Genomic DNA, 56,774 nt, shown 5'->3' with positions numbered 1-56,774 from the left:
CGCCCCGTACAGCTAGGGGTGGATCGAGGCGTACACTTGCAAAGCCTTCATCGAGAAGTAGCGCTTACCGAGGCGCATCGGGAACCGGCGTGGGAACCTGCCATGCCGGTTTTTTGCCTTCCTGACTGTCGAAAATACGCCGAGCCTTGCGAAAGTCCTCTACGTTTTCCACCACCCAGGTCCAGATAGGCGACATGCGAATCAAAAGCTCCCTGCCCAGCGGCGTCAGCTCGTACTCGACGCGGGGAGGAATTTCACCGAACTCGCGCCGAACCAACAAACCATCGCGCTCCATGGCACGAAGCGTCTTGGTCAACATGCGCTGAGTCACACCCGTCATCTGTCGTTTTATCTCGGCATGACGCATTGCACCGTACACACCCAGGGCATGCAGGATGCCCAATGCCCAGCGGCTACCGGCGTGAGCAAGGACTTCACGCCTGACGCCATCGTCCTCCTCCCTGAGCGACTGGCAGATAACTTCTGCCTGGCTGAGCGTTTCCTGATCGGTCATTTCTACCCCTGGTATCACACGTGTGCCTTCTTATGAGCGCTGCCGAATCGTGCCAGCATGGGCTCATCTTATCGCCAACAGGTCTGCGGAGAAATCATGCCTGAAATGACCCCACTTCCCCCTCAATCGATCCTCGTTCTAGGTGCCGGCGAACTCGGCCTGCCGGTTTTGCGCAACCTGGCGCGGGAGGCCAAACGCGCGCCCGGTTCCACCATCAGCGTATTACTCAGGGAATCGACCATCAACACTCAAGCGCCCGAGAAAAAGGCAGACATCGATGAACTGCGCAGCCTGGGCATCCAGATGGTCGCCGCAGATCTGGTGAACGACTCAATCGATCAACTTGCCAAGGTCTTCGCACGCTTCGATACCGTGATCGGCTGCGCGGGCATGGTCGCGGGCCGAGAAACTCCGATGAAGCTGGCAACCGCCGCACTCAAATCCGGCGTGAAGCGCTACTTCCCCTGGCAGTTTGGCGTGGATTTCGAAGTGATTGGCCGGGGCAGCCCCCAGGATCTGTTCGATGCCCAACTGGATGTGCGTGAGTTGCTGCGCGCCCAGGACAACACTGAATGGGTCATCATCTCGACAGGCATGTTCACCAGCTTCCTGTTCGAGCCGGTGTTCGAGGTCGTCGACTTCGACAACAACACAGTGAACGCCCTGGGCAGCCTCGAGAACAGCGTGACGCTCACGACACCGGACGACATCGGTACGCTGACAGCGCAAATCGTGTTCTTCGAACCGCGCATGCGCAATCAGATTGTCTATCTCGCCGGCGACACCGTCACGTATGGGCAGGTTGCGAGCATGCTGGAACGCGTTCTGGATCGCCCGTTCAAACGCAACGTGTGGACGGTTGACTATCTCATGCAGGCACTGGAAAAAGACCCCACGCACCACATCAAGAAGTACCGTGCTGTATTCGCACAAGGCAAAGGTGTTGCCTGGCCTAAGGCGGCCACGTTCAACGAGCAACAATCGATTCCTGTCACCACTGCTGAGCAGTGGGCTCGGGAAAACCTTGCAGTCCATTGAAAACCGGATGCTGAAGCCAGCCGTAAAGGCTGGCACGGGTGAAGGGACAGTCAGCGGCTCTGAGCTTCACGCTGCTGGCCAGAAACATGTTGTTTTTTTACATGCTTACGCGACTTTAGCTCGTATTGATGGTGAATAAACCAGGCGATCAACAATAACCCAGTGACGCCAAAAACCAAGACCAACAGCTCTAGTGCAGTACCTTCATGTGAAAACATTTTTCGTTCCTCGTCCTGAAGCCGTATGGCCTAAAAAACAGCCACACCGAAATTGTTTGTAATAATTCATACATTTTCAGGGTAGTCGGCAAATCCGCACGTGACAACCCCTGATCGACCCAGGACCCTTGATCTAGACGTGTCACTCGTCGAAAACACGCATAAATCACAGGCAATAAAAAACCCCGTAGACGCTGATCTACGGGGTTTGTGTTCGCTTACTTGCTGCCAGAAGCGTCCTGCTCGACCACCATATCCAACACGTAGACCGTCGAAGGCGCATCAGCTGGCGGATTCTTCCATTCGTACTGCTTGACCCGCAGCACAGTGCGCACGCCGTCATGATGCACGAAGCCTTCGATAGGCTGGTACAGCGGATGCCAGGTGTCTTGGGTCGCCAGTTGCAGGCCCGCGTCGTCATAGCGACGCTCGCGCACTTGCAGGCACTGATAATCTGGAATCAAAGGATGGCTGCACTTGACCGTCTTGGCCGCCACCTCCAGAAACTTGACCTCACCCTCGCTACCGTAGCGGGTCTGCGGGGTGGCCTCGCCTTGCAGCTTGAGCACCGAGCCATCCGCTGTCGTCAGTTGCAGCATCGGCGCCACGTTATCGCCGGTGATCACAGCGCGCAGATCACCCTTGAACAGCCGCCCTACCTGGGCATCAAGGTCCATCAGGCTCTTGTCACAGGCCATCAGCGTAGAGGCCAATGGCTGCACCTTCAGAACCCCGTCCTGATAGTGATAGCCGCCGAACTGCCGATTGCAGCCGCCGCTGATGTTAAGGCTCTTGTCACCGAAGGCAACACGCAACTTGCGCTCGATGCCTTTGTTCATCGCCACAAGAGGCTTGCCCGACGCGTCCGTTGCCGAGACCAGGTTCCAGTCGTAAGCGGATAAGGTTGGCTGGGCTACAGCTGCTGAGGTAGTAGGCATTGAAGGTGATTCTTCATGGCTTTTGGAAGGGGCGGCACAGCCTTGGATGAGTGCAGCACACACGGCTACAAGAAGAATTTTTTGTTTCATGGGTCACTCTGTCAGCTTTGATGAGTGCGGGCGTTATCCTGCGCAGGCAGGATAAGCGCGCGGCTAAACCGGCATGAGGAGGTCGCTTGAGGCTTTACTGAGCGTAGACCCAATGCGCGCTTGGCGGACCTCTTCCTTGGCCGACAGCAATCGGACATCATTTGCTTCGATCAGTTTCACGGAATCAGGGCGGTGGCGGTATCGCTGCATTTTTGGCATAAAAAAACCCCGTAGACGCTAATCTACGGGGTTTTCAAGAGTGGAGGCCGAGGTCGGAATCGAACCGGCGTAGGCGGATTTGCAATCCGCTGCATAACCATTTTGCTACTCGGCCTCAAACGATCAATGCCCTGGTTGCTGACATTCACCGCATACAAACTTGAGTGGGCTACGTGAAGCCTGCCTCTACTCTAAATCATTGAATACATTGAAGTTTTTAATGCTTCATTGCGTTCGATGGGCGCCATTATGTACTCATTTGCCTAGGCCTGCAACCCCTTGATTTCAAAAAATATTCTGCCTTGGCATCAGGGGGTTGCGCCTCTGCCCTACTCCTTCACCGTGTGGATTTGGTAGTGCGGGTCGGCCTTGATCTGGGCCTCGGTGAAGGGCAATGGGCGCAGTTTTTTCTCGGAGAAGGCTTGGGTCTGGTCCTTTGAATAGGCGGACGCCGGGTTGCTGGACTCGGAGAAAGCGAGTACGCCGACTGCATTGGGGCCTTTGTCGTCGAAGCTGACGATTTGCAGGTAGCTGGTGCCGCTGACGACTTCGCGTTTGCCGTCGGCGCGGGGCACGGTTTGCATGGCGTTGTAGATACCCAGCTCTTGCGGGCCGCCGTGGATGGGGGTTTGGCCGGAGACTTGGATATCGCCCCAGCGGGTCTGCCCCAGTTTGCTGACCTCAGCGCTGGAGGCCAGCATGGCTTCCAGCAGGGCCTTGGCGACAGGGGCGCGGTCAATGGCGAGGCCGCTCGGGGTGGTCAGTGGATGGGCCGGGTCGAAGGCCACGCGCCAGGCGTCAGGGATTTGCTGCAGGTGCTGCACCAGGTTGATGAAGTGCACCAGGCCCACGCCGCTGTCGAGGTTGGCGCGCTGGTCCCAGTTTTTCAGGCTGGTGCACAGCGGCTGTAGCGTAGCGGCGTCAGTGCCCAGGTGTTTGGCGCAGAACGTCAGCAGGTCGGGCATGACTTGGCCCGCCAGGTACACCTCGTTGTCCATGACCATGTCTTGCAGATCAGTGACGGTGATCGGCTGCTGCTCAAGGGTTTGCAGACGCTGAAGCGCGAAGCGCGCACGCGGGCCGAGGCCGATGTTGTCCTGGCTGATCACCGGCGAAAAGCCACTTAACGGCGCCTTGGGGTTGGCCAACCAGGCGGAATCGTTGGAGTGTTGCACGTAGTCGGTGCGTTGCAACTGGGGCAACTGGTCGGCCGGGAAGATACCCGGCTGGGCCGCGCGCGGGTCGATGTCCCACGCGCAGGCGCTGTGGGCGCCGTCGAGCATGATCATTTGCAGGCCGGCCCGTGGGTCGCTGCATTTTGCCAACTTGGCGGCGCTGACGTTGGGCACTACCGACAGGTTCATGTACAGGCTTTGGCCCTGGTCATCGGCGGCCAGGGTGTTGACCCAGGGGATGCCTTGCAGGGTATGCACTGAGGTTTGCAGCTCCTTGAGGCTACCGGCGCGGTTCATGGCGTACCACTGTTGCAGCACCCGGTCGTTGCCCAGGTTGGCGTCGCGCAGGCTGAAGGCGTAGTGGTTGTCCCAGTCGAGCTTGCCCGGCCATTGCACCACGGGGCCGAACTGCGAACTGTAGACGTTGTGGGTCACGGCCTTGAGGCTGCCGTCGGCTTGCTTGACCTGTACCGTTACGGCGGTTTTATCCAGGGGGATGGACTTGCCGTCCAGCAGGTAACGGGTGGCGTCCTTGGGGTCGAGGGTCAGGCGGTACAGGGTGAAGTGTTTGGACGTGTCCACGGTGTGGGTCCACGCCACATGCTGGTTGAAACCGATGTTCACCACGGGCAGCCCTGGCAGTGCGGCGCCCATCACATCCAACTGGCCCGGGATGGTCAGGTGCATCTCGTAAAAACGCATGCCGCCCACCCACGGGAAATGCGGGTTGGCCAGCAGCATGCCACGGCCATTGAATGAGCGGTCACGGCCCACGGCAACGGCATTGCTGCCTCGATCCAGCGTGAAACGTTGCTGGTTGGCGACGGCCATGGCAAAGGCTTTGGCACCGGGCTGCACACTCGCGGTGGCCTGCGGCGGTGCTGCCCCGACCAAGGCTTCGGCAAATTGGCCGATGCCCCCTTCCACCAATAGCCTGCGGGTCAACTTCACCAGGTCTTGCACTACCAAGGGCCGTACCCAGGCGGCCTGGCACTGTGCGGGTGCGCCCTTATCCTTGAGATAACGGTTGTAGCCGGCCACGTACCCTTCGATGCGCTGTTGCATCTCGGGCGTCTGGGCTTTCCAGAATGCCGCAACGGCCTCGGGTGTATTCAGCCAGTTGAAGAACACATCGCTGGCAAGGTTGTTGCGCTCTTCCAGGGTCGCCTGGTCCGGCCCGAAAAAACTGGCCCGCTCGCCATTGACCGTGACTATTTCATTGGCCAGCAGGCACAGGTTGTCCTGGGCATAGGCGTAACCCATACCTACCCCCAGGCCCCGCTCATCAGAGGCGCGAATATGCGGCACGCCATAACTGGTACGCCGTATATCCGCCGACGTTTGCGTCACTTGCTCGCGTGCCGATACGGCCAGGCTCATGGCGAGTAACAGCCCTGCCGTGCCCACTCTGGACAACCCCTTGGAAATAATCACGCCGACTCCACAGTCAAATTGAACAGCCTCACGAGGGATGGTTACCCCACCGTAAGAACGCACATCGCCCGGCAAAATTTAACCGCACAAGGTTGCCTATTGACGGCGCAGGGGATGTGACAAACCTGATACCGACAAATTTTCTACATCCATCGTTTCATGATTTGCGTCACTCGTTCGTCTTATTACCCAAGAGCACCATCTTTTTCCTGATCAGGCTCTGAAAAGGAGTTTTTGCATGTATAACCCGCAAGTGCCCACGGATGGACATTCAAAGGCCGCAGATACCCACTATGGCAACGACGCACGGGCGTTCGGTAACGCGCCCGAACAACAGGGCAACCAGCGCATCCGCCATTTGCTCAAGTGTTTCGGTTTGCGCACCAGCCTGATCCGGCTGAAGGTCATCGACGCCCTCCTCACTGCCGCCGACAACCAGCGCACCCTCGGGGTACGCGGCGTGCACAGCCATTTGCTGGATCTGGGCATACCGTTGTCGTTTCTCAGCGTGCGCGAGGTACTCAAGCGTCTATGCAGCGAGGGCGTGATCACCCTCAACGCTGACAAGAGCTACAGCCTCCATGAAGAGGCTGCCAAGGTACTCGAAGGTCGTGCCTGACTGACGCCCGTCAGAAGTTTGGCTTGACCTTGCGGCGCATGATGCCGTTGATCACGACGACGACCACGGCAATCGCGATGGCCAGGTACTGGAAGGTTTTTTCACTGATCACGCCTGTGTTCTGCAGATAAGACAGGCCGAACATCGCGCCCAGTACAGCCAGGGCAATCAGAAGCGAGTATTTCAAGCGTTGCTTTTGGGTCATGACGAGTTCCTGAACCTGAAGAATGTATCCACTGTGTATCGCCGTGCATGCCAAGCACATACCCAGTCACGGGGATGGCGCGGTTTCGGCAGGGTCTTATGTTACAGGCGATGAAAAGTTTTGGCTTGCCCTCCGCCTGACAGGCCTTGCGAATACCCCTTGGAGAACTGTGAAATGCTGCGACGACTCATCCTGCTGGTTCCACTGATGATCATGCTGAGCCTGGGCGGTTGTTTCTTCTTCCCGCGCGGCGGAGGCTGGCATGATCACCGCTATGAGGGTGGTGGCGGTTACCAGCGCCGCTGATACATCCGGATAACGCTTCGTGCACAACGCGTGCAGCACGCTTGGGGGCTTCACGCGTTACTGCATCGACATTACCTACTCGTCAGGCGGGGGCGGGTTCGGAACCTCGATGCCGGTTGCAACCACCTACCCGCCATGCACCCACCGCCGATGCAACCAACGCGCAAACGCATCCAGCGCGAACCCCAGCACCCCGATCACCACTACCATCGCCATCAACTCCGAATACGCGAGCCGATCACGGGTGTCGAGGATGTAATACCCCAGCCCCGCACTGACCCCGAGCATTTCGCAGGGCACCAGCACGATCCACAGGATGCCGATGGCCAGGCGCACGCCGGTCAGCACATGCCCTACCACGCCAGGAATGACCACCCGGCGCAAGGTTTCCCAACGCGTGGCGCTCAAGCTCTTGCTCAACTGTAACCAGCGCGGGTCGAGCTGACGCACGCCCGCTGCGGTGTTGAGCATGATCGGCCAGACAGCGGCAAAGGCCAGAAGGAAGTAGATAGGCTGATCGCCCACACCCATCAGCATCACCACGATCGGCATCCAGGACAGCGGCGAAATCATCCGCAGAAACTGGAACGCTGGCGTGGTCGCCGCCTCCAGGTTACGCGAACTGCCCACCAGCAGCCCGAGGGGTACGCCTACCAACAACGCGATAAACAGCCCGACGAAAATACGCTTCAGGCTCACGGCGATATGCAGGTACAACTCACCCCGCCCGAGCAATTCCCACAAGCTGCTGGCGGTGGCCGCCAGGGAAAAGCGCGCCGATAGGCCATCAGCCTCGCCGAACACGTTCACGCCCAGCCACCACAGCACCAACAAACCCGCCAAGCCACTCAGCCCCAGCCACCAGCCGGGGATTCTGCTGTTGTTCAAACGCCGATCTCCTCGTGCCGCTCATAACCATCCGGCAAACCGAAGGTCTGCATGCCACCCACGGCTTCGATCGCGTTGCGCACGAAGCGGTCGTCCACCAGGTCCTTGGCCACGAAGGCCGGGTCCAGGCCAGTGAGAAACTTTTTGTCGCCTTCGATCAGGGTGTCCTTCAAGCGCCGCACCAGTTCTTCGGTGTAGCTGGGGAACGGGTACGGTTGGAAGTCGATGCGATGCTCGTCCCAGTTGGCGTGCTGGATCGCGCCGTCGGCCACGTAGGAGGCGCGGTCGCTGGCCGCCGGCGCCAGGACTTTGCTCAACACCGGTTCGGCATGGGGCGTGTAACGGTTCGGGCCATCCTTGGACAGCAGCTTCACCGCCTCTTCACGGTTGTTGCGGGTCCACACCTGGGCCTTGACGATGGCGTTCACCACCTTCTGCGACCACTCCGGACGGTTGGCCAGGTCGTGCTCGTGCATGAACACCACGCAGCACGCGTGATTGCGCCACACGTCACCTGTGAAGCGCTGCACGCGACCGACCTTGAGGTTTTCTGCCAGGGCATTGAACGGTTCGGCGACGATGTAGCCGTCGATGCGTTTGCTGGCCAGGGCCGGAGGCATGTCCGAGGGCGGCAACACGATCAGGTTGACCTCATTGGCAGCAATCGAACTGCCGGTGGCACGGGTGACCGGCGTGAGGCCGTTATCGCGGAACAGTTGCTGCACCACCACGTTATGGATCGAGTACCAGAACGGAATCGCCACCGACTTGCCGCCCAGTTGCTTCACGTCGGTAATGCCTGGGGATACGGTCAAGCCCGAACCGCCCACATGGTTCCATGCCACGACTTTGGCCGGCACTTTACTGCCGTAGCGCGCCCATACGGTCATTGGCGACAGCAGGTGTATCACGTTGACCTGGCCGGAGATAAACGCCTCGATCACTTGGGCCCAACTGCGCAACAACACTGGGCGCTCGGCCTTGATGCCTTCGGCTTCGAACAGGCCATTGTTGTGGGCCACCAGCAGTGGCGTGGCGTCAGTGATAGGTAGATAGCCAATACGCACCGGCGCGTCGGGCTCGTTGGCGGCACGCGCCTGCAGGCTGCTCAGCAGAGGCAAGGCGCCGGCGGCACTGAGCACGGCGGAGAGTTTGAGAAAGTCACGGCGCGAGTGGGCCAGGTCATCCAGACACATAAGTAAACTCCTGTTGTTCAAGGGGGTTGGGTTGAGGGCGGCTCGCCTGCCGTAAGGTTTTCAAAATTTCGATACGCAGCGCGCCGATGGCCTCGACCTGTTCTTCCCGAGGGTGCGGCAAATCGATAGCCCACTCGCCCAACGTCCGCGCCGGGCGGTTACCCAGTAGCAGGATGCGGTCCGACAGCAGCAGCGCTTCGTCGATGTCATGGGTGATCAATACCGCCGCCGAGCCCTGCTCACGATTGACCTTGAGCAACAGGTGCTGCATGTCGGCGCGGGTCACTTCGTCTAGGGCGCCGAAGGGTTCGTCGAGCAGCAACACTTGTGGCTGACGCGCCAGGCAGCGAGCCAATGCCGTGCGCTGGGCCATGCCACCGGACAATTGCGCCGGGAACTGCTGGCGCGCAGGTTCCAGCCCTACCGCTGCAATGGCGTGGTCAACACGACGGCGGCGTTCTTCATCACTCAAGTGCGGTTGGCGAGCGAAATCCAGGCCGAAGGCAACGTTTTTTTCCAGGGTCAGCCAAGGCAACAGGCTCGGGTCTTGAAAAGCCACCACCACGCGCGGATGCGGGCCGCTCAACGGCTCGCCCAATACCTGCACGCGGCCAGCCTGAGGTGCCTGCAAGCCGGCTAGCACGCGCAGCAGGCTGGATTTGCCCACACCGCTCGGGCCCAGGATCGACACCACTTCACCCGGTTGCAAGTGCAAGTCGAAGCCTTGCAACACCGGCCCGCTGCCATACCCCAGGCAAATGCCCTGGGCCGTCAATACCGCCTGGCTCATAGATTGGCCTGGCGGTGTAGCTCGGTACGCAGTTGCACCAGGCTGGGCGTTACGATCGGTACAAAGGCCGACTCGCGCCAGCGCCGGGCAAAACCGCTGCCGTGGGCGGTCAGGTAGGCCTTACCACCGCTGGCTTGCAGTTCAAGCTGCACAGCGCTGGCGGCGGTTTCGGCCAGCGCGATACGCAGCTTGAACAGCGGTATCGGCTCGGAGGTAAAGCGCCCGGCCAACAGCCCCTTTTTAAGCTCGCTGACCAGATGATCCAGCGTTGCGCGCAGGGCTTCCAGCTCGTCGCGCAACACGGTACGACTGGCGCCCAAATGATGGGCTACTTCAGCCAGGGAACGCCGTGCCAAACCAATCGACATGCCGCACTGCAAGCCCAGAAACGCCGGGCGTACCGCCGGTAAAAACTTGCGCGCGTCCTCGTGCAGCAACCATTCACGACTCAGCTCCACGCCTTCCAGGCCCAGCGCTGCGGTGTTGCTCGATTGCAGCCCGAGCAGCTCCAGGTCACGGGAGCGCTGCAACCCGGCCACCGAATCCGGAATCGCCAGGATAAATGGCGCGCCGCCCCCTGCATGCTCGATGGCCGCCGCAGCGACAAAGCCATTCTTGCGCAAGTTGGTCACCCAGTGCAGGCGACCGTTGAGGGTCCAACCGTGGTCGTTGGGCTCGGCGCTGATCTGCAACGACTCGATACCCGACAGAAACTTCATCGCATTCGACAGCCCGGTGGCGCCGGCCAACTTGCCGCTGAGCAGGTCTGGCATCAGCTGCTCGCGCAAGCGCTGATTGGGGCTCTGCAGCAGGTACTCGATAAACGAGCGCTGGCCCCAGCACACAAACGCCGCTGCCAGGGAATGGCTGGCCACATTGGCGATGGCCTCGACCGCACCCGCCACATCGCCGCCCAGGCCGCCCAGTTGGGTAGGCACACCGATTCTCAGAATATTGGCTTCTGCCAGCCGTGGCAGCACTTCCTGTGGATCGCAACTGCCCACGTCCAGGGCCTGCGCTTGAACATCGAGCCAACGGCTCAAGATTGGGTCAAGCATTCATGTCTCTCCTTTTACAGCAGGTGGGCCAACGCCGAATCAGTTGGCCGGTTTTTCCCAACGGTATTGCGCCAGCTCCGGGTTCAGCGGGGTGCGGGCAAACACGTTGGCGAAGTTGCACAGGGTTGCCAGGCTGACACCCAGGATAACTTCCAGCGCGTGGCCGTCGGTGTAGCCGGCGGCGCGGAACGCCTCAAAGCCCGCGTCACTCACATCCCCACGGGTGGCGATCACTTCACGGGTAAACGCGGCAAGTGTCTCATAGCGCGCGTCAGGCAACTCACCCCGGCGGCGCAGGGCCTCGATCACCTCCTCGGGCAACTTGGCTTTGTTGCGGGCAACCGCCGTGTGGCCAGCGACGCAGAAATCACAACCGTGGGTAGTAGCAGCAATCAGTTGCACCACTTCACGGTCGGCCAGGCTCAGCTCGGCCTTGGCATTCAAGCCGGAGACAGTGATGTAGGTTTCCAGCGCAGCCGGTGCGTTGGCCAGTACGCCCAGTAGGTTAGGGATAAAACCCGAGCCTTTCAGCGCGTTTTCCAGAAAGGGCTTGGCGGCTTCCGGTGCGGTTTCAGGCGTGAGCAACGGTACACGGGACATGAAGTGGACTCCTGTTGGGTTTGAATGCCCCAGTCTGTTGGTTCTAAAAAAAGCGCTCAATAGGCTAAAGTAGCGATTACTTGCTCTTGAGTCTTTCCATTAGATGAATTCGTCCGATGTACTTGTCGATTGGTTATTAGATAGCCTCGAACTCAACACCAGCCTGTTTCACGTCGGCCGTTATTGCGGTGACTGGCACGCGAGCACCCATGGCCTGGCGCAGGCGAGCTTCCACTTGATTGTGCAAGGCGAATGCTGGCTGCATATCGACGGTGATCCAACGCCCCAACACCTGAACAATGGTGACGCGGTGTTCCTGCTGCGTGACTTTGCCTTCAGGCTTTCCGGCCAAGCCACGGCGGCCGGCGCCCAGCAGTGCCCGCGCCGCTCGATGCTGCCTCTCGATAGCACGGCCACGGACGGCGTAGGATTAGTCTGCGGTTTCTTTCACTTCCAATCCGGATTGTCGACGCTGATCGTCGACACCCTGCCCAGCTGGATCATCCTGCGCGCCGGCGACCCGTCGCTGATGGCTGCACGCAACCTGTTCGAATTGATCCTGCAAGAATGCGCACGCACCCCAGCGCCCTCTTCCGCGCTGCTTGAGCGCCTGTGCCACCTGCTGTTCCTGTATGTGCTGCGCCAGCAAGTACTCGACAACACCGAGCTTGGCGGCTTGGCGGCGCTGGGCCGGGCACCGGCGTTTGCGCATTTGCTGGAACAATTGATCGCCCGCCCGGCCGAGCCCTGGAGCCTGGAAAGCATGGCGGCCTGTACCGGGTTGTCGCGCTCGGCGTTTTTCAAGCGCTTCAGCGAACTGTGTGGGCAGTCGCCCGGGCAAGTACTGCTGATGATCCGCATGCGCCACGCCTGTGGGTTGCTCAAGGCGGACCAGACCGTGGCCGAGGTTTCGCTGGCGGCCGGGTATCAATCGGTGGCGGCGTTTACCCGAGCCTTCCATAAAGTCACCGGGCAACAGCCTGGTGCCTATCGCAGGGCGCAAGCCTAGCCTTGTAAGCCGGTGCCGGGCCGAGCGCACAACTGCACCAGCCAATCGACGAACACCCTCACCCGCTGCGACAACTGCCGATGAGGCGGGTACAACGCAGTCAGCGCCATCTTCGGCACTGCCACATCTGGGAGCACCTGCACCAGCGTGCCCTCGGCCAGTTGGCGCAGGGCGTGATAACGAGGTGCCTGGATCAGCCCGTAGCCGGCTTCGCACGCAGCGAAGTAACCGGCAGAGCTGTTCACGGCAACCACTTTCGGCAGGTTGATCGGATGCAACTCGCTGCCCAGCAGAAATTCCAGGCCAAAGCGTTTACCGCTGGCGCTGGACACGTACTCGACCATTTGGTGATCCGCCAACTGCTCCAGGCAGGTAGGCCTGCCCATGCGTTCAAGGTACGCGGGGCTGGCCAGGGTCAGTTGCTCCATCATCGCCAAGGGGCGCGCCACCAGCGATTCATCCAGGGCCGGACCACCGCGCAACACACAATCGACGCCTTCGCGAATCAGATCCACTGGCCGGTCATTGAGGCCGATCTCCAACTCGATCTGTGGGTACAACGCGGTAAACGTTGGCAAAGCCGGAATGACAATCAAGCTCCCAATGCCTGAGGGCATATCGATGCTCAATGTGCCCCGGGGATTATGGCGCCGCGTGGAGAACACCGCCTCGGTTTCCTCAAGATCGGTCAGCAACTGCACGCAACGTTGGTAGTACGCCGCGCCATCCAGGGTCGGGCTGACGTGGCGCGTGGTGCGCTGCAGCAGTTGCACGCCGAGATGGGCCTCCAGTTGCTTGATCAGGATCGTCACGGAGGCGCGTGGCAATTGCAGGCTGTCGGCGGCCTTGGCAAACCCGCCCAATTCAACAATCCGAGTGAACACGCGCATGGCGTTAAAACGATCCAAGAGAATGCTCTCGTGGGAAATTGTTTAGATATTACGAACAGTGATAGCAATTTTAGCGGGTTTATCTGCATTTTTTCAAGGGTAACAATGGGCCCCTCATCACAAGGAGCTTCCCTATGCACACTCGACAACTCGGTAAAAACGGCCCGCATGTGTCTGCCATCGGCCTTGGCTGCATGGGCATGACCGATTTCTACACGCCCGGCACCGATACCACCGAAGCCACCGCAACCTTGCACCGCGCCCTGGAGTTGGGCGTCAACTTTCTCGATACCGCGGACATGTACGGCCCGCACACCAATGAGCAACTGATCGGCAAGGCTATTGCCGGCAAGCGCGACCAAGTGTTCCTGGCCAGTAAATTCGGGATTGTGCGCGACCCTGCCAACCCCGTAGTGCGCGGGGTGAATGGCCGGCCCGAGTATATCCGCAACGCCATCGACGGCACCTTGCAACGCCTGGGGGTGGATACGCTGGACCTGTACTACCAGCACCGTATCGACCCCGACGTGGCCATCGAAGAAACCGTTGGTGCCATGGCCGACCTGGTAAAACAGGGCAAGGTGCGCTATCTGGGCCTGAGCGAGGCGTCCGCCGCTACTCTGGAACGGGCGCATAAGGTCCATCCCATCAGCGCCCTGCAAAGTGAATATTCGCTATGGAGCCGCGACCAGCAAGACAATGGCTGCCTCGCGGCCTGCCAGCGCCTGGGCGTCGCGTTTGTGCCGTACAGCCCGCTGGGCCGAGGTTTTCTCACCGGCGCCTTGAAGAGCCCGGATGATTTCGGCGCCGATGATTACCGACGCTTCAGCCCGCGCTTTCAGGGTGAGAACTTTGCGAAAAACCTGCGGCTGGTAGAGCAGGTCAAGAGCCTGGCGGCAGACAAAGGTGTCACGGCCGGGCAACTGGCGCTGGCCTGGGTATTGGCCCAAGGCGATTACATCATCCCGATTCCCGGCACCAAGCGGCGCACCTATCTGCAAGAGAATGTGGAGGCGCTGTCGATTTCTCTCAGCGCTGACGAACTGGCTGCGCTGGATGCAATCTTCCCTGCCGATGCAACCGCAGGCCTGCGTTACCCCAAGGAAGTGCTGGCCATGCTGGATATCTAGCGTTTGCTGGAAACCCTTGTGGGGGCCGTTCTCAGCGGGATTGATCAACGGTCTGCCGACTCTCGTGCAAAGCACGGGAGTCAGACTATTCTGACAACTCCTAGTGTAAAAACCGCCACACAGGAGGTGTGTCATGCACGCGACTGAGCATTCGGTCCGCTTGGAGCAGATCAGTCAGGAACGCTTCATCCAGGCGCCGATCGAGGCGGTTTATGACTATGTGACCCAGCCCGACCGCTGGCCCGAGTGGCACCCCACCTCCCTCAGCGCCGACACCGGCACCACCGGCTCATTACCGGTCGGCACGCGTTTTACCGAAATCATCGACCTGCTGGGCATACGCGTCCCCATGAGTTACCGCGTACAAATCGCCCGCCGCCCCAGCGAGTTCAAGACCGTGTTCACCTCCCTGGCGGTTGACGGTTGCATCCATTACTGCTTGCGCGCTCATCAGGGCGGCACCCTGTTCAAACGGGTGCTGACTTACGAGACCGAACTGCAACTGGCGTCTTTGCATGAGCGCATGGTCGCGTTGTCGGCGATTGCGTTGGACCGGCTCAAGCAGCGGCTGGACAATCAGGGGTTCGTATAATTTAGAAACATTACCACGACGTCACGTTGCAAACATGCCGGCAAAAGCAGGGAGAATGCCCGGCTTATTGCCGCGCCTTCAGTGAGACCCACGATGAAAACCCCATTGCGACTGGCCCTGCTCAGTGCCCTGTTTACCACCACCCTGGCCCAGGCCGCCGAACTGATCCCCATCGATGTACACCGCGACGCCAACTGCGGCTGCTGCAAGAAGTGGATCAGCCACTTGGAGAGCAACGGTTTCAAGGTCAACGACCACGTTGAAGCTGACATGAGCGCGGTGAAACAACGCTTGGGCGTGGCGCCACGCCTTGGCTCCTGCCACACCGCGGTGATCGACGGCAAGTTCGTCGAAGGCCACGTACCCGCCGAGCAGGTCCTGGCACTGCGCAAGCGCAACGACCTGCTGGGCCTTGCCGCACCGGGCATGCCATTGGGCTCGCCAGGCATGGAAGTAGACGGACGCAGCGAGGCGTATCAAATCATTGGCCTGACCCGCGACGACGAAGACGTGGTGGTAGCGGACTACCCGGCTCACTGACCGGTGTTGATGGGGTACCTGGGGCTGTTCGGCGCGGCATTTGGCGCCGCGACGTTATTGCCCCTGCAGTCGGAAGCTGTGCTGGTCGGCCTGCTGCTCAGCGGGCATTACAACCTTTGGCTGCTGCTGGGCATCGCCACCCTGGGTAATGTGCTGGGCTCGCTGGTCAATTGGCTGCTGGGGCGCTCGGTCGAGCGCTTCAAAGAGCGACGCTGGTTCCCGGTGAGCGCCAGTCAGTTGAACAAGGCTCGCAGCCATTACGCGCGCTGGGGGCACTGGACGTTGTTGCTCAGTTGGGTGCCGATCATTGGTGATCCGCTGACATTGGTGGCTGGGGTGATGCGTGAGCCGTTGTGGCGTTTTCTATTGCTGGTAACCCTGGCGAAAAGCCTGCGCTATGGCGTAATCGCAGCGCTGACGTTGCAGTGGGCGTTAATCCCCCGTTAATCGCGGGCAAAGAGCATCCGGGCATCTGTCTCGGAGCCAAAACCCATGCCTTTTATCCGTACATTATGCGTAGCCGGTTTGTTTTCGGTCAGCGCGGCGCCCGTGTTAGCTGACACCTACGGCCCTGAGTTGCAGGGCTTTGCATACCCCTACCCTTTAAATCATTTTGCCTTCCAATCCCAGGGCAAATCCCTGCAAATGGGCTACATGGACGTCCCCGCCACCGGCACTCCAAACGGCCGCAGCGTGGTGCTGATGCACGGCAAGAATTTTTGCGGCGCTACCTGGGAGGGTTCGATCAAGGCGCTCAGTGACGCCGGTTACCGCGTCATCGCCCCGGACCAGATTGGTTTTTGCACCTCCAGCAAGCCCGACCACTACCAGTACAGCTTCCAGCAACTGGCGACCAACACCCATCAACTGTTGGAAAAGCTCGGCATTGAAAAGGCCACGGTGATCGGCCATTCCACCGGCGGCATGCTCGCCACACGCTATGCGCTGATGTACCCCCAGCAAACCGAACAGTTGGGGCTGGTGAACCCCATTGGCCTGGAAGACTGGAAAGCCCTCGGCGTGCCCTACCAGAGCGTCGACCAGTGGTACCAGCGCGAGCTGAAACTGAGCGCCGACGGTGTACGCAACTACGAGCGAAACACCTATTACGTTGGGCGCTGGAAACCCGAGTACGAGCGCTGGGTAGACATGCTCGCCGGCCTGAACCAAGGCCCGGGTCATCTTCAGGTTGCCTGGAACTCGGCGCTGATTTACGACATGATCTTCACCCAACCGGTGTACTACGAGTTCAAAGACTTGCAGGTGCCCACCCTGCTGCTGATCGGCACCAGCGACACTACCGCCATCGGCAAAGATGTGGCGCCGGCGGCGGTCAAGGCCAAAATTGGTCATTACGAGGTACTGGGCAAGCAGGTGGCCAAGCTGATTCCCCGCGCCACGTTGGTGGAGTTCCCCGGCCTGGGCCATGCGCCCCAGATGGAAGAGCCGGAACAGTTTCATAAAGCCCTGTTGCACGGGTTGAACGCCCTTTAATTGCCACTTTTCGAGGCCCGCGTGCATGTCGATACAGATCGCAGTGTTGGATGACTGGCAAAACGTGGCCAGTGACGTGGTGGATTGGTCGGCGCTGGACAGCGTGGGCAAGGTGCATTTTCTCCACGACTACCCCGCCGATACCGCCACCATGATCGAGCGCTTGAAAGGGTTCGAGGTGATTTGCCTGATGCGCGAACGCTCAACCTTTGACAAACCCCTGCTGCAAGGGCTGCCCCAGCTCAAATTGCTGGTGACCGGCGGCATGCGCAATGCCGCCATCGACCTTCCCGCAGCCAAGGCCCTGGGCATCCAGGTGTGCGGCACCGACAGCTATAAACACGCCGCACCGGAACTGACCTGGGCCTTGATCATGGCCTCTACACGTAACCTGCTCGCCGAAGCCAACTCACTGCGTGCGGGCGGATGGCAGGTCGGCCTGGGCGGCGACCTGCACGGCAAGACATTGGGCGTCCTGGGGCTGGGCAGCATTGGCCAGAAAGTCGCAAGGTTTGCCCAGGTGTTTGGCATGCGGGTGATTGCCTGGAGTGAGAACCTCACGCCCGAGCGAGCGGCGGAATCAGGGGTGAGTTGGGTCAGCAAGCGCGAGCTGTTTGAGCAGGCGGACATTCTCACCATTCACCTGGTGCTCAGCGAGCGCAGCCGTGGCCTGGTGGATGCGCAAGCCTTGGGCTGGATGAAACCCACCGCGCGGCTGGTGAACACCGCACGCGGACCGATTGTGGATGAGCAGGCGCTGGTGCAAGCGTTACGCAGCGGTCGTCTGGCCGGGGCGGCGCTGGATGTATATGCCCAGGAACCGTTGCCGGCTGACCACCCGTTTCGCCGCTTGCCCAATGTACTGGCTACGCCACACGTGGGGTATGTGAGCGAGCAGAATTATCGGCAGTTCTATCAGCAGATGATCGAAGATATCCAAGCCTGGGCCAAGGGTGTGCCCATTCGCGGGCTCGCCTGACGCACCATTAAAGTGCACCCCCCCCCTTGTGGCGAAGGAGCTTGCTCCCTCTGGAGTGCGCAGCGCTCTCAAAATTTTGGGGCCGCTACGCGTCCCAGCGGGAGCAAGCTCCCTCGCCACAGGGGCATATCGTTAAAAGTTTTTTGTCCTACAAAATCTGCATGAAAACCCAGCAGGCGCTGGGATCTGTCCTAGACTCATGACCGATGGGTCCGTTCCAAAACAAAAACCCCGCAAAAAATCTAAACTTTCGAAACCTGCCGCTGGTCAAGTTTTAGGTAAGGGCGAGCACGCGCGCTTCAGGCCGAATGCCCGCTCATCCAATCTTTTTAAGCCGACGTTGCAACTGGCATACGCCTTGCCAGTTTGTATAGCGCTTGTGTGCATGGCCGCAGGATGCGGTCACTCGGAGCCGATGGCAGCGGGCCATTAGCCAACCAACAGATGGGAGTGCATTATGATCAGTGCCGCAGTAGATACTCAGGGAGAGCGTTTTAGTCAGCCGGCAGGAGGGCCAAAGTCTTTGGCCGACCTGCCCAACACTGTGCGGCCGGTCGTGAGTCAGAATCCGAATCGAAAGAAAGTCTTGTTTGTCACCTCCGAGTTCGCGGACCTGGTGAAAACCGGTGGCCTGGGCGACGTCTCCGCTGCCCTGCCCCGCGCCATGGCCCACCTGCATGATGTGCGAGTACTGATTCCGGGTTACCCGCAAGTGATGGAAAGCGACAATCCGATTCATATCGTCGGTGAACTGGGCGGCCACGCTGCGTTGCCACCGTGCAAGATCGGGCGCATGGACCTCAAGGACGGCCTGGTCATCTACGTGCTGATCTGCCCCGAACTGTATGAGCGTGAAGGCACGCCCTACGGCGCCAACAATGGTCGCGACTGGCCAGACAACCATATCCGCTTCGCCCGTCTGGGCCTGGCCGCCGCCGACATGGCCGCCAACCTCGCGCAAATCCACTGGTGCCCGGACCTGGTGCATGCCCATGACTGGCCTGCGGGCCTGGCTCCGGCGTACATGCACTGGCGTGGGTCGCGCACGCCAACCCTGTTCACCATTCATAACCTGGCCTACCAGGGCGTGGTCAGCCTGGCCTCGACGCCCGAGCTGGGCATTCCGCCCCACGCCCTGCAACAGGAAGGCATGGAGTTCTACGGCAAGATGTCGTTTCTCAAGGCGGGCATGGCGTATTCCAGCCATATCACCACCGTGAGCGCCACCTACGCCCAGGAGATCACCACCCCGGAATTCGGTTGCGGCCTGGATGGCTTCCTCGCCAGCAAGACCCAGCAAGGTCTGCTCAGCGGCATTCCCAACGGTATCGACGAAAGCTGGGAGACGTCCACCGACACGCATCTGATCCACAACTTCAATATCGGCGACTGGGAAGGCAAGGCTATCAACACCGCCCATGTGCGCGAGTTGTTTGAGCTGCAGCCATCCAGTGGCCCGCTGTTCGCTGTGGTCTCGCGCCTGGTCTACCAGAAAGGCCTGGACCTGACCGAAGCCGTCGCCAGTTTCATCGTCGAAAACGGCGGCCAGATTGCGATCATCGGCCGGGGCGAGCCGGAAGAAGAACAGGCCATGCGCGAATTGGCACTGCGCTTCCCGGGCCAGGTGGGGGTACGTATCGGCTTCAACGAGACCGATGCGCGCCGCATGTTCGCCGGCAGCGATTTCCTGCTGATGCCGTCACGCTATGAACCCTGCGGCCTGAGCCAGATGTATGCGCAGCGCTTTGGCTCGTTGCCGGTGGCGCGTAACACCGGCGGGCTGGCGGACACCATTGAGGATGGTGTCACCGGCTTCCTGTTCAATGAATCCACCGTGCAAAGCTACGAAGAGGCGCTGCGCCGCGCCTTCAAGGTGTTCGCCTTCCCCGGTCTGCTCAACGCCATGCGCAGCCGTGCCATGACCCAGCCGTTCAACTGGTGCCAGGCCGTGGAACCCTACGCCGAACTCTATGAACGACTGGTGGCCAAGGCATTGGGAAAATCGAACAAGTAACGACTGGAACAACTAAGGGAGGTCTTCATAGATGCCGTCAAGGACTCTGGAAACCTGGCCCCACGGCGCAATCATGCTGGACGCGCACCGCACGCGCTTTGCGTTATGGGCGCCAGACGCATTTTATGTCAGCGTTGAATTGGAACAGGGTAAAACCATCGTCATGCTTCCCCAGGCCGGTGGTTGGTTCGAAGTCGAAGTCGCGTGCCCTGCCGGCACGCTTTACCGCTTTAATATCGATGGCGAAAATACGGTGCCCGACCCCGCTTCCAGGGCCCAGGCGCTGGATGTGCATGGGTGGAGCCGAGTAGTCGACCCCCTCGCCTATGAATGGCGCCACAGCCAGTGGCAGGGTCGCCCGTGGCACACGGCGGTGATCTACGAACTCCACGTCGGCGCCATGGGCGGCTACGCTGCCGTCGAGAAACACCTGCCCCGCCTGGCCGAACTAGGCGTCACCGCAATTGAATTGATGCCTTTGGCGCAATTTCCCGGCGAACGCAATTGGGGCTATGACGGCGTGCTGCCCTATGCGCCCCACGCCACCTACGGCACTCCCGAGCAACTCAAGCAACTGATCGACAGTGCCCACGGCCACGGTTTGGCCGTGATCCTCGATGTGGTCTACAACCACTTCGGCCCCGACGGCAATTATCTGGGCCAGTACGCCCAGGGGTTCTTCCAGGATGACGTGCATACCCCCTGGGGCGCTGGTATTGATTTCGAGCGCCGTGAAGTGCGGGATTTCTTCCTCGATAACGCCCTGATGTGGCTGCTCGAATACCGCTTCGACGGCCTGCGCCTGGATGCCGTGCACGCCATTGACAACCCCGGGTTTCTACAGGAACTGGCACAACGGGTACGCCAGCAGGTGGACGGCGGACGCCACGTGTGGCTGATGCTGGAAAACGAACTGAACCAGGCCAGCCTGTTGCAGCACGATTTCGACGCCCAATGGAATGACGACTTTCATAACGTGCTGCACGTGCTGCTCACCGGTGAAACCGACGCCTACTACAGCGACTTTGCCGAGCAGCCTACCGCCAAGCTGGCACGCTGCCTGGCCGAGGGGTTCATCTACCAGGGCGAGACGACACGCCATGGCCAAGCTCGCGGCGAACCCAGTGCGGATCTGCCCCCCAGCGCCTTCGTCGCGTTCCTGCAGAACCACGACCAGGTCGGCAACCGCGCCCTCGGCGAACGCCTGCACCAGCTGTGTTCGCCCCAGGCACTGAGCGCCGCGACCGCCCTACTGTTGCTGTGCCCCATGATCCCGATGTTGTTCATGGGCGACGAGGTGAATGCCGCCGAGCCGTTCCTGTTTTTCACCGACCATCATGGCGAACTGGCCGAGGCGGTGCGTGAAGGTCGGCGCAATGAATTTGCCGACTTCGCGGCGTTTCACGACCCCGAGCAACGCCAGCGCATCCCCGACCCCAACGCGCTGCAAACCTTTTTACAGTCGGTGCCTTCCTTCGTCGAGAACGACCACACCCAGCTCTACCGCCACCTGCTGAGCCTGCGTCACGTGCACGTGGTGCCGCACTTGCCCGGCACCGTCGCCCTGGGCGCGCACGTGCTGGCTGACCATGCCGTCACCGCGCGCTGGCGCCTGGGCAACGGCCGTGTGCTGCAGATCGACCTGAACCTGAGTGAACAGCCCCTGGATCATCCGGCATCCCACCCGATTATTTTCCAAACGCCTGCCCTGCAAGGTGCGCACTTACCGCCCTTGAGCGCACGCGTTTGCTTATCCCCTGTTGGAGACATTCTTTGAGCGAAGCGAACCTGGAAATTCTCGCCAGCCGCGCGGGCCTGGCCGTCGATTGGATCGATGCCAACGGTCGCCCGCAACATGTAAAGCCTGATGCCCTGCGTGCCGTCCTCAAAGGGCTGGGGCACCCAGCCGACAGCGATGCCGAGATCGACGCGAGCCTGCTGCAACTTGAGCAGGCGCAGCAGGACCGGCACCTGCCGCCCTTGATGACCACCGACAGCGGTGCGGGCCTGGACCTGGCACGCTATTTCGCCCCGGACACCCCGTGTCGCGTCAGGCTGGAAGGCGGCGAAACCCTGGAGCTGCGCCTGGACGGCGAGGCCGTATTGCCCGGCGTGATTGCCCTCGGCTACCACCAGGTGCATATCGACGGGCAAACCTTCACCCTGGCCGTCGCGCCCAGCCACTGCTACAGCGTGGCCGACGCGGTCGACAGCCAACCCGCTCGCGCCTGGGGCCTCAGCGCCCAACTCTATGCCTTGCGCCGCCTGGGCGATGGCGGTTTTGGCGACACCCTGGCTCTGGAGCACCTGGTGCGTTCCGCCGCCGAGCGCGGCGCCGACGCCGTGGCAATCAGCCCGATGCACGCGATGTTCAGCGCCGACACTGAGCGATTCAGCCCCTATTCACCCTCCAGCCGCCTGTTTCTCAACAGCCTGTATGCTTCGCCGGCGTGCATCCTTGGTGAACGTGAGGTGCGCAACGCCATCGAAGCTGCCGGGTTGGCTGAGGAGTTGCATGCCCTGGAACAGCTCACGCTGATCGACTGGCCGGCCGCCGCCAAGGCCAAGCAACGCCTGCTGCGCACACTGTATGAAGACTTCCGCCACGGCGCGCATCCCCAGCATGCCGACTTTCAAAGCTTCCGCCAGGCCGGCGGCGAAGCCTTGGAAAACCACTGCCGCTTCGAAGCCATACAGGCCCAGCGCGCTGCTGCGGGTGAGGACCTGGACTGGCGCCAATGGCCCGAAGCCTGGCGTACGCCACAGAGCCCGGCCCTGGCGCAGTTCGCTGAGGACAACCGCGACGAAATCGGCTATTTCGCCTTCACCCAATGGCTGATTGCCCGCAGCCTTGAGCGCGCACAACAGGCCGCCCGTGGCAGCGGCATGGGCATCGGCCTGATCGCCGACCTGGCGGTGGGCGCCGACGGCGGCGGCAGCCAGGCCTGGAGTCGCCAGGATGAACTGCTGGCCGACCTCACCGTCGGCGCGCCACCGGACATTCTCAACCGCGCAGGCCAAGGCTGGGGCATCTCTGCCTTTTCCCCTGAGGGCCTCAAGAGCAATGGCTATCGCGCCTTTATCGAAATGCTGCGGGCCAACTTCGCCCATGCCGGCGGCTTGCGCATCGACCATGTGATGGGCCTGCAACGCCTGTGGGTGATCCCTCTGGGCGCGCCCCCCCGCGAAGGTGCCTACTTGTATTACCCGGTGGATGACCTGCTGCGTTTGCTCGCCTTGGAATCGCACCGCCACCAGGCCATCGTCCTCGGTGAAGACCTGGGCACCGTGCCCGAAGGCCTGCGCGAAAAGCTCAGCGCCCGTTCGATCCTGGGCATGCGTGTGCTGCTGTTCGAACAGAACCATGACGGCCAGTTCAAGCCCATCCTCGATTGGCCCGACAACGCCTTGGCCACCACCAGTACCCACGACTTGCCGACCCTCAATGGCTGGTGGCACAGCCGCGATATCGAATGGAATATCCAGCTGGGCCTGATCGATGCGCCCACCGTGGACCAATGGAGCGAACACCGCCTGCGCGAACGCCAGGCACTGCGCCAAGCCTTGAGCCAGGACCCGCAGAACTTCATCGATGAGATCCGCAACGACACCGACCATATGATCGACGCCAGCGTGCGCTACCTGGGCCATACCCGTGCGCCACTGGTGTTGTTGCCCTTGGAAGATGCATTGGGCATCGAGGAGCAAGCCAACCTGCCGGGCACCCTCGACACCCACCCCAATTGGCGCCGTCGCTTGCCCGGCGAAGCCGCCAGCCTGCTCGACAATGACAGCGCCGCGCGTCGCCTCGAACTGCTGGCCGTGGCGCGCAACCAAGCCTATGAGCGTGACCGATGAACGCACTGCCCCTGCGCGCCACCCAGCGCCTGCAATTTCATAAAGATTTTACCCTCGATGACGCGGTGCCACTGGTGCCGTACTTTGCCCAACTGGGCATCAGCCACCTGTATGCTTCACCACTGTTAAGCGCCCGCGCCGGCTCCATGCACGGCTACGATGTGGTCGACCCGACCCGCGTCAACCCGGAACTGGGGGGCGAAGCGGCGTTGCGTCGCCTGGTCGCCGCGCTGCGTGAGCACGACATGGGTTTGATCCTCGATATCGTCTCCAACCATATGGCCGTGGGCGGCGCGGATAACCCTTGGTGGCTGGACCTGCTGGAATGGGGCCGCCTGAGTCCCTATAGCGAGTTCTTCGACATCCAGTGGCACTCCCCCGACCCGCTGCTCAAGGGCCAGTTGCTGATGCCGTTCCTCGGCAGCGATTACGGCGAAGCCTTGCAGAACGGCACGCTGGCGCTCAAGTTCGATGCCGCCCAGGGGAGTTTCTACGTCGAGCATTACGAACACCGTTTTCCGATTTGCCCCAGGGACTACGGCCTGATTCTGGGTAGCGACGAGTTACTCAAATCGCTGGCCGAACGTTTCGCCGCCCTCGCCTATCAGCACGACGCCTACGCCGAAGCCACCGAGCTCAAACAAGCCCTGGCCGAACGCGCCAGCGAGCTGCTATCCGCTATTGAACAACGCCTGACCGCATTCGACAGTCGCCAGCCCGAGGGTTTCGAGCGCCTGCATCACCTGCTCGAACAACAGACCTATCGCCTGGCCAGTTGGCGCACAGCCGCAGACGACATCAACTGGCGGCGTTTTTTCGACGTCAATGAATTGGGCGGCCTGCGGGTCGAACGCACGGCGGTGTTCGAAGCCACCCATGGCAAGATTTTCGAGCTGATCAGCGCGGGGCTGGTCGACGGGCTGCGCATCGACCATATCGACGGCCTGGCTGACCCGCGTGGCTATTGCCGCAAATTGCGTCGGCGTGTGGACGCGCTGTCACCCGAGCGCCACTTGCCGATCTTCGTCGAAAAGATCCTTGGCGAAGGCGAAACTTTGCGTGAAGACTGGCAGGTGGACGGCACTACCGGCTACGAGTTCATGAACCAGTTGTCCTTGCTGCAACACCATCCCGAAGGTTTTGCACCGCTGGCCGAGATGTGGACGCGTCACAGCGAACGGCCTTCGGCCTTCAGCGAAGAAGCGCGGCTGGCGCGCCAGCAGATCCTCAATGGTTCGTTGGGCGGCGACTTCGAAAGCGTGGCCCAGGCCCTGCTGCAAGTGGCCCGCGATGACGTGATGACCCGCGACCTGACCCTGGGCGCCATCCGCCGGGCCCTGCAGGAACTGATTGTGCATTTCCCGGTGTACCGCACCTATATCAGCGCCAAGGGCCGCAGTGCGGCCGACGACAAGGTGTTCCAGCAGGCCATGGAGGGTGCACGCAGTACCCTCAACGAAGGCGACTGGCCGGTGCTCGACCATCTGGAACAATGGTTGGGTGGTCAGCCCTGGCGCAATCGCCCGGTAGGCCGGGCGCGCAAGATGCTCAAGCATGCCTGCGTGCGCTTCCAGCAACTGACCTCGCCCGCCGCCGCCAAGGCTGTGGAAGACACCGCCTTCTATCGTTCGGCGGTGTTGTTGTCGCGCAACGATGTGGGTTTCAGTACCGAGCAATTCAGTGCGCCGTTGGCAGATTTCCATGCGGCTAATCAACAACGCCTGAAGACCTTCCCCGGCAACCTGCTGGCCACCGCCACCCACGACCACAAACGCGGCGAAGACACCCGTGCGCGCCTGGCGGTACTCAGCGAGTGCGCCCCCTGGTATGCCGAACAGGTCGAGCACTGGCGTCGTCTGGCCGAGCCTTTGCGCGAGAGCGCCGAGAGCCCCTCGGCGGGTGATGAGCTGATTCTCTATCAGGTGCTGCTGGGCAGTTGGCCGCTGGAGCCCAACCCCGACCTGGAGGCGTACCAGCAACGCCTGTGGCAGTGGCAGCAAAAAGCCCTGCGCGAGGCCAAGTTGCAGAGCAGTTGGAGCGCGCCCAACGAGGCTTACGAACAGGCGGTGGAAGCGTTCCTCAAGCGCCTGCTGCTCAGTGAGGCCGGTGCGCCGCTGCGCAGTGCGTTGGACAGCGCTGCGCAGGCCATCGCCCCCGCCGGCGCCCTGAATGGGCTGGCGCAAACCTTGCTTCATCTGACCGTGCCGGGTGTGCCGGATATTTACCAGGGCGATGAGTTCTGGGACTTCAGCCTGGTCGACCCGGACAACCGGCGCCCGGTGGACTTCGCTGCGCGGCAACGTGCCTTGCAGGCACCACCGGACATCGGCGAACTGTTGTTCAACTGGCGCGACGGGCGTATCAAACAGGCAGTGATCGCCCAGGTACTGGGCCTGCGTAAAGCCTGCCCCGAGCTGCTGCGCCATGGCAGCTATACACCGCTGGAAGTGCTGGGCCAGCACGCGGAACGCGTGGTTGCGTTCTACCGTGAACATCAGGGCAGGCAGTTACTGGTGGTGGTGCCGCGCTGGTCTTATCCGCTGCTTGAAAACGGGATGTTTCCCCAGATCAATGCCCAGGTTTGGGGCAATACGCGGGTGAAATTACCGTTCGCCGCGCCTGCACAAAACTGGAAGGGACTTTTTCAAACGGGCGTAGTCACACCCAACAAGGAGCTGTTGATCAGCGCTGCCCTGGGGGATCTCCCGGTCAATGTCTTTATCAATCCTGATAATCAAGAAAGCTGAAAATTTTCTGTGAGGAGTTTGTGATGAGTAAAGAAGACAAACGCATTCGCGAACTGGCGCATCAGATCTGGGAGTCTGAAGGCAAGCCCGATGGCGCCCACGATCGCCACTGGGAGATGGCGCGCAAGCTGGCGGAAGCCGAGGCGCTGACGCCGAGCAAGCCTAAACCGGCCGCCAAGCCGAAAACCGCGCCCAAGGCTGCGGCGAAGCCCAAACCTGCTGCGCCTGCCGCTGCCAAACCTGCGGCGAAGAAACCCGCCGCCCCGAAGAAGCCAAAACCGCCCGCCCCATGATTTCTCGGGCCTGCAGCACGCATTGCGCGCTGCAGGCCCTTTTCCGTCCAAGCCATGCGCTGAAGCACCGTCAGTACGGCGGCGTTCGGCCCGAAAAAAGACCCCTTGCAGGAGCAACTCGATGAGCAAACCCGACAACACCACAGCGACGCCGGTTCATGAGCCGTCGCGGATCCGTGAAGGTTTGCCCTTCCCCCTCGGCGCCACCTGGGATGGCCTGGGTGTGAATTTTGCGCTGTTTTCCGCCAACGCCACCAAGGTGGAGCTGTGCCTGTTTGACGATACTGGCGAGGTCGAGCTGGAACGCATCGAACTGCCCGAATACACCGACGAGATTTTTCATGGTTACCTGCCCGATGCCCACCCCGGTCTGATTTACGGCTACCGTGTCTACGGCCCCTATGACCCGGCCAATGGTCATCGCTTCAACCACAACAAGCTGCTGATTGACCCCTACGCCAAGCAACTGGTGGGAGAACTCAAATGGTCCGAAGCGCTGTTTGGCTACACCATCGGCCACCCGGACGACGACCTCAGTTTCGATGAGCGCGATAGTGCGCCCTTCGTGCCCAAGTGCAAGGTCATCGACCCGGCGCACACCTGGGGCAACGACCAACCGGTACGAGTGCCGTGGGACCGCACGATCATCTACGAAACACACCTGCGCGGCATCAGCATGCGCCATCCTTCGGTCGGCGAGTCGGTGCGGGGCACCTGCGCCGGCCTGATGGAAGATGACGTGCTCAAGCATATTCGCCAACTGGGCATTTCCTCGGTCGAGCTGCTGCCCGTGCACGCCTTCGTCAACGACCAGCATCTGCTGGAAAAGGGCATGACCAACTACTGGGGCTACAACAGCATTGCGTTCTTCGCCCCCGACCCGCGCTACCTGGCCAGCGGCAAGATCGCCGAATTCAAGGAGATGGTCGCGCACCTGCATGAGCAGAAGCTGGAAGTGATTCTGGACGTGGTCTACAACCACACCGCCGAAGGCAACGAGCGCGGCCCGACCCTGTCCATGCGTGGCATCGACAACGCCTCCTACTACCGGCTGATGCCCGACGACAAGCGTTTCTACATCAACGATTCCGGCACCGGCAACACCCTGGATCTGAGCCACCCGTGCGTGCTGCAAATGGTCACCGACTCCCTGCGCTACTGGGCCACCGAGATGCATGTGGACGGCTTCCGCTTCGACCTGGCGACCATCCTCGGGCGCTACCGCGACGGGTTCGATGAGCGCCACAGTTTCCTAGTGGCGTGCCGCCAGGACCCGGTGCTGCGCCAGTTGAAACTCATCGCCGAACCCTGGGACTGCGGCCCCGGTGGCTACCAGGTGGGCAACTTCCCACCAGGCTGGGTGGAATGGAACGACCGCTTCCGCGACACCGTGCGTGCGTTCTGGAAAGGCGACGACGGCCAACTCGCCGATTTCGCCGGGCGCATGACCGCCTCGGGCGAGATGTTCAATCACCGCGGGCGCAGACCGTACAGCTCGGTGAACTTCATCACCGCCCACGACGGCTTCACCCTGCACGACCTGGTGTCGTACAACGACAAACACAACGAAGCCAACGACGAGAACAACCAGGACGGCAGCAATAACAACCTGTCCTGGAACCACGGCGTCGAAGGCCCTACCGACGACCCGGAGATCAACGCGCTGCGCCTGCGCCAGATGCGCAACTTCTTCGCCACTTTGCTGCTGGCCCAGGGCACGCCAATGATCGTCGCCGGGGACGAGTTCGCTCGCACTCAACACGGCAACAACAATGCCTATTGCCAGGACAGCGAGATCGGCTGGGTCAACTGGGACTTGGACGATGACGGCAAGGCCCTGCTCAAGTTCGTCAAGCGCTTGATCAAGCTGCGCCTGGCGTACCCGATCCTGCGGCGTGGGCGCTTCCTGGTGGGCGACTACAACGAAGACATCGGCGTGAAGGACGTCACCTGGCTCGCGCCGGATGGCAACGAAATGACCACCGAGCAATGGGAAGACAGCCAGGGCCGCTGCCTGGGCATGCTGATGGATGGCCGCGCCCAGGAAACCGGGATTCGTCGTGCCGGGGCCGACGCCACGCTGCTGCTGGTGGTCAACGCCCATCACGACCAGGTCAATTTCCGCCTGCCGCCGGTGCCGGAGGGCGAGTTCTGGACGTGCCTGCTCGACACCAACGACCCGGCTGTGCGTGGCCAGGAACGCTTTGATTTCGAGCATGAGTACGCGGTCACCGCTCGCTCGCTGCTGCTGTTTGAACTGCAGCACGAAGGCGAGGTGTGAAATGGCGTTGCACGGTTTCCTCCAGGGCTACCGGGGCTATGCCGACACGCAAGCCTTGGGTAATGCCCTGAGGGCCCTTCAAGAAGAAGGCCTTGATCAACTGCCGTTGCCGGGCAGCGGCCAGACCCTGTCCCGCTTGAGCCAACTGGCCCAGGTGGCCGGGCATGACTTGCGCCTGTGCAAGTTGTTCGAAGGCCATACCGATGCCCTGGCGATCATTGCCGAACTCGACAGCCCCTTGCCGCCGCTGGGCAGCACCTGGGGCATGTGGGCGGCCGAGCCGCCGACTGCCAAGGTGCGTGTGCGTCGCGACGGCCAGCGGCTGCTCGTCGAGGGGCGCAAGGCCTGGTGTTCCGGTGCGGCGGTGGTCAGCCATGGTTTGCTGACGGCCTGGGACGAAGAGGACCGCCAGCAGTTGGTGGCCGTGGCGATGGATCAACCGGGCATCACGGTGACGGATGAGGGTTGGAAGGCGGTGGGCATGGCGGCGACCGGTAGCGTCGACATCTTGTTCAGCGCCGCCAGGGGAATTGCCGTGGGCGGCCCGGGCGACTATCTGTCCCGTCCGGGCTTCTGGCACGGTGGGATCGGCATTGCCGCGTGCTGGTACGGCGCGGCGCAACGCCTGGGTGAAGTGCTGCGCGCCCAGTGCGCCACACGTGCAGAGCCCCATGCGCTGGCCCACCTCGGCGCGGTCGACAGCGCCCTGAACAGCGCCGCCTGCGTGTTGCGCGCCAGCGCCGCGCAGATCGACCGCGAGCCTCGCGCTGATGCGCGGCAACTGGCGCAACAGACGCGTGCTTGTATCGAGGACACAGTCGAGCAGGTGATCCAGCATGTGGGCCGCGCGGTCGGCGCCGGGCCGTATTGCAAGGATCCGCACTTTGCCCAGTTGATGGCCGATTTACCGGTGTATGTGCGGCAAAGTCATGCCGAACGCGACTTGGCCGCCCTCGGTGAACAGGTCGCCGGCGAGCCCACAGGGAGATGGGCGCTATGAGGCCCAATCCGATTGTTGGCCAGGGCACGCCGTTGAGCCACTGGCAAAACAGCGCACGATTGGCCGAATTGCAGCACATCAGTGTGGCGCAGTTGGTGCCGCCAGGGCATCGAGCGGTGATCGTCGCCCCGCATCCGGATGACGAGGTGCTGGGCAGTGGTGGCCTGCTGCAAGGGCTGGCTGCGCTGGATCGCCCTATCCAGTTGATCTCCGTCACCGATGGCAGCGCCAGCCACCCGGGCTCCCGGCGCTGGCCGGTGGAGCGTCTGAGTGTGGTGCGTCCGCAGGAATCGGCCCAGGCCTTGCACCGCCTTGGCTTGCCGCTGCACAGTTTGAAATGGCTGCGCGGCGGGTTTGCCGACAGCCATGTGGCCGAGCGCGAAGCCCAGCTTTGCGAGTTTATCCAGCGCCACCTCAAGCCCAACGACGTGGTGTTCGCCACGTGGTGCGAGGATGGGCATTGCGACCATGAGGCCGTGGGCCGCGCCAGCGCCAAGGCAACCAAGGCCGTCGGCGCAGTGTTGTGTGAGCTACCGGTGTGGACCTGGCACTGGGCCACCGCCGAAGACCACAAGGTGCCCTGGCATCGGGCGCGCAAGATCCCGCTGACCGCCGAGCAAGTGGCACGCAAACGCCATGCGATCCACGCCTTCGCCAGCCAGTTGGAGGGCGACCCGCAAATCGGCCTGCCTCCGGTGCTGGCGCCCTATGTGGTGGAGCGCTTGCTGCAACCTTTTGAGATGGTGTTCGTATGAGTGTGGCAACCCCCTACTTCGACCAGTTGTTTGCGGGTAATGACGACCCTTGGGCTTTTCGTCAGCGCTGGTACGAACAACGCAAGCGCGCCCTGACCTTGGCCATGCTGACGCGGCCGCGCTATGCGTCGATATTCGAGCCGGGTTGTGCCAACGGTGAACTGAGTGCCGAGCTGGCCCCGCGTTGCGACCGCCTGCTGTGTTGCGACACCGCCACCGCTGCGGTGCGTCTGGCACAGGCGCGGCTGGAGCATTTTCCTCATGCCCGCGTGGAGCAGCGTCGCCTGCCAGAACAATGGCCCGGCGGGCAATTCGAACTGATCGTATTGAGTGAGCTTTGTTATTACCTTGATGTCGATGATTTTAATCGTCTGATCGATTGCGCCCTCGCCGCCTTGACCGCTGACGGGCAAATTCTGGCCTGTCATTGGCGAGTGCCCATTGACGGTTGCCCGCAAACCGCCGAACAGGTCCACGCCGTGCTCCAACAGCGTCTGGGTGTAGCACCGTTGGTGCAGTACCAGGACCCGGATTTCCTGCTCGACCTGTGGAGCCTGGATGGCACCTCGGTCGCTCGCCACGAGGGTTTACGATGATCGGTATTCTGATCCCGGCACATAACGAAGAAGCCCTATTGGATGATTGCCTGAGAGCTGCGCGGATCGCCGCCGACCACCCGGGCTTGCTGGGTGAAGCGGTACAGATTCTAGTAGTACTCGACAGTTGCAGCGATGCCAGCGCGGCGATTGCCCAGGCCCACGAGGTGCATTGCCTGCACGTGCAGGCGCGCAACGTCGGGCACGCCCGCGGCGTGGGTGCAGGGTACTTGCTGGAGCAAGGCGCGCGGTGGATTTCCTGCACCGACGCCGACAGCCGTGTCGCCCCTGACTGGTTGGTGGCCCAACTGGCCCAAGGTTGCGACGCGGTGTGCGGCACAGTCACCGTGGACGCCTGGAGCGAAGGCTTCGACCCGGCCGCGCAGATTCGCTATCAGCAGGCCTACCAGGCCCGCGACGGACATCGGCATATCCACGGTGCCAACCTGGGCGTGAGTGCTCGCGCCTACGTAGAGGCCGGTGGGTTTGAACCGCTGGAATGCCACGAGGATGTACAACTGGTACGTGAATTGGAGCGTTGCGGTGCCTCCATTGCCTGGAGCCATGCGCCGCAAGTGGTGACCAGTGCGCGACTGGATTGCCGGGCTGAGGGTGGATTTGGTGATTACTTGAAGAGCTTGATGCGGGCTGGGTAAAAACAAAATCGCAGGCAAGCCAGCTCCCACAGGGATGCGTGCCAGGCGCAGATATTGTGGGCAACATAGCCCCCTGTGGGAGCTGGCTTGCCTGCGATGACGTCAGCCCAGCAAACATCGCATCAAAGTTGTGCAGATACCCATGCCTGTCTATGCTCCTAACGCCTTGCATGGCATTCCTGGATTGGCATGCTGCGCACTCACCCAGCGGAGCCTGCGGTGAAGACAAGAGCGTCGTCCCGTCAACGGAGCACGACCCGGTATCAACCGACAAGGATGTGACACCCCATGAAGCCTGCCTCCTTAAGCGAAGGCCGTCGCGGCCCCGTGCAAATCTGGAACAGTGCGCCGCAGTTGGCGCAAACCCCCATCATCTCCCTGAACACCCTGGTACCACCCGGTGCTCGCGTCGTGGTAATCGCACCTCATCCTGGCGATGAAGTGCTGGCGTGCGGCGGTTTGCTGCAACTGCTCAGCACCCGCGAGCATCCGCTGCAATTGATCTCCATCACCGACGGTAGCGCCAGCCATCCCGGCTCTCAGGTATGGCCGGCCAGCCGCTTGAGCGTGGTGCGCCCCCAGGAAAGCGCCGAGGCCCTGCGCCGCTTGGGCATGCCTTTGCACAGCCTGAAATGGATTCGTGGCGGGTTTTGTGATGATGCACTGGCGGCCCGTGAACAGCCCATGAGCCAATTCATCGCGCGCTACCTGCAACCTGGCGACGTGGTGTTTACCACCTGGCGCAACGACGGCAATGACGACCATGACGCCGTCGGCCGCGCGAGTGCCAAGGCGTGCAGCCTGGTAGGTGCGCAACTGTATGAACTGCCGATCTGGGCTTGGCATTGGCCGGCCCGGGAAAGCGCGGTAATGCCCTGGCAGCGTGCACGCAAGGTCCGCCTGGATACCTGGACCGTCGCGCGCAAGCTGCACGCCGCCCACGCCTACGCCAGCCAATTGGTGGGTGACCCGCAGATCGGCTTACCACCGATGCTCGCGCAGATATTGCTGGAACGCATGCGCGAGCCCTACGAAATCCTGTTCATCTGAACACCACCCTGTAGGAGCGAGCTTGCTCGCGAAAAACCTCTACGATAACGCGTGCGTCCTGGAGAAACGCGGCGCCCATGAGTCTTTCGCGAGCAAGCTCGCTCCTACAGAGTTTGGACTTTTCCCTACAGTCTCAATCTGTCAGACTGATGCGAATAATTATCAACAGATTTACTATTCGCCACGGAAGGCACTTGGGGAGCCCTACTTTCATGTCTGTGCAACAACGCGGCGGCAACGTTTTTACACCCCGTCTGATGGCAATCACTATCGCGCTAGCAACCTCCAATGCGGCCATTGCCGCCGACGCCGAAGCACCGGCCACCATCGAGCTGGGCGCTACCCAGGTCTCGGGCCAACAGCTTGGCGCAACCACCGAAGGCAGCGAGTCGTACACCACCGGCTCGATGAAGACCGCGACCAAACTGCCGCTGACCTTGCGCGAAACCCCGCAGGCCGTCACCGTGATCACGCGCCAGCGCATGGATGACCAGGCCATGACCAGCATCAACGACGTGGTCAACGCCACGCCGGGGCTGTTCCTCAATTACTCCAACGGCCCTGGGCGACAAGGCTTTACCGCACGCGGTTTCGATATCGACAACCTCATGTATGACGGTATCCCCAGCGGCTACAACGGTGCGTCGGTAGGCGCCCAGCCGAACCTGGCGATGTTCGACCGCGTCGAAGTGGTGCGCGGCGCTACCGGCCTGGTGACCGGCGCAGGCAACCCTTCGGCCGCCATCAACCTGATCCGCAAGCGGCCACTGGATGAGCAGAAAGTCACGCTCACCGGCGCCGTCGGCAGCTGGGACGACTACCGTGGCGAGCTCGACGCCTCCAGCCCACTCAATGACAGTGGCACCTGGCGCGGCCGTGTCGTCACCTCTTACCGCGATGCCAACAGTTTTATCGACAAGGCCGAGCAGGATCATGGCCTTTTCTATGCCGTCACCGAAGCCGACCTGAGCGAAGACACCACCCTGACCCTCGGTTACTCGAACCAGAAGGACAAGACCAACTACTTCTGGGGCGCTTCGATGGTCGGCCTGGATGGACGCCACCTGGGCCTGTCGCGCTCTTACAACCCAGGCACCGACTGGGAAAACAAGGACCAGGAAATCAACACCGTTTTCGCCGAGCTGCGCCAGCGCCTGGCCAACGACTGGAGCCTGCAGGTCAACGCCAACTACGCCGAACAGAACGCCTTGTTCTCCGGCTCCTACCAATCGCGCTGGACCAACGACACCCTGGCCCGCACGGTGTACCAGGCCACCTACGATGAAAACCAGGCCGGGCTCGACGCCTTTGCCAGCGGCCCCTTCGAGGCGTTCGGCCGCACCCATGAACTGGTGGTGGGCGCCAGCAAGCGCATCTACGACATGACCACCCACAACTACAGCCCGTACGACCTCAACTGGCCGATCAATGCGGGCAAACCGAACTTCACCCGCACCAACAACGTTCGCGAAGTCACCACCCAGGACGGTTTCTACCTGACCAGCCGCCTGAGCCTGGCCGACCCGCTGAAGCTGATCCTCGGCGCTCGCCTGGACTGGTACGACTACGACAACCGTGATGCCGCTGGCGACTACAAGGTCACCCGCAACCTCACCCGCTACGCCGGCCTGATCTACGATCTGGACGACCAGCATTCGGTTTATGTGAGCTACAGCGACATCTTCACGCCGCAAAAAGACAAGAGCACAGCCGGCACTCCGCTCAAACCCATCGTCGGTAAAAATTATGAGGTGGGCGTCAAAGGCGAATACTTCGGTGGCACGTTGAATGCCAGCGTAGCGCTGTTCCGTGTCGACCAGGAAAACCGCGCCGTGGCCGTGGTGGTGCCCAACTGCCCGCAGGCGTCCTGTGCCGAGGCCTCGGGCGAAATCCGCAGCCAGGGTATCGACTTCGAACTGCAAGGCGCCTTGACCGAAAACTGGCAGGTCGGCGGCGGCTATACCTATGCGCGCACCCACACCATCAAGGACGACGCCAACCCGCAGAAGGTCAACAAGCAGTTCGATACCGACATCCCGGAACATCTGTTCAAAGTGACCACCCGCTATAACTTCCAGGGCCCGCTGGAAAAACTCCGCGTCGGCGGCAATATCTCCTGGCAGAGCCGCATGTACAACGACATCAAGCTAGCGGATGGCAGCAACTACCGGCTCCAGCAAGGCGGCTACGCCGTCACTGACTTGATGGCAGGCTACCGGGTCAATCAGCACCTGGATTTGCAACTCAACGCCAACAACATCTTCGATCGCCACTACTACCAGTCCATCTCCAACTCAGTGACTTATGGCGGCGACTCCTATGGCAGCCCCCGCAACATGATGTTGACTGCCAAGTACAGTTTCTGAGCCTCATGCCCACCTCGGCTGCCCGCTCGGGCAGCCGTTCTTAAAGTCCCGCGCCCGCGTGCCGATAACGCGTGGGTAACCGGCAACAATCCTGAACATCTGCTTCACTCCACAGCGGCGCGCCTGTATGGCACACCGCGTGCTTGCTTGACCTCGACGCCCCCCTCTCATGGAGTAAGAGTGAATGCCCGTCCGTTTTCTCGAGCACTATCGCAAGGCCGACCGCATCATGCTGGCATTGATCTGGCTGATGTGCCTGTTCTCCCTCGGCCTGGCGTTCTGGCACGACACCCTCATGCAGGCCGTGATCGTCGGTGGCGGCACCGGCGTGGTGCTCACGGCGCTGTATCGCGTCATTGGCGGCACCCGGCTGATGCGCTGTGCACTGGGCGCCGGCTTGATGGTGATGGCGGCGTTGCACATCAACCAGGCGCACGGGGTGATCGAATCCCACTTCGGTATTTTCGCGCTGTTGGCGGTGCTGACCTTCTACCGTGACTGGCTGCCGATTTTGGTGGCGGCACTGACCATCGCGGTGCATCACGTGGTGTTCCATGCCTTACAGCACCAGGGTTTTCCTGTATTTGTGATGGAGCATCACGGCGGCTGGACCATGGTGTTCGTTCACGCCTTCTATGTGGTGATGGAGACCGTTGCCCTGCTCTACCTGGCCGTCCATAGCCAGGCCGAAGCGGTGGAGAGCCAGGAAATGCTTGAGAAGATGCTCGCCGTCACCTCGCAGTTCACCGTGGAAACCGCCCAAGGTGAAGGCAAGGCCCACGTATCCCTCGCCAAGCGTTTCGACCACTTCCTGCAGCAACTCACCCACCTGATCGACGGCGTCGCCCGCGACTCCCATGGCCTGGGCCAGCTCGGCCAGGAACTGGCCAGCGCGAGCGGCACCCTGGAAAAAGGCGCACGGCATCAACTGGCGCAGATCGGCGAAATGACCGATTCGATGCAGCGCATGGAAGACGCCATGGGCCACATTACGGTGCAGGTCGAACAGGCAGTGGAACATGCAGGCCAGGCCAGCCAGCAGATTGTGCGCGGCCAGGAAAGCGTCGGCCGCGCCCAGCATGAAATCAGCCAACTGGCTTCGCGTATCAACGGCACGGAGTCGACCGTGGAATCCCTGGCGGTGCAGGCAGAGCAAATCGGCTCGGTGCTGGAAGTGATCAGCAGCATCGCCAACCAGACCAACCTGCTGGCCCTCAACGCCGCCATCGAGGCCGCCCGCGCCGGCGAGCAAGGCCGTGGCTTTGCCGTGGTTGCCGATGAAGTGCGCAGCCTGGCCCAGCGCACCGCCCTCTCCACCCAAGAAATCAAGAGCATCATCGAGGGCCTGCAACACGGCAGCCGCCAAGCCGTCGAAGCCATGCACGCCAGCCGCGAAGGCGTAGAGCGCTGCGTGGCAGACAGCCAAGTGGCCGTGGACATGCTATGGGCTGTGGGCGAGGACATCGCGCACATCGACCAACTCAACGGCCACATCGTCACCACCACCCGCGAGCAGACCTCGGCAAACCTGGAGATCGTCGAGCGCTTGCAGTCGGTACAAAGCATCGCCCAGAACACCGCCGACGACGTCGAGACACTCGCCCGCAGCAGCGAACGCCTGCCACCGATCGCGGTGCGGCTGGATGCGTTGGGGCGCAGGTTTCATCCTTGAGCGCGAGGGAAATGTGCAGGCCCGGTACGTTACACTCGCCGCTGAGACCACGAGCCACGGAGGCAACCATGAGCACATCCGGTAAAGACCGACAGATCGACAATATCGAATTCAACGTAAGCGACATTGCCCGCAGCAAAGCGTTCTACGGCGCCGCATTCGGCTGGACGTTCGTCGACTACGGCCCCACCTACAGCGAGTTCAGCGATGGCCGGCTCACGGGTGGTTTCACCACCGGCGAGCCTGTGCGACCGGGCGGCCCGTTGGTTATCGTGTACGCAGACGACTTGGACAGTGTGCAGCAGCGGCTTCAACAGCTGGGTGCGGTGATAACCCGCCAGACATTTTCGTTTCCCGGTGGCAGCCGGTTCCACTTCACCGATCCGGATGGGTATGAGTTAGCGGTGTGGAGTGCTACCTCGCTGACTTGAGCGTTCAGGCACCAAAATTGAAGGCTATGGAGATTCGCGGTCGCGTGCCTTCAAAGCGGCGTACCGAATGCATCAACCACGACGGAAACATCACGAATGTGCCCGTGGCGGCGGCGCAGGTGCTGCTGAACCCAGCAGTCAGGCAGTCTTCTACTCGCATGCGCAGGGCCGGGTTGTAGGTCGAAGCCACCATGCCGCGCGGGTCCAGGAACTCCAGGTCGCCGCCCACCGCCGGGTCATCCTCACGGCCACCGGCATCGACCCAATAAACACCGGACCAAAACGCCCCAGGGTGGCCGTGAAGCGCATTGCTGTGGCCCGCCTCATTCACGTTGACCCAGGCGTTGACCTTCCACTGGAAGCCGGGCTCGATGAACCCATACTGCTCGCTGTGCACGGCGGTCATTTGGGTGGCGAGCTGCGTGGCAAACCTTACCAAGGCTTCACAGGCCTCCCCGCCCCACTGCGCAAAGTCATCGGCCGACTGCCAACCCCCGGCATTGCTGCGACGCGTGCCGTGAACGTCGGCAGCCATGCGCTGGGCAATCTGGGCCTTGAGCTCAGCATTCAGCCTTTTCGCGTCGGGAAACTGAATGCTGGCCAATGGGCTTGGAAACAGCCGCCGGATGTTGATGAGCTGCGGGTCCAGTGGGTGTTCAAGGAACTGCATCGACGTTCTACCAAGCTGTGTAAGTCACTGAAAAACATACCGAATAGACGCAGTGACCGGTGTAAACCTTTGTTAAAAACTTGAGGGTTATTGATAGGTGTCGGCAAGTCGGCTAAAAAAGCTTTTGCAATCGCTCAAGCACGTGACTGCATGCATTCTTGAACCGCAAGGCCCCGAGGCTCGACAGGGTCTGTGTAATCCAAGCGGAGTACCCATTATGGAATACGACGAAAAACTGATTGAGGAAGCCGTACTTGCCCTGCTGACCACCTTCAGCTTTGATAACGGCAACTCATGGAAAGGCCACGACTTTCAAATAATGAACCGGCTTCACGAGCAAGGTTTTATCAGTAATCCGGTGAACAAAAACAAATCCATTTGGTTGACGCAGGAAGGCTTGGAACGGGGCAGGCAAATTGCCGATCGGTTGTTTGGCGCGGCACCTGAAGCGCTCGCGGGACCGTAAGTCCAGCCACGGAGTGTTAAACCGCGCTTCATGCTTTTATCCTCAAGACTCCCCGACCTGCCAACCCGGAGCCGCCATGGACCTCGCCACCCTAGCCCTCTTCCTCCCCGCCTGCTTCGCCCTGAACATGGCCCCCGGCCCCAATAACCTGTTATCCGTGAGCAACGCTACCCGCTATGGCTACCGCACCTCCTGCCTCGCCGGTCTCGGCCGCCTGCTGGCCTTCGCCGGCATGATCGCCCTCGCGTCCGCTGGCTTGGCGGTGGTACTGCAAACCTCGGAATTGTTGTTCTACGGGATCAAGATTCTCGGCGCAGCGTACCTGTTTTACCTGGCATATCAGCTATGGCGCGCAGACCCGCAGCAGCAGGTGGACACCGTAACGGGGAAGGTGGGCCTGTGGGCCTTGGCACGGCAGGAGTTTCTGGTGGCGGCGGGCAACCCCAAAGCGATCCTGATCTTCACCGCCTTCCTCCCGCAATTCGTGGTGCCCGGCCAACCCATCACCGCGCAATTTGCCCTGCTGGGTGTGATGTTCCTGGCCTTGGAATGGGTGGCTATCAGCGCCTACGCCTATATGGGCCTGCATATGCGCCGCTGGTTTGCCGAGCCGAAGGGCAAGCGCCTGTTCAATCGCTGCTGCGCGGGTTTGTTGTCAGCGGCCGCGGCGGTGTTGTTGACTGCGCGTAAGGCATGAGTGAGGTGTGAATGCCCCTGTGAAGTTGACCGTCATCGACATCCACCTACCTTCAGTAAGACGCTGCACCTGTGGCGAGGGAGCTTGCTCCCGTGACGACCTGGCAGCCGACGCTGACATAACTGATGCCCCGCGATCCAAATGTGGGAGCTGGCTTGCCTGCGATGACGGCCTGGCAGCCGACAAAGATCCCACTGATGCCCAAGTTGCGTAAATACCTAGGCTATCTCAACGGCAAACCATACCTCACCTCCACCAGCGCCACACCGCCCCTCTCCAGATGGCGCTCAGTCCCGGCCTCCTCGACACACCCCGCCCGGCGATAAAATCGAATAGCCCGTTCATTACCGGCCAAGACCCACAGCGTTAAACGCTCATAGCCTTGCGCCAACAGGTCCTGCAAGCCGGCATTCCACAAGCCCCGCCCGACGCCGGTGTGCCAATACTCGGCGAGTACGTAGATGGCCATGACCTCACCTGCATTGGCCTGCACGGCGTCTTCGTCACGGCTGGCGCCAACGGATATCCAGCCGACAATCTGCTGGCCCACCTCGGCAACCCATACCGTCGACTCACCCGAGGCAAGCGAGCGAGCCCAATGGGCTTCGCGCCGAGCAAGCGTTACTTGCAATCCGCTCAAGAACTGGGCGGGCATCAGGTCACGGTAGGCGTCTTGCCAACTGCGGATATGCACCTGGGCAATGGCCTTTGCGTCGGTGGGTAATGCTCTGCGAATCACGGATAGGCTCCTGAAATACGGTTATTTCAGTATGCATGCCCATCGATGACAGTTGGAGGGCGCGGGTTCCGGCGTCGATGAAGAGCGCCGGGGCCCGCGTGAAGGCTTCAGCCAATGTCACCCCTTGGTCAGATCCACCAAAGGCGTCTGCCGCACCTCAGTCTCACGCCCACCCTGAATCTCGCTGACCTGCTTCAAGGCCTTTTCAACAGCCGCCTTATCCGCCAACAAGCTGTAGCTGATACGGAACTGCTTGTGTTCCTTCGCCCCGATCGTAGGCACCAGGTTCAGTGGCCGCTGATAACGACGGTTATAGGAAAAACTCGTCCCCGGCTCCAGCCCCGTGACATAGCCCTGCCCTTGGGTATCAGTGTTCTTCCACAGGGAAAACACCGGCAGTGTCTGCGTATTGAAACCCACCGAAACCCCCAGGCTGCCGGCCTTGTTATGCAACACCGTCAAGGTATCACCCTTGGCATCGGCATACGGCACCACGTTGTAAACCGTTTCGTCATAGTCCTTCGTCGGTGCGCGATAGGTTTGCCAATCGGCCAGTTCGCCCTTGGCCTTGTCGTTGAACGGCGACACCTGCTTCACCGGCGCAACGAACCGCGCGCCTTGCTCCAGGAACGGGGTGCTGAAGTTACTGTGATACAGCGCCTGGTATTCCTTCGGATAATCGCCATTGTTGGTCAGCGTGTCGTTGAGGGCGAACACCACACTGCCAGGCTCGGTGACCAGTTCGGTCGCAACAGAGAAATCGACCTTCTTGAACGCCTGCTCTTTCAACTCGCCACGCAGGGTGATCTCGTACGGCGGTTTTTCGTCGATATGCAGGGTGACTTTGTTCGCAGGGATATTGGCCGCCCGCCCGTGCAGGGTCAACAGCTCGCCGTTGTCGATACCAGGGTGCCCGACCCATTCGTAGCCGCAGCGGGTGACCAGCTCATTGAAACCTTCCAACCAGCCCAGACCACCGCGGCCATTGAGCTCGATGAAGGAAGGATTAACCACTTCCTTGACCGGCGAATCCCAGCCCATCCGCACATCGCCAACCGACGCCTGCAACACGTTCATGCCACGGGTCGGCACTACCGAGAGCTTCATCGTGCCGTTGTCGATATCCACGATGCTCACACCCTCCTGCCGACCACCGTGCAGGGTGCGCAGGGTAACGCTGAAGGGCTTGTCGGTTTGGATGCCGAGCTGCTGGCTGGTGACCTGCCAGTTCTGGGCGGCTTTGTCGGTATCGAGCAGCACGTAATCCCAGGCTAGGGCTTGGGAGGCGGCAGAGAATGCGCTGAGGGCAACGAGGAGTTTGAGCGGGATCATGGCGGTGGCCTTTATTGGAGTTGTTTGCGCTTTATAAACTCGATGAAACGTTTCAGCAAGCTTAAAAGACGCGACAGTGTGGGGAAAGGCCATGAAGAAGGTGGAACAGATCAGGAGGTCAAGGCGATGCGCTTGCGGGCAGGCTGGAACGAAAACGCGAGTGGGCGGCGTGTGAGCTTTGGTCCATCCGTGCCGTTTACAACCTTGCGTTGACTCATTGGCTGCAAACGGTCCAGGCTGTGTGAAAACACGTTTTTAGAACGATTCGCCCATGGGGCATTCGACCAGGTTTTGAGGCACCATATGGTCTCTAAGAATCCAGCAGCTCGACGCAGCTCGCAAACCAAATCAGGAAGAATGAATGCCTTCCCGTCGCCGCCTCAGTAGTGTCTGTCAAAGTATTGCGCATCACGCTGCGAGCAGTCTGTCGTACGTACACCCACATCTGTTGCAAGCCCTCAAAGCGACCGGGGAATCGATCGCGACGGTGGATCTACTGAGTGCGACCCCATACCCGAAGGAGCTTCTCAGTCATCCCCACCTTCCCACCGCCCTCTCTTCACTACGTGATCGTTTTGAACAGATTTTGAAATCTGAAGGATTTTTAATAACCGACCTCAACGAGGCCAAGCTATTTTTCAAACCTGATGGCCAATACCGTGACGAGTATTGTTGCGAATGCCACGCAAGGTTGTCTCATTCAAGCGGCCGTAAATACTTTGCGGCAGTCAATTGCATGGGTAAATCCATTGTTCCCCAGCTTGCCAATATCTGACCAATCCCCTCCGGTAACGTCTTCAATCCAGATGAAAGCGAGCTTTGCTTTAAGGCCAAAAGTCGGAATACGCCGAGGATGATCTAAGCTTTTGTTCGTCTAGATCGTATCGGGGGCGATCATGAAACGATTCATTGAGGGTGAGACTCGGACGCAGGTGACGCTGCTGCCGGAGTGCTTGGACGATTATGTAGCCGAAGAAAATCCAGTGCGAGTGGTCGACGTTTTCGTCGATGAACTCGACCTCGGCGCACTTGGTTTTGAGGGCGTCGATCCTGCCGCAACTGGTCGTCCGGCCTATCACCCAGCAATGTTGCTGAAGATCTATATCTACGGCTATCTCAATCGGATTCAGTCCAGCCGCCGACTTGAGCGTGAGGCCGAGCGCAACGTCGAGTTGATGTGGCTAACGGGGCGTTTAGCCCCGGACTTCAAAACCATTGCCGACTTTCGCAAAGACAACGGCAAAGCCATTCGCAGCGTATGCCGCCAGTTCGTAGTTCTTTGTCGCAACCTCAATCTCTTCTCCCAATCGATCATCGCCATCGACGGCAGCAAATTCAAAGCCGTCAATAATCGCGACCGCAACTTCACTCAGGGCAAGGTGAAGGCACGCATGCAGCAGATCGAGCAGAGCATTGATCGATATCTGGCGGCGATGGATTCGGCGGATCGGGCAACGCCCGAAGTGGCCGAGGCCAAAGCAGAGCGGCTTAAAGAAAAGATAGAAACACTGAAAAAGCAGATGCAGACACTCAAGGACATCGAGGCGCAACTCCACGAAAGTCCAGACCAGCAGATCTCCCTCACAGACCCAGATGCACGCTCAATGGCTACGAGCGGCCGAGGCACCGGAACGGTTGGCTACAACGTACAAACAGCTGTCGACGACAAACACCATCTGATCGTTGCCCATGAGGTGACCAACGTTGGTAATGATCGTGGGCAACTGAGCAATATGGCGAACCAAGCGCGTGAAGAAATTGGAGCTGAATCACTAACGGTGGTGGCTGATCGAGGCTATTACAAAGGTCTGGAAATCCTTGCTTGCGAGCAAGCCGGCATCACTACCTTCGTACCGAAACCCCTCACATCTGGCAGCAAAGCCGAAGGCAGATTCGGCAAGCAGGATTTCATTTATCTTATTGCGTCGGACGAGTATCGATGCCCTGCGGGGCAGTTACTAACCAGGCGGCATTCGTCGATGGAAGACGGCATGTTATTGCATTGTTACTACTTCTCGGGCTGCGAATCCTGCTCAATGCAAAAGCAATGTACGACGGGTAAGGAGCGCCGTGTGAAGCGCTGGGAACATGAGGCTGTAGTCGACGCGATGCAGGTTCGGCTAGAACATCATCCAGCGATGATGAGGGTTCGTCGACAGACCGTTGAACATCCTTTTGGAACGCTCAAATACTGATGGGAAGTACCCACTTCCTGACCAAAACCTTGCCGAGGGTGAGCACTGAGATGAGCCTCCATGTGCTCGCCTACAACCTCAAACGAATGATGCGCATCTTCGGCATCGCAGCGCTGCTTGAGGCGATCAGGGCGTGAATCCAGCCGCTTGGCTCGCCAGTTAGTAGCCGATCGGCGTACTGTATGGGTGCGGAAAATTTCTTTGAGGGAAAACCCTCATTGCTGGGCCTGCGTCACGCTATTAGCATTGATTTCGACAATCAGCCCATTCGTAGGAGAAAACCATGACTACCTTGCAGAGTGACGACAAGCGCCCCACTCCGGATCAGGCAGAGGACAATGCCTTTTTCCCCTCTCCATACTCGCTAAGCCAATTTACCTCGCCAAAATCTGATTTGAGTGACGCGGATTACCCTAATCCTTACCGAGGTGGCCGCTGGAAGATATTGCTGATCGGCGCCGACGAGCGCTATTTACTGACCGACAACGGCACCATGTTTTCCACCGGTAATCACCCGGTCGAGACGTTGCTACCCATGTACCACCTCGACAAAGCCGGTTTCGCGTTCGACGTTGCTACCCTGTCAGGCAATCCGGTGAAGTTTGAGTTCTGGGCCATGCCTTCCGAAGATACCGAGGTAAAGAATTTCTACGCCAAATACCGCGAACAGTTCAAAAAACCCTTGAAGCTTTCCGATGTGGTCGAAAAGGCACTGGGCGAGGATTCGGATTACATCGGGGTTTTCATACCCGGCGGACACGGCGCGCTGATTGGATTGCCGGAGAGTGCCGACGTGAAAGCGGCTTTGCATTGGGCAATCACCAACGACAAATTTGTGATTTCCCTATGTCACGGCCCAGCAGCAATGCTCGCGGCGGGTATTGGAGAGTCGAGGGATTCCTACATTTTCAACGGCTACAAGATCTGCGCATTTCCAGACAGTCTCGACGCAAAAACGCCCGACATCGGTTATATGCCTGGGCATTTGACCTGGAAATTTGGTGAGCAATTGAAAGCCCTGGGAGTTGAGATAGTCAACCAGGATATTTCAGGTGCAACGCTCCAAGACCGCAAGTTGCTGACCGGCGACAGCCCACTGGCAGGCAATAATCTGGGCAAGTTAGCAGTTGAAGCATTGTTGAAAGAGGTCGCATCGTAGTGAGCGACGGGCCGGCAGAAACAGCGATGCGATCTGCTCTGGAGATAGAGACGGCGCGCACACTTGAATCAATCAAGAAAGCCGTCAGGGGTTTTGCCACGCCCTACGGCTATGATCGATTCGTGTTGTTTTCTGCATCGCCGGCAAGTGAAGAAGTGGTTGAGCATATCTACTGGGTCGAAGGCGATTGGTTCGATAACGGTCGATCGGTGGATGCAGAGACTTATGTTCGACATTGTCCGGTGACTCGCCACCTTCTGAATGCTCGGCAATCCTTCTTCTGGCAGAAAGAGCAGGTCAATGGACAAGAGCGCTACCGGGTGATTCGTTCTCCAGGTGACCCAGGGATTCAGGGGTTGCAGGTACCAGTTTTCGGCCCGCAGGGGCTTGAGGGCGCGATGAGCTTGGGGGGTGAGCCGGTGGATGGAAGCCCGCGGGTTCGCTTGGGACTAAGCTTGGTTGCGACGGCCGCTTTTTTCGCAGCTAGGCGGTTGCTTGAGGCTCCACTGGACGAAGCGTTACAAAGCCTTTCCCCGCGAGAGCGTGAAGTCATGGAATGGACGGCTGCCGGAAGACGGCAAGCGGATATTGCAGCAACTCTCGGTTTGTCGGAGCGTACGGTTGAAAATCACCTGCGCTCAGCGCGCAGACGTCTGGGCGTGACAACGACAGCACAAGCCATCAGGATGGCCATCCGTAACGGCGATATTGATGGTTAAGGACGCGACGAGATCGAGTGGTGGAACGTTTGGACCTCCGAGTAATTTCCTCAATGGGCTGATCTGAATGTCGGCTATTGGCCGAAATCCGCCGGTCAGCCCCCTCCTCCCCAAAAATCCCTCCCCTCAACCCCCACACCTCTCCATCAAAAAATCCACAAACGCCCTAACCCGCGCCGGCATCGCCCCTCCCCCCACAAAGACCGCATGAATCGGCTCCACATCCCCAGGATTAAATTCCTCCAACAACACCACCAACTCCCCCCGCCTCACCTCCTCCACCACACTAAACGCCCCAATCCTCGCCACCCCCGCCCCCAGCTTCGCCAACTGCGCCAATGCCTCACCACTATTCCCCTCAATCGTCCCCGCCACCTTCAACGAAAACTCCCGCCCCTCCACCCGAAACGGCCAATCCGGCGCCGCCCTACGGAAGTTGAAGCGCAGGCAGTTGTGTTGCAGTAAATCCTGCGGCGTCACGGGGGTGCCATGCCGTGCCAGGTACTCCGGTGAAGCAACGATAACCTGCCCGGTAGAGCCGATAAGGCGAGCAGTCAGGGGGCTGTCGGCGAGGGGGCCGAAGCGGATGGCAACGTCGGCTTGGCCGCCGAGGATGTCCACGACTTCGTCGCCGAGCATCAGGTCGACGACGATGGCGGGATAGCGGGCGCTGAAGGCGGCGATCAGGGGGACGATGGTCATGCGGCCGTGGGCCAGTGCGGCGCTGACGCGCAGGCGTCCGCGTGGGGCGCCCTGGTCGGTGATGGCGTCTTCGACTTCGGCCATGTCGGCGAGGATGCGTCGGGCGCCGCGCAGGTAGGCTTCGCCTTCGGCGGTGAAGGTGATGGCGCGGGTGGTGCGCAGTAGCAGACGGGTGCCGATGCGCTGTTCGGTGCGGGTAAGGATGCGGCTGATGGCCGATGGGGTCAGCCCCAAGGCCCTTGCTGCACCCGACAGGCTGCCGTGCTCGGCGACCATGGTGAACACTTCCATCTCTCCCGAACGCCCGCCGATGTCCATTTGTGCCTCCTGCGCAAAGCTGTAGTTCCCAACCAAGGGCTACTGCTGCAAAAGGCAGGATTGTAGCATTTGGCTCACAGATGAGGAGTCACCCATGCGTATCAATCCACCCCTTGTAGCATTGTCCGTCGGTGCCTTTGGCATCGGGGTCACAGAGTTTGCCCCTATGGGCATGTTGCCCGGTATCGCCGCTGATCTTGATGTTTCCATTCCCGCTGCAGGGCTGTTGGTAAGCGCCTACGCCATGGGCGTGTTGATTGGCGCGCCGATCATGACCCTGGCGACGGCCAGGGTGCCCCGCCGTTATCTGCTGATCGGGCTGATGGCGATTTTTACCCTGGGTAATTTGCTGTCGGCGTTGGCCAGCAACTACCAGACATTGATGATCGCCAGGCTGGTGACGTCGCTCAATCACGGAGCGTTCTTTGGGATTGGCTCGATCGTGGCCGCAAGCCTGGTGGCGCCCGAGAAGCGCGCGGGCGCTGTGGCGGCGATGTTCATGGGGCTGACCCTGGCAACCATTGGCGGCGTACCCCTGGCGACCTGGTTTGGCGAGAACTTTGGTTGGCGCACCGCGTTCTGGGGCATCAGCGGGCTTGGCGCGGTGGTCATGGCGGCGCTGTGGTGGGCCTTGCCCAATGCTCCGGCGCCCAAAGGTGGCGGGCTGATGGCGGAAATCCGTGTGCTGGGTCGCGGGCCGGTGCTGGCCGCGTTGGCACTGACCGTGGTGGGCTCGAGTGCGATGTTTACGGTATTCACCTACATCGCGCCGATTCTGCGCGATGTCACCCACGCTTCGACCAACTTCGTCACCGGGATGCTGGTGCTGTTCGGAATCGGGCTCACCCTGGGCAATGTATGGGGTGGCAAGTCAGCGGACCGGTCGGTGGACCGCACCTTGATCATCTCGCTGGTGGTGTTGATTGCCGTGCTGCTTGCCTTCTCGGTACTCATGCAATGGCCGTTGCCCGCGGCGTTGTCGATCCTGCTGTGGGGCGCTGCCAGCTTTGCCCTGGTGCCGCCGCTGCAGATGCGGGTGATGGAGGCCGCCAAAGACGCGCCTAACCTGGCTTCGGCGATGAACATCGGTGCGTTCAATTTTGGCAATGCGATTGGTGCGGCATTGGGTGGCGCGGTGATCAATGCCGGGCTGGGCTACCCGGCCATTTCCCTGGCAGGCGCACTGATGGCGGGCCTGGGCTTGCTGATGGTATTGGGGCTGAGCTGGCGTTCGCGGCGGGCCGACTCACGCGCTGGTCGGGAGACGGTGCAAGCCTGAGTAGTGTTGCAGGTTGTTCGTCTAGACTTCATGCACCTTTCAACCCGAGGAGCCTTGCGATGAACAACAAAAATACGATCTGCCTCTGGTACAACGGCGATGCTCTGGAGGCAGCGACCTTCTACGCCAACACCTTCCCCGACAGCGAAGTAAAGGCCGTACACCGTGCGCCTGGCGACTACCCGGCTGGCAAGCAGGGCGATGAGTTGACCGTGGAATTCACCGTGCTGGGTATCCCCTGCGTGGGTCTCAATGGCGGCCCGGCGTTCAAGCACAGTGAGGCGTTTTCCTTTCAGGTGTCTACCGAGGATCAGGAGGAAACCGACCGTTTATGGCATGCCATCATCGACAACGGTGGGCAGGCGAGCGCTTGCGGTTGGTGCAGGGACAAGTGGGGGCTGTCGTGGCAGATCTCGCCGCGGGTGTTGGTCGATGCAGTTACCAGTAAAGATCCTGCCGTCGCCAAGCGCGCATTTGAAGCGATGATGACCATGACCAAAATCGACATCGCTGCCATCGAAGCCGCCATTGCCGGAAACTGAACGGTGGGAGCGCTCGAGCCTTAGCGAGGCCGCGATGGCGGTGGGTCAGGCAGCGTAAATGCCAACAGCACCACCGCCATCGCAGCATAGGTATCTACACAACTTTGTGGGTTGTAACAGCAGACGGCAACCACGATGCGAAGCGAGTCGCTCTTGATCTTAGGCGCCCCGTTAAACCGCGCTGGCGGATTACGGGCACACCGAGCCTAGGCGAGGTGCCGAGTGGTGGGGCAAGAGCGTTTTGCTTACTTTGGCCTGGGCCGGCATCCCGGCTTTTGCAAAGTGAGCCGCCGTCAGGGCGGAACCATCGGTGGCCGTTACCTTAATAATGGATATGTACTCGGTCAAATCCAATATTCCGGTCGGCAGACCGCCTTCGCAGGCAAGCCAGCTCCCACATATGAATCGCGGCGCGTTAGTTAGATCGACGCCGGCTGTCAGGCCGTCACGGGAGCAAGCTCCCTCGCCACAGGTTCAGCGTCGCACCAAATTTGTGTAGATACCTATGACCATCGCAGGCAAGCCAGCTCCCACATCTGGATCGCGCGCCCTCCCCCATGCGGCAAAAAAAGTCATACAACGGACGCCCGGTTGCGACACCGTCAATACCGGCCTATGTTCCAAGCCATGCTGTTTTTTTGCTGTCCCCCGCCCTGCGCCCATCCCGTAACCAGGAGACGACATGCCCACCCCTTCACGCCCCGCTGTACTCGAACTGATCGGCAATACCCCGCTGGTCAAGGTCAGCCGCTTCGATACCGGCCCCTGCACGCTGTTTCTCAAGCTTGAATCGCAAAACCCCGGCGGTTCCATCAAGGACCGCATCGGCCTGGCAATGATCGACGCCGCTGAACGCGACGGTCGCTTGCGCCCTGGCGGTTCCATCATTGAAGCCACCGCCGGCAATACCGGCCTGGGCCTGGCGCTGGTGGGCCGGGCCAAGGGTTACCGGGTGGTGTTGGTGGTGCCCGACAAGATGTCCACGGAAAAAGTGCTGCACCTCAAGGCCATGGGCGCCGAGGTGCATATCACCCGTTCCGATGTGGGCAAGGGCCACCCCGAGTATTACCAGGACGTGGCGGCACGCTTGGCCAAAGATATTCCGGGCTCGTTCTTCGCCGACCAGTTCAATAACCCGGCCAACCCCTTGGCCCACGAGACCAGTACCGCGCCGGAGATCTGGGCGCAGACCCAGCACGATGTGGACGCGATTGTGGTGGGCGTCGGCTCGGCCGGCACCCTCACCGGCCTCACGCGTTTCTTCAAGCGCGTGCAACCCGAACTGGCCATGGTGCTGGCCGACCCGGTCGGTTCGGTGATGGCCGAATACAGCCGCAGCGGCAAGCTGGAAACCCCTGGTTCCTGGGCCGTGGAAGGTATTGGCGAAGACTTCATCCCTTCGATTGCCGACCTGTCCAGCGTGCGCCACGCCTACTCCATCAGCGATGCCGACAGCTTCGACCACGCCCGCCAATTGCTCAAGGCCGAAGGCATCCTCGGCGGCTCATCCACCGGCACACTGCTCGCCGCGGCCTTGCGCTACTGCCGCGAGCAAACCGAGCCCAAGCGCGTGGTCACCTTCGTCTGCGACACCGGTACGCGCTACCTGTCGAAGGTTTACAACGACCAGTGGATGAACGACGCCGGCCTTTTGCAGTACAAGCACTACGGTGACCTGCGCGACCTGATCGCGCGCCGCTTCGAAGACGGCCGCGTGATCAGCGTAAGCCCCGACGACACCCTGCTCACCGCCTTCCAGCGCATGCGCCTGGCGGACGTGTCGCAACTGCCGGTGCTGGTCGATGGCCAGACCCTGGTGGGCGTGATCGACGAGTCCGACATCCTGCTGGGCCTGCACCACGACGCCGCAGATTTTTCCATGACCGTCGCCAGCGCCATGACCAACACCCTGCACACCCTGGCCCCCAACGCCAGCCTGGCCGAACTGCAGGCTGAACTGGATCGCGGCCTGGTCGCCATCATTGCCGACGCCGCAGGCTTTCATGGCCTGATCACCCGCGTCGACCTGCTTAACCACCTACGGAGATCCCTTGCATGAGCCAGCCCGATAAAAGCGCGTTTGCCACCCGAGTGATCCACGCCGGGCAGTCACCCGACCCGACCACGGGCGCGCTGATGCCGCCGATCTACGCCAACTCCACCTACCTGCAAGACAGCCCCGGCGTGCACAAGGGGTTTGACTATGGCCGCTCCCATAACCCCACGCGTTTCGCCCTGGAGCGCTGCGTGGCCGACCTTGAAGGCGGCAGCCAGGCATTTGCATTTGCCTCGGGGCTGGCGGCGATCTCCACCGTGCTGGAACTGCTGGATGCCGGCGCGCATATCGTCTCGGGCAACGACCTGTACGGCGGCACTTTCCGCCTGTTCGACAAGGTGCGCCAGCGCAGTGCCGGGCACCGTTTCAGCTATGTCGACCTCAGCGACTTGTCGGCGTTTGAAGCGTCATTGCAGGACGACACGCGCATGGTCTGGGTCGAAACCCCAAGCAACCCGCTGCTGAGCCTGACCGACCTGCGCGCCGTCGCCCGCATCTGCCGTGCCCGCGGGATTATCTGCGTGGCCGACAATACCTTTGCCAGCCCCTGGATCCAGCGCCCGCTGGAGTTGGGCTTCGACATCGTGGTGCACTCCACCACCAAATACCTCAATGGGCATTCTGATGTGATCGGTGGTATCGCTGTTGTCGGTGATAACGCTGAATTGGCCGAACGCCTGGGCTTCCTGCAAAACTCCATCGGCGCCATCGCCGGGCCGTTCGATGCCTTCCTGACCCTGCGCGGGGTAAAAACCCTGGCGCTGCGCATGGAGCGCCATTGCAGCAATGCCCTGGACCTGGCCACCTGGCTGGAGCAACAGCCGCAAGTGTCACGGGTTCACTACCCGGGCCTCAAATCCCACCCACAGCACGACCTGGCGAAACAGCAGATGCGCGGCTTTGGCGGGATGATTTCAGTGGACTTGAACAGCGACTTGGCCGGCGCGACGCGCTTTCTGGAAAACGTGAAGCTCTTCGCCCTGGCCGAGAGCCTGGGGGGCGTGGAAAGCCTGATCGAGCACCCGGCGATCATGACCCATGCCAGCATCCCGGCGGCGACGCGAGCGCAATTGGGGATTGGCGATGGGCTGGTGCGCTTGTCGGTGGGGGTTGAAGATGTGGAGGATTTGCGCGCCGATCTGGCTCAGGCCTTGGCCCACATTTAACCGCCATGATCGTTCCCACGCTCTGCGTGGGAACGCATTCGGTGACGCTCTGCGTCACGCTTGGGAACGCAGAGCGTCCCTGGCTGCATTCCCACGCGGAGCGTGGGTACGATCATTGCGTATCAGCCCTGGGTGATGTTGGCCCGTGCCGCATGCAGCTTCTTGTAGCTATCGATCAAGCGCAAATGCCGGTCCAGGCCTTCCAGCTTCATGCTGGTCGGCGTCAGCCCATAAAAGCGCACACTGCCGTCGACCGAGCCGATCACCGCGTCCAGGCGCTCATTACCGAACATGCGCCGGAAGTTGGCCTCGTAGTCAGCCAGTTCCAGGTCCTCATCCAGTTCCATCTCCAGCACCGCGTTCATCGCCTGGTAAAACAGGCCGCGCTCAACGGTGTTGTCGTTGTACTGCAGGAACATCTCTACGCATTCCTTGGCCTCTTCATACTGCTTCAGCGCCAGGAATATCAGCAGTTTCAGCTCCAGGATGGTCAACTGGCCCCACGCGGTGTTGTCATCGAACTCAATGCCAATCAGCGTAGTGATATCGGTGTAGTCGTCCAGTTCGCTTTCTATCAGACGCTCGACCAACGCCTGCAGCTCCTCCTCGCTGAGGCGGTGCAGGTTGAGGATGTCTTCGCGGAAAAACAGCGCCTTGTTGGTGTTGTCCCAGATCAGGTCGTCCACCGGGTAGATTTCCGAGTAGTCCGGCACCAGGATGCGGCAGGCAGTAGCGCCCAGGTGCTCATACACCGCCATGTACGACTCTTTGCCCATGCCTTCGAGGATGCCGAACAGCGTGGCGGCTTCCTGGGCGTTGGAGTCTTCGCCCTGGCCGGAGAAGTCCCACTCGACAAATTCATAATCCGACTGGGCACTGAAGAAGCGCCACGACACTACGCCACTGGAATCGATAAAGTGCTCGACGAAGTTGTTCGGCTCGGTGACCGCCTGGCCTTCGAAGGTCGGCTGCGGCAGATCGTTCAAGCCTTCGAAGCTACGGCCTTGCAGTAGCTCGGTGAGGCTGCGTTCCAGCGCCACTTCCAGGCTCGGGTGCGCGCCGAACGAGGCGAACACGCCGCCGGTGCGCGGGTTCATCAAGGTCACGCACATCACCGGGAATTCACCGCCCAGGGACGCATCCTTGACCAGCACCGGAAAGCCCTGGGCTTCCAGGCCTTCGATACCCGCCAGGATGCCCGGGTACTTGGCCAGCACTTCGGCGGGTACGTCCGGCAGCGCAAATTCGCCTTCGATGATTTCGCGCTTCACCGCTCGCTCGAAAATCTCCGACAGGCACTGCACCTGGGCTTCGGCCAAGGTGTTACCCGCGCTCATGCCGTTGCTCAGGTAGAGGTTTTCGATCAGGTTGGACGGGAAATACACTACCTCGCCATCGGACTGACGCACGAACGGCAGCGAGACAATGCCACGGGCTTCGTTGCCGGAGTTGGTGTCGAACAGGTGTGAACCACGCAGCTCGCCCTCGCGGTTGTAGACTTTCAGGCTGTAGGCATCGAGGATTTCACTCGGCAGCTCATCGTTGGGGCCCGGCTGGAACCAACGCTCGTCCGGGTAATGCACGAACGGCGCGTTGGCCAGATCCTCACCCCAGAACTGGTCATTGTAGAAGAAGTTGCAGTTCAGACGCTCGATGAACTCACCCAGCGCCGACGCCAACGCGCCCTCTTTGGTCGCGCCTTTGCCGTTGGTAAAGCACATCGGCGAATGGGCGTCGCGGATATGCAGCGACCACACGTTGGGCACGATATTGCGCCACGAGGCAATCTCGATCTTCATGCCCAGGCCCGCGAGAATCGCCGACATGTTGGCGATGGTCTGCTCCAGCGGCAGGTCCTTGCCGGCAATGTAGGTGCCCGCTGCGGACGTGGAGTTGGGCATCAACAACGCCTGGGCATCGGCGTCGAGGTTGTCGACTTCCTCAATCACGAATTCCGGCCCGGCCTGCACCACCTTCTTCACGGTGCAGCGGTCGATGGAACGCAGGATGCCTTGGCGGTCCTTGTCGGAGATGTCTGCGGGCAATTCGACCTGAATCTTGAAAATCTGGTTGTAGCGGTTTTCCGGGTCGACGATGTTGTTCTGCGACAGGCGAATATTCTCGGTGGGAATATTGCGCGTCTGGCAGTACAACTTTACAAAGTACGCCGCACACAACGCCGACGAAGCCAGGAAGTAGTCGAATGGCCCCGGTGCCGAACCATCGCCCTTGTAGCGGATAGGCTGGTCGGCAATGACCGTGAAGTCATCGAACTTGGCTTCAAGCCGAAGGTTGTCGAGAAAGTTGACCTTAATTTCCATGCGGGCACACCAGAATAACGAGCTAAACAAATTGGCCGCCATTATGAAGCGTTTCGCCGGGAAGTCTCAGGGATTTGCGTATGGGCTGCCGATCGGTGCTAACTTCCAACCAGTTAGATAATGTTCACCTCTGCCAGGACAGGCCATGGAACCGATAGCGACTAACGCCGCATTGTTGATCGTCGATATGCAAAAAGGCATGGCCGATCCCACCCTTGGCCGCCGCAACAACCCAGACGCCGAGCTGCGCATACAGCAATTGCTCAATGCCTGGCGCCAGGCGCAACGCCCGATCATTCATGTGCGGCATATCTCCCGCTCTGCCGCTTCAGTGTTCCGGCCAGGCCAGCCCGGCTGTGAGTTCCAGGATGCGCTGCACCCCCTGGCCCAGGAGCATGTGGTTGAAAAAAACGTACCAGATGCGTTCAGCGCCACGGGCCTGGAGCGCTGGCTGCACCTGCGCTCGATCCAGCAGTTGGTAATCGTCGGGGTCATCACCAACAATTCAGTGGAATCCACCGCACGCTCGGGCGGCAACCTGGGGTTCGACGTGATTGTGGCGGCGGATGCGTGTTTTACCTTCGATCAAACCGACTTGTCGGGGCGCCTGTGGGCCGCAGAGGATGTGCATGCGTTGTCGCTCAGTAACTTGGCGATGGACTATGCAAGGGTGTTCAATACCGGGGAAATATTAGATCCATATAACCCGCGATGCGCTTTTTGATGCAATGCTGCACCTGTGGCGAGGGAGCTTGCTCCCGTGACAGCCCTAAAGCCGCCGCTTACCTAAATGTCGCCCCGATTCGCCTGCCCTCATCGTTCATGGAAAACGGCTAAAACACCCCGGCATCCTCCAGCATTTGCGGCAACGCCTGCGGCCATACCGTATCGCTCGTCGCGAGCAGCGCCTCTGCCGACCACCAATGATGATCCGCCATCACCTGGGTCTCCTCTACTGTCCACTCGGCCCTGGAAAGCGCGTCGCTGGATGCATGCACAACGAAGTACCGCTCTACTGCCAACACGGTTTCACCGCTGGGTAACATCAACGGGAAACTACGCTCTGCCACGGATTCCCCAACGCTGCTGACCGTGATACCCGTCTCTTCGCGCAACTCACGAATCGCGGCGCTGTAAAAGCTCTCCCCAGCCTCTACGCCGCCGCCCGGTGTGGCCCAGTAATCCTGGCCGGCTAGGGCGCCGTCTTTATGCACGAAGCGAAACAGCAACACTTGCTGTGCAGGGTTGATGACCAGTAATCGTGCGGCTTTGCGTTCACGCATCTGATTGATTCCTTTCTATAAGAGCCGAAACCATCCAACTCAAAAATGCCCGTAGGCGTGTCGTAAATGCCTCGCCCTCGGCGCTCGGGTTGCGTGCCTCAAACAGGAAGTAGGCGATTTGCACGCGCATGGTCGGGTAATGCTGAACGAACAGCCCGACGTAGTCTTCCAGGGTTTGCGGCCAGGTTTGCGCATCCTCGGCTCGCAGGGTGTGGGTAGCGCGGATCAAGGCCCGCGATGCTTCCCGCTGCAGGCCAAGCCGTGTGTGTTCAGTACTGGCCTGTTCGATGCGCAACAGGTACGCCGTAAGCGCCTGTTCAAAATCGCCGTTGACCGCCAGGGCGATGGCGCGGGACGGGCGAAACGGTTCGACGTGCAGTGACAGGTCTTCGCCCCAGAGACAGCGGCAATGATGTTTGAGCCAGAAGCCCCAACTGTTTAGGTTTTCAGGCGCCAACACTTGGGCGCGGTGGCCGATATCAAAGTCGATCTTGGTGACATGGGGATGCCGTTGCTCCAAAGCGAGTCGGGCCGACTCCAATTGTTCAAGCACAGGCGCATCCGGTGGCTCGACCAGTATCAGGGAAAGGTCAAGATCAGAAATGCCGGTCTCACCTTCGCCCCGTGCGATGCTGCCATACAGGTAGATCCCGTGCAGCCCCAGCTCAGGCCGGGACAAGGTAGCGCAAACGTCCGCCAGCAGGGGCTGGAACTCCGGTTGTATAGGTCCATCAGCGACGGTGAGGATATAGCCGTCGCCATCGATGCCAGCATGTTTTTGGGTAGTCACGGGCGATGCACCTCAATCACCAACCCTTCCTCTTCACTCGGCACACTGAAATGGCGAGTGATCAGGTCAAACTCGGCATCGGTGGCGGCAAAATCATGTTCACCTCGGGCATTGCGCGCATGCAGGCGCGCACGACAGGTGGCATCGTCCAGCTCCAGGTAATGCAGGCAGTGCGGCACCTTGGCTGCCTGGGCCAGGCCGAGTAACCATTGACGATTGGCGAGGGTATTGGCCGGAAAATCCAGCACCACATTGACGCCGCACGCCAACAGATCGATCACCAGCGGCTCAAGTACTCCACGAACCTGCTGGGCACAGCGCAGGTAGTCGGCAATGCTCTGGATCTCGCCGGGATAGAGATTGGCAAGCCACTGGTCTTCACTGAGCACAATGGCCCCATGCTCGGCGGCCAGGGTCTTGGCGAGTGTGGACTTACCGGATGCGATCTTGCCGCAGAGCAGATGCAGGGTGGGCATAACGCTATTCCTCATGTCGGGCCAGGAAGGATGAGTCATATAGCCGCTGTGGTAAACATAAGCAGGCATAGGTATCTACGTAACTTTGTAGGCGGTAGCAGCAGACGGTAACCACGATGCGAAGCGAGCCGCTCTTGATCTGCTTGTGATCTTGATCTCAGGCGCCCCGTTAAACCACGCTGGCCGGAATTCGACAGGGATTTGGGGGGTAAACCGGCAGGGA

At 60.7% G+C, this 56,774-nt stretch carries 53 protein-coding genes, 1 tRNA gene and 1 pseudogene; 35 read left to right on the top strand and 20 right to left on the bottom strand.

What is annotated here, in order from left to right; translation table 11 throughout:
* Positions 1-64: 64 nt before the first annotated feature.
* On the bottom strand, positions 65-514 hold the full coding sequence (locus AC07S6_RS02780; protein ID WP_034127533.1) for a winged helix-turn-helix transcriptional regulator: 450 nt from the start codon (positions 512-514) through the stop codon (positions 65-67).
* A 96-nt stretch (positions 515-610) separates the two neighbouring features.
* Here AC07S6_RS02780 and AC07S6_RS02775 point away from each other — a divergent pair, with 96 nt between their 5' ends.
* Positions 611-1,552, top strand: coding sequence for an aromatic alcohol reductase (locus tag AC07S6_RS02775; RefSeq protein WP_495111627.1), 942 nt, complete (start codon positions 611-613; stop codon positions 1,550-1,552).
* A gap of 50 nt (positions 1,553-1,602) precedes the next feature.
* Here the strand turns inward: AC07S6_RS02775 and AC07S6_RS02770 are convergent, their stop codons facing one another.
* The 4 genes from AC07S6_RS02770 to pvdQ form a co-directional block, all read right to left on the bottom strand.
* On the bottom strand, positions 1,603-1,770 hold the full coding sequence (locus AC07S6_RS02770) for a hypothetical protein (protein WP_164692249.1): 168 nt from the start codon (positions 1,768-1,770) through the stop codon (positions 1,603-1,605).
* 218 nt (positions 1,771-1,988) lie between these two features.
* Positions 1,989-2,708, bottom strand: coding sequence for a DUF4377 domain-containing protein (locus tag AC07S6_RS02765; RefSeq protein ID WP_495111626.1), 720 nt, complete (start codon positions 2,706-2,708; stop codon positions 1,989-1,991).
* Positions 2,709-3,058: 350 nt separating this feature from the next.
* Positions 3,059-3,132: transfer RNA gene (locus AC07S6_RS02760), tRNA-Cys, on the bottom strand.
* 214 nt (positions 3,133-3,346) lie between these two features.
* The gene (gene pvdQ, locus AC07S6_RS02755; protein ID WP_495111625.1) at positions 3,347-5,626 is read right to left on the bottom strand and encodes a bifunctional acylase PvdQ; all 2,280 of its coding nucleotides are present in this window, start codon (positions 5,624-5,626) and stop codon (positions 3,347-3,349) included.
* Positions 5,627-5,864: 238 nt separating this feature from the next.
* Between pvdQ and AC07S6_RS02750 the strand changes: the two genes are divergently transcribed.
* Positions 5,865-6,245, top strand: coding sequence for a fe2+ zn2+ uptake regulation protein (locus AC07S6_RS02750; RefSeq protein WP_197883800.1), 381 nt, complete (start codon positions 5,865-5,867; stop codon positions 6,243-6,245).
* A 10-nt stretch (positions 6,246-6,255) separates the two neighbouring features.
* On the opposite strand, the gene AC07S6_RS02745 is transcribed toward AC07S6_RS02750, so the two are convergent.
* A complete protein-coding gene (locus AC07S6_RS02745; RefSeq protein WP_014718591.1) occupies positions 6,256-6,450 on the bottom strand; it encodes a hypothetical protein in 195 nt (64 codons plus the stop codon).
* Positions 6,451-6,624: 174 nt separating this feature from the next.
* On the opposite strand from AC07S6_RS02745, the gene AC07S6_RS02740 reads away from it, so the two are divergent.
* Positions 6,625-6,756 (top strand): hypothetical protein, encoded by a 132-nt coding sequence (locus AC07S6_RS02740; RefSeq protein ID WP_254914091.1) that lies wholly within the window; start codon positions 6,625-6,627, stop codon positions 6,754-6,756.
* Positions 6,757-6,882: 126 nt separating this feature from the next.
* Here AC07S6_RS02740 and AC07S6_RS02735 read toward each other — a convergent pair whose 3' ends face one another.
* Genes AC07S6_RS02735 through AC07S6_RS02715 form a run of 5 tightly spaced genes read right to left on the bottom strand, consistent with a single transcriptional unit; the run spans position 6,883 to position 11,288 of the window.
* Positions 6,883-7,644 carry an ABC transporter permease gene (locus AC07S6_RS02735; protein ID WP_096142925.1) on the bottom strand — a complete coding sequence of 254 codons (762 nt, stop codon included), beginning with the start codon at positions 7,642-7,644 and terminating at the stop codon, positions 6,883-6,885.
* Positions 7,641-8,840, bottom strand: a complete 1,200-nt coding sequence (locus AC07S6_RS02730) for an ABC transporter substrate-binding protein (RefSeq protein WP_054919173.1) — start codon at positions 8,838-8,840, stop codon at positions 7,641-7,643. The genes AC07S6_RS02735 and AC07S6_RS02730 overlap by 4 nt, the downstream gene beginning before the upstream one ends.
* Positions 8,827-9,630 (bottom strand): ABC transporter ATP-binding protein, encoded by an 804-nt coding sequence (locus AC07S6_RS02725; RefSeq protein WP_495111624.1) that lies wholly within the window; start codon positions 9,628-9,630, stop codon positions 8,827-8,829. Before AC07S6_RS02725 ends, AC07S6_RS02730 begins: the two co-directional genes overlap by 14 nt.
* Complete coding sequence (locus AC07S6_RS02720; protein WP_495111623.1) at positions 9,627-10,688, bottom strand: acyl-CoA dehydrogenase family protein; 1,062 nt, start codon at positions 10,686-10,688, stop codon at positions 9,627-9,629. Before AC07S6_RS02720 ends, AC07S6_RS02725 begins: the two co-directional genes overlap by 4 nt.
* Before the next feature lie 39 nt (positions 10,689-10,727).
* Positions 10,728-11,288, bottom strand: a complete 561-nt coding sequence (locus tag AC07S6_RS02715) for a carboxymuconolactone decarboxylase family protein (protein ID WP_054897387.1) — start codon at positions 11,286-11,288, stop codon at positions 10,728-10,730.
* A gap of 103 nt (positions 11,289-11,391) precedes the next feature.
* Here AC07S6_RS02715 and AC07S6_RS02710 point away from each other — a divergent pair, with 103 nt between their 5' ends.
* Positions 11,392-12,297, top strand: a complete 906-nt coding sequence (locus AC07S6_RS02710) for an AraC family transcriptional regulator (RefSeq protein ID WP_057975801.1) — start codon at positions 11,392-11,394, stop codon at positions 12,295-12,297.
* On the opposite strand, the gene AC07S6_RS02705 is transcribed toward AC07S6_RS02710, so the two are convergent.
* Positions 12,294-13,205, bottom strand: a complete 912-nt coding sequence (locus tag AC07S6_RS02705; protein WP_495111622.1) for a LysR family transcriptional regulator — start codon at positions 13,203-13,205, stop codon at positions 12,294-12,296. The two genes, AC07S6_RS02710 and AC07S6_RS02705, sit on opposite strands and share 4 nt — an antisense overlap.
* Positions 13,206-13,321: 116 nt before the next feature.
* Between AC07S6_RS02705 and AC07S6_RS02700 the strand changes: the two genes are divergently transcribed.
* The 20 genes from AC07S6_RS02700 to AC07S6_RS02605 all read left to right on the top strand — a co-directional run bounded on the left by AC07S6_RS02700 (position 13,322) and on the right by AC07S6_RS02605 (position 37,641).
* Positions 13,322-14,317, top strand: a complete 996-nt coding sequence (locus AC07S6_RS02700) for an aldo/keto reductase (protein ID WP_490615284.1) — start codon at positions 13,322-13,324, stop codon at positions 14,315-14,317.
* Between the two features lie 133 nt (positions 14,318-14,450).
* Complete coding sequence (locus tag AC07S6_RS02695) at positions 14,451-14,909, top strand: SRPBCC family protein (RefSeq protein WP_490615283.1); 459 nt, start codon at positions 14,451-14,453, stop codon at positions 14,907-14,909.
* Between the two features lie 93 nt (positions 14,910-15,002).
* Positions 15,003-15,449, top strand: a complete 447-nt coding sequence (locus AC07S6_RS02690; RefSeq protein ID WP_495111621.1) for a DUF411 domain-containing protein — start codon at positions 15,003-15,005, stop codon at positions 15,447-15,449.
* A 3-nt stretch (positions 15,450-15,452) separates the two neighbouring features.
* Positions 15,453-15,896 carry a YqaA family protein gene (locus tag AC07S6_RS02685; protein WP_166405661.1) on the top strand — a complete coding sequence of 148 codons (444 nt, stop codon included), beginning with the start codon at positions 15,453-15,455 and terminating at the stop codon, positions 15,894-15,896.
* A 45-nt stretch (positions 15,897-15,941) separates the two neighbouring features.
* On the top strand, positions 15,942-16,943 hold the full coding sequence (locus tag AC07S6_RS02680) for an alpha/beta fold hydrolase (RefSeq protein ID WP_495111620.1): 1,002 nt from the start codon (positions 15,942-15,944) through the stop codon (positions 16,941-16,943).
* Positions 16,944-16,968: 25 nt separating this feature from the next.
* A complete protein-coding gene (locus tag AC07S6_RS02675) occupies positions 16,969-17,922 on the top strand; it encodes a D-2-hydroxyacid dehydrogenase family protein (RefSeq protein ID WP_495111619.1) in 954 nt (317 codons plus the stop codon).
* 457 nt (positions 17,923-18,379) lie between these two features.
* Positions 18,380-19,936, top strand: a complete 1,557-nt coding sequence (gene glgA, locus AC07S6_RS02670; protein WP_495111618.1) for a glycogen synthase GlgA — start codon at positions 18,380-18,382, stop codon at positions 19,934-19,936.
* 31 nt (positions 19,937-19,967) lie between these two features.
* Entirely contained in the window at positions 19,968-21,713 is a 1,746-nt protein-coding gene (gene treZ / locus AC07S6_RS02665; RefSeq protein WP_495111617.1) for a malto-oligosyltrehalose trehalohydrolase, read from the top strand.
* Complete coding sequence (gene malQ, locus AC07S6_RS02660; protein ID WP_495111616.1) at positions 21,710-23,794, top strand: 4-alpha-glucanotransferase; 2,085 nt, start codon at positions 21,710-21,712, stop codon at positions 23,792-23,794. Before treZ ends, malQ begins: the two co-directional genes overlap by 4 nt.
* Positions 23,791-26,541: a malto-oligosyltrehalose synthase gene (locus AC07S6_RS02655; protein WP_495111615.1), complete on the top strand. Its 2,751-nt coding sequence runs from the start codon at positions 23,791-23,793 to the stop codon at positions 26,539-26,541. Before malQ ends, AC07S6_RS02655 begins: the two co-directional genes overlap by 4 nt.
* Positions 26,542-26,564: 23 nt before the next feature.
* Positions 26,565-26,834: a DUF2934 domain-containing protein gene (locus AC07S6_RS02650; RefSeq protein WP_003191595.1), complete on the top strand. Its 270-nt coding sequence runs from the start codon at positions 26,565-26,567 to the stop codon at positions 26,832-26,834.
* Positions 26,835-26,955: 121 nt separating this feature from the next.
* A complete protein-coding gene (glgX, locus tag AC07S6_RS02645) occupies positions 26,956-29,115 on the top strand; it encodes a glycogen debranching protein GlgX (RefSeq protein WP_014718610.1) in 2,160 nt (719 codons plus the stop codon).
* A 1-nt stretch (position 29,116) separates the two neighbouring features.
* On the top strand, positions 29,117-30,115 hold the full coding sequence (locus AC07S6_RS02640) for an acyl-CoA dehydrogenase family protein (RefSeq protein WP_054897375.1): 999 nt from the start codon (positions 29,117-29,119) through the stop codon (positions 30,113-30,115).
* Positions 30,112-30,870: a PIG-L deacetylase family protein gene (locus tag AC07S6_RS02635; protein WP_133633664.1), complete on the top strand. Its 759-nt coding sequence runs from the start codon at positions 30,112-30,114 to the stop codon at positions 30,868-30,870. The genes AC07S6_RS02640 and AC07S6_RS02635 overlap by 4 nt, the downstream gene beginning before the upstream one ends.
* On the top strand, positions 30,867-31,466 hold the full coding sequence (locus tag AC07S6_RS02630; RefSeq protein ID WP_072434635.1) for an SAM-dependent methyltransferase: 600 nt from the start codon (positions 30,867-30,869) through the stop codon (positions 31,464-31,466). The genes AC07S6_RS02635 and AC07S6_RS02630 overlap by 4 nt, the downstream gene beginning before the upstream one ends.
* Positions 31,463-32,122 carry a glycosyltransferase family 2 protein gene (locus AC07S6_RS02625; RefSeq protein ID WP_133633663.1) on the top strand — a complete coding sequence of 220 codons (660 nt, stop codon included), beginning with the start codon at positions 31,463-31,465 and terminating at the stop codon, positions 32,120-32,122. Before AC07S6_RS02630 ends, AC07S6_RS02625 begins: the two co-directional genes overlap by 4 nt.
* 288 nt (positions 32,123-32,410) lie before the next feature.
* Positions 32,411-33,172, top strand: a complete 762-nt coding sequence (locus AC07S6_RS02620) for a PIG-L deacetylase family protein (protein WP_495111614.1) — start codon at positions 32,411-32,413, stop codon at positions 33,170-33,172.
* A 212-nt stretch (positions 33,173-33,384) separates the two neighbouring features.
* Positions 33,385-35,538, top strand: coding sequence for a TonB-dependent siderophore receptor (locus tag AC07S6_RS02615; RefSeq protein ID WP_495111613.1), 2,154 nt, complete (start codon positions 33,385-33,387; stop codon positions 35,536-35,538).
* Positions 35,539-35,722: 184 nt separating this feature from the next.
* Positions 35,723-37,210 (top strand): methyl-accepting chemotaxis protein, encoded by a 1,488-nt coding sequence (locus tag AC07S6_RS02610; RefSeq protein WP_495111612.1) that lies wholly within the window; start codon positions 35,723-35,725, stop codon positions 37,208-37,210.
* Positions 37,211-37,278: 68 nt separating this feature from the next.
* On the top strand, positions 37,279-37,641 hold the full coding sequence (locus AC07S6_RS02605) for a VOC family protein (protein ID WP_495111611.1): 363 nt from the start codon (positions 37,279-37,281) through the stop codon (positions 37,639-37,641).
* Positions 37,642-37,645: 4 nt separating this feature from the next.
* On the opposite strand, the gene AC07S6_RS02600 is transcribed toward AC07S6_RS02605, so the two are convergent.
* The gene (locus tag AC07S6_RS02600; protein WP_495111610.1) at positions 37,646-38,311 is read right to left on the bottom strand and encodes a TIGR02466 family protein; all 666 of its coding nucleotides are present in this window, start codon (positions 38,309-38,311) and stop codon (positions 37,646-37,648) included.
* 217 nt (positions 38,312-38,528) lie between these two features.
* Between AC07S6_RS02600 and AC07S6_RS02595 the strand changes: the two genes are divergently transcribed.
* Positions 38,529-38,777, top strand: a complete 249-nt coding sequence (locus AC07S6_RS02595) for a DUF6429 family protein (RefSeq protein ID WP_003191615.1) — start codon at positions 38,529-38,531, stop codon at positions 38,775-38,777.
* 76 nt (positions 38,778-38,853) lie between these two features.
* Positions 38,854-39,474 (top strand): LysE family translocator, encoded by a 621-nt coding sequence (locus tag AC07S6_RS02590; RefSeq protein ID WP_495111609.1) that lies wholly within the window; start codon positions 38,854-38,856, stop codon positions 39,472-39,474.
* Positions 39,475-39,697: 223 nt separating this feature from the next.
* Here the strand turns inward: AC07S6_RS02590 and AC07S6_RS02585 are convergent, their stop codons facing one another.
* Together AC07S6_RS02585 and AC07S6_RS02580 are read right to left on the bottom strand one after the other, a co-directional pair.
* Positions 39,698-40,213 carry a GNAT family N-acetyltransferase gene (locus tag AC07S6_RS02585; protein ID WP_495111608.1) on the bottom strand — a complete coding sequence of 172 codons (516 nt, stop codon included), beginning with the start codon at positions 40,211-40,213 and terminating at the stop codon, positions 39,698-39,700.
* A gap of 117 nt (positions 40,214-40,330) precedes the next feature.
* Complete coding sequence (locus tag AC07S6_RS02580; protein ID WP_495111607.1) at positions 40,331-41,545, bottom strand: aldose 1-epimerase family protein; 1,215 nt, start codon at positions 41,543-41,545, stop codon at positions 40,331-40,333.
* Between the two features lie 361 nt (positions 41,546-41,906).
* Here AC07S6_RS02580 and AC07S6_RS02575 point away from each other — a divergent pair, with 361 nt between their 5' ends.
* The 4 genes and pseudogenes from AC07S6_RS02575 (at position 41,907) to AC07S6_RS02560 (ending at position 45,618) form a co-directional block, all read left to right on the top strand.
* The gene (locus tag AC07S6_RS02575; protein ID WP_152748571.1) at positions 41,907-42,320 is read left to right on the top strand and encodes a hypothetical protein; all 414 of its coding nucleotides are present in this window, start codon (positions 41,907-41,909) and stop codon (positions 42,318-42,320) included.
* 121 nt (positions 42,321-42,441) lie between these two features.
* A pseudogene (locus AC07S6_RS02570) lies at positions 42,442-43,877 on the top strand (IS1182 family transposase).
* A 146-nt stretch (positions 43,878-44,023) separates the two neighbouring features.
* Positions 44,024-44,899, top strand: a complete 876-nt coding sequence (gene hchA / locus AC07S6_RS02565; protein WP_495111606.1) for a protein deglycase HchA — start codon at positions 44,024-44,026, stop codon at positions 44,897-44,899.
* Positions 44,900-44,925: 26 nt separating this feature from the next.
* Positions 44,926-45,618 (top strand): PA1136 family autoinducer-binding transcriptional regulator, encoded by a 693-nt coding sequence (locus AC07S6_RS02560; RefSeq protein WP_495111605.1) that lies wholly within the window; start codon positions 44,926-44,928, stop codon positions 45,616-45,618.
* Between the two features lie 126 nt (positions 45,619-45,744).
* On the opposite strand, the gene AC07S6_RS02555 is transcribed toward AC07S6_RS02560, so the two are convergent.
* Positions 45,745-46,638 carry a LysR family transcriptional regulator gene (locus tag AC07S6_RS02555; RefSeq protein WP_495111771.1) on the bottom strand — a complete coding sequence of 298 codons (894 nt, stop codon included), beginning with the start codon at positions 46,636-46,638 and terminating at the stop codon, positions 45,745-45,747.
* 94 nt (positions 46,639-46,732) lie between these two features.
* Between AC07S6_RS02555 and AC07S6_RS02550 the strand changes: the two genes are divergently transcribed.
* From AC07S6_RS02550 to AC07S6_RS02535, 4 genes are all read left to right on the top strand, one after another.
* Positions 46,733-47,917, top strand: a complete 1,185-nt coding sequence (locus tag AC07S6_RS02550) for an MFS transporter (protein ID WP_056787511.1) — start codon at positions 46,733-46,735, stop codon at positions 47,915-47,917.
* Between the two features lie 59 nt (positions 47,918-47,976).
* Entirely contained in the window at positions 47,977-48,459 is a 483-nt protein-coding gene (locus AC07S6_RS02545; protein ID WP_495111604.1) for a VOC family protein, read from the top strand.
* A gap of 682 nt (positions 48,460-49,141) precedes the next feature.
* A complete protein-coding gene (locus AC07S6_RS02540) occupies positions 49,142-50,518 on the top strand; it encodes a pyridoxal-phosphate dependent enzyme (protein WP_495111603.1) in 1,377 nt (458 codons plus the stop codon).
* Entirely contained in the window at positions 50,515-51,681 is a 1,167-nt protein-coding gene (locus tag AC07S6_RS02535; RefSeq protein WP_133633652.1) for a cystathionine gamma-synthase, read from the top strand. Before AC07S6_RS02540 ends, AC07S6_RS02535 begins: the two co-directional genes overlap by 4 nt.
* A gap of 122 nt (positions 51,682-51,803) precedes the next feature.
* Here AC07S6_RS02535 and AC07S6_RS02530 read toward each other — a convergent pair whose 3' ends face one another.
* Positions 51,804-54,002 carry an OsmC domain/YcaO domain-containing protein gene (locus AC07S6_RS02530; RefSeq protein ID WP_495111602.1) on the bottom strand — a complete coding sequence of 733 codons (2,199 nt, stop codon included), beginning with the start codon at positions 54,000-54,002 and terminating at the stop codon, positions 51,804-51,806.
* A gap of 145 nt (positions 54,003-54,147) precedes the next feature.
* Between AC07S6_RS02530 and AC07S6_RS02525 the strand changes: the two genes are divergently transcribed.
* Positions 54,148-54,726 carry a cysteine hydrolase family protein gene (locus tag AC07S6_RS02525; RefSeq protein WP_495111601.1) on the top strand — a complete coding sequence of 193 codons (579 nt, stop codon included), beginning with the start codon at positions 54,148-54,150 and terminating at the stop codon, positions 54,724-54,726.
* 109 nt (positions 54,727-54,835) lie between these two features.
* Here the strand turns inward: AC07S6_RS02525 and AC07S6_RS02520 are convergent, their stop codons facing one another.
* From AC07S6_RS02520 to AC07S6_RS02510, 3 genes are read right to left on the bottom strand one after another with little or no spacing between them, the layout of a single operon-like run.
* Complete coding sequence (locus AC07S6_RS02520; protein WP_198791718.1) at positions 54,836-55,285, bottom strand: NUDIX hydrolase; 450 nt, start codon at positions 55,283-55,285, stop codon at positions 54,836-54,838.
* The gene (locus AC07S6_RS02515; RefSeq protein ID WP_495111600.1) at positions 55,278-56,075 is read right to left on the bottom strand and encodes a nucleotidyltransferase domain-containing protein; all 798 of its coding nucleotides are present in this window, start codon (positions 56,073-56,075) and stop codon (positions 55,278-55,280) included. The genes AC07S6_RS02520 and AC07S6_RS02515 overlap by 8 nt, the downstream gene beginning before the upstream one ends.
* Positions 56,072-56,551: a P-loop nucleotide/nucleoside kinase family protein gene (locus AC07S6_RS02510; RefSeq protein ID WP_495111599.1), complete on the bottom strand. Its 480-nt coding sequence runs from the start codon at positions 56,549-56,551 to the stop codon at positions 56,072-56,074. Before AC07S6_RS02510 ends, AC07S6_RS02515 begins: the two co-directional genes overlap by 4 nt.
* Between the last annotated feature and the right edge of the window lie 223 nt (positions 56,552-56,774).

The organism is Pseudomonas sp. GW821-FHT07B01 (assembly GCF_059419065.1).
This window is presented reverse-complemented; position numbering and strand designations above follow the sequence as displayed.

Bases quoted from the DNA above. Each gene is read 5' to 3' on its own strand.
- AC07S6_RS02780 (WP_034127533.1), bottom strand. From the start codon at position 514: ATGACCGATCAGGAAACGCTCAGCCAGGCAGAAGTTATCTGCCAGTCG.
- AC07S6_RS02775 (WP_495111627.1), top strand. From the start codon at position 611: ATGCCTGAAATGACCCCACTTCCCCCTCAATCGATCCTCGTTCTAGGT.
- AC07S6_RS02770 (WP_164692249.1), bottom strand. From the start codon at position 1,770: ATGTTTTCACATGAAGGTACTGCACTAGAGCTGTTGGTCTTGGTTTTT.
- AC07S6_RS02765 (WP_495111626.1), bottom strand. From the start codon at position 2,708: ATGCCTACTACCTCAGCAGCTGTAGCCCAGCCAACCTTATCCGCTTAC.
- AC07S6_RS02750 (WP_197883800.1), top strand. From the start codon at position 5,865: ATGTATAACCCGCAAGTGCCCACGGATGGACATTCAAAGGCCGCAGAT.
- AC07S6_RS02745 (WP_014718591.1), bottom strand. From the start codon at position 6,450: ATGACCCAAAAGCAACGCTTGAAATACTCGCTTCTGATTGCCCTGGCT.
- AC07S6_RS02740 (WP_254914091.1), top strand. From the start codon at position 6,625: ATGCTGCGACGACTCATCCTGCTGGTTCCACTGATGATCATGCTGAGC.
- AC07S6_RS02730 (WP_054919173.1), bottom strand. From the start codon at position 8,840: ATGTGTCTGGATGACCTGGCCCACTCGCGCCGTGACTTTCTCAAACTC.
- AC07S6_RS02725 (WP_495111624.1), bottom strand. From the start codon at position 9,630: ATGAGCCAGGCGGTATTGACGGCCCAGGGCATTTGCCTGGGGTATGGC.
- AC07S6_RS02720 (WP_495111623.1), bottom strand. From the start codon at position 10,688: ATGCTTGACCCAATCTTGAGCCGTTGGCTCGATGTTCAAGCGCAGGCC.
- AC07S6_RS02715 (WP_054897387.1), bottom strand. From the start codon at position 11,288: ATGTCCCGTGTACCGTTGCTCACGCCTGAAACCGCACCGGAAGCCGCC.
- AC07S6_RS02710 (WP_057975801.1), top strand. From the start codon at position 11,392: ATGAATTCGTCCGATGTACTTGTCGATTGGTTATTAGATAGCCTCGAA.
- AC07S6_RS02700 (WP_490615284.1), top strand. From the start codon at position 13,322: ATGCACACTCGACAACTCGGTAAAAACGGCCCGCATGTGTCTGCCATC.
- AC07S6_RS02695 (WP_490615283.1), top strand. From the start codon at position 14,451: ATGCACGCGACTGAGCATTCGGTCCGCTTGGAGCAGATCAGTCAGGAA.
- AC07S6_RS02690 (WP_495111621.1), top strand. From the start codon at position 15,003: ATGAAAACCCCATTGCGACTGGCCCTGCTCAGTGCCCTGTTTACCACC.
- AC07S6_RS02680 (WP_495111620.1), top strand. From the start codon at position 15,942: ATGCCTTTTATCCGTACATTATGCGTAGCCGGTTTGTTTTCGGTCAGC.
- AC07S6_RS02675 (WP_495111619.1), top strand. From the start codon at position 16,969: ATGTCGATACAGATCGCAGTGTTGGATGACTGGCAAAACGTGGCCAGT.
- glgA (WP_495111618.1), top strand. From the start codon at position 18,380: ATGATCAGTGCCGCAGTAGATACTCAGGGAGAGCGTTTTAGTCAGCCG.
- treZ (WP_495111617.1), top strand. From the start codon at position 19,968: ATGCCGTCAAGGACTCTGGAAACCTGGCCCCACGGCGCAATCATGCTG.
- AC07S6_RS02655 (WP_495111615.1), top strand. From the start codon at position 23,791: ATGAACGCACTGCCCCTGCGCGCCACCCAGCGCCTGCAATTTCATAAA.
- AC07S6_RS02650 (WP_003191595.1), top strand. From the start codon at position 26,565: ATGAGTAAAGAAGACAAACGCATTCGCGAACTGGCGCATCAGATCTGG.
- glgX (WP_014718610.1), top strand. From the start codon at position 26,956: ATGAGCAAACCCGACAACACCACAGCGACGCCGGTTCATGAGCCGTCG.
- AC07S6_RS02640 (WP_054897375.1), top strand. From the start codon at position 29,117: ATGGCGTTGCACGGTTTCCTCCAGGGCTACCGGGGCTATGCCGACACG.
- AC07S6_RS02635 (WP_133633664.1), top strand. From the start codon at position 30,112: ATGAGGCCCAATCCGATTGTTGGCCAGGGCACGCCGTTGAGCCACTGG.
- AC07S6_RS02630 (WP_072434635.1), top strand. From the start codon at position 30,867: ATGAGTGTGGCAACCCCCTACTTCGACCAGTTGTTTGCGGGTAATGAC.
- AC07S6_RS02625 (WP_133633663.1), top strand. From the start codon at position 31,463: ATGATCGGTATTCTGATCCCGGCACATAACGAAGAAGCCCTATTGGAT.
- AC07S6_RS02620 (WP_495111614.1), top strand. From the start codon at position 32,411: ATGAAGCCTGCCTCCTTAAGCGAAGGCCGTCGCGGCCCCGTGCAAATC.
- AC07S6_RS02615 (WP_495111613.1), top strand. From the start codon at position 33,385: ATGTCTGTGCAACAACGCGGCGGCAACGTTTTTACACCCCGTCTGATG.
- AC07S6_RS02610 (WP_495111612.1), top strand. From the start codon at position 35,723: ATGCCCGTCCGTTTTCTCGAGCACTATCGCAAGGCCGACCGCATCATG.
- AC07S6_RS02605 (WP_495111611.1), top strand. From the start codon at position 37,279: ATGAGCACATCCGGTAAAGACCGACAGATCGACAATATCGAATTCAAC.
- AC07S6_RS02600 (WP_495111610.1), bottom strand. From the start codon at position 38,311: ATGCAGTTCCTTGAACACCCACTGGACCCGCAGCTCATCAACATCCGG.
- AC07S6_RS02595 (WP_003191615.1), top strand. From the start codon at position 38,529: ATGGAATACGACGAAAAACTGATTGAGGAAGCCGTACTTGCCCTGCTG.
- AC07S6_RS02590 (WP_495111609.1), top strand. From the start codon at position 38,854: ATGGACCTCGCCACCCTAGCCCTCTTCCTCCCCGCCTGCTTCGCCCTG.
- AC07S6_RS02580 (WP_495111607.1), bottom strand. From the start codon at position 41,545: ATGATCCCGCTCAAACTCCTCGTTGCCCTCAGCGCATTCTCTGCCGCC.
- AC07S6_RS02575 (WP_152748571.1), top strand. From the start codon at position 41,907: ATGCCTTCCCGTCGCCGCCTCAGTAGTGTCTGTCAAAGTATTGCGCAT.
- hchA (WP_495111606.1), top strand. From the start codon at position 44,024: ATGACTACCTTGCAGAGTGACGACAAGCGCCCCACTCCGGATCAGGCA.
- AC07S6_RS02560 (WP_495111605.1), top strand. From the start codon at position 44,926: ATGCGATCTGCTCTGGAGATAGAGACGGCGCGCACACTTGAATCAATC.
- AC07S6_RS02555 (WP_495111771.1), bottom strand. From the start codon at position 46,638: ATGGACATCGGCGGGCGTTCGGGAGAGATGGAAGTGTTCACCATGGTC.
- AC07S6_RS02550 (WP_056787511.1), top strand. From the start codon at position 46,733: ATGCGTATCAATCCACCCCTTGTAGCATTGTCCGTCGGTGCCTTTGGC.
- AC07S6_RS02545 (WP_495111604.1), top strand. From the start codon at position 47,977: ATGAACAACAAAAATACGATCTGCCTCTGGTACAACGGCGATGCTCTG.
- AC07S6_RS02540 (WP_495111603.1), top strand. From the start codon at position 49,142: ATGCCCACCCCTTCACGCCCCGCTGTACTCGAACTGATCGGCAATACC.
- AC07S6_RS02535 (WP_133633652.1), top strand. From the start codon at position 50,515: ATGAGCCAGCCCGATAAAAGCGCGTTTGCCACCCGAGTGATCCACGCC.
- AC07S6_RS02530 (WP_495111602.1), bottom strand. From the start codon at position 54,002: ATGGAAATTAAGGTCAACTTTCTCGACAACCTTCGGCTTGAAGCCAAG.
- AC07S6_RS02525 (WP_495111601.1), top strand. From the start codon at position 54,148: ATGGAACCGATAGCGACTAACGCCGCATTGTTGATCGTCGATATGCAA.
- AC07S6_RS02520 (WP_198791718.1), bottom strand. From the start codon at position 55,285: ATGCGTGAACGCAAAGCCGCACGATTACTGGTCATCAACCCTGCACAG.
- AC07S6_RS02510 (WP_495111599.1), bottom strand. From the start codon at position 56,551: ATGCCCACCCTGCATCTGCTCTGCGGCAAGATCGCATCCGGTAAGTCC.